Source organism: Polyangium sp. 15x6, from assembly GCF_029960785.1.
GTDB lineage: Bacteria > Myxococcota_A > Polyangia > Polyangiales > Polyangiaceae > Polyangium.
This window is the reverse complement of the sequence record NZ_JASBQE010000041.1, coordinates 1-57,671: the sequence shown is the minus strand read 5'-3', so window position 1 is coordinate 57,671 and position 57,671 is coordinate 1. Positions and strand designations below refer to the sequence as shown.

Sequence of the window (57,671 nt, the reverse complement as noted above, 5' to 3'; positions counted from 1 at the left end):
ACTTGGGGCCTGTGGGCCCTGTCTCCCAGATGCGCGTCTTCTCGGTGAGCCGCTCGATGTAGTCGATCTCTTCTTCGAGTCGCGCGAACGGACGCGCAAGGGATGCTCGTTGCTCCTTGTCGAGCGCGTCGCGGATCTCGCCGAGGTGCTGGCGCATCGCGCCCACCGGACGATTGAGCCGATGCGCGAACCCGAGCTGCGCGATGCGCTCGGCCTCTTCGCGGATCCGCTGCTCCATGCCGGTGACGGCGCTGTCCGTAAGACGTGCGGCGACGTCGGGGGCGATCACCGTCAGGAAGAAGAAGACCTCGCGCGGAAACTGGTAGCGAAGAAGCACGTCGTCGTGACCGGCGCGGATCTCGCGGATGATTTTTCGCGCGAGGAAGTAGTGCATGACGAGCTCGTTCGTGAACACGTCACCGTCGTCATCACTGTGCCACCACTCGTAGTCACTCCAGTCACTCAGGAAGGTGACCATCGAAGTCACTTTCCCGAGCGCAAACTGCTCCAGAGCGGCATCCTCCAGTGCCGAAATGTCCTTTGGTTGCGCTTGCATCGATCGCCGGAGGGTTGCCTCCACGTTCCTGCCATAAGCGCCCACGACAGCCGAGATCCACGCCTCCACGGGCTCGGTGTCTGTATAGGATGCTGACAACGAATCGATACCCTCGAGGATGGGCACAAGGTTGTCGAGGACGTTCGAGAGCGCTGCGAAATCCTTGTTCGCTTTTCGCGCCGCCATGAGGCGCTCAAAGGAGGGACGACGCTCGAGATGCCGCTCGAACCATCGCTCGATCTCGTCGATTTGGGGCGCGAGCAACTGCAAGGTGATGACGCTCGGCGCCGCAAGGAGGTTCGTGTTGCTCCCGAAGCTCCAGACCAGGAGCCTGCGCGTAAGAGGAGGTTGGTCGTAACGACCAGCATCGTCCACGACCACTGCGAAGTCGGTTCGGTGTTCCAGTCGGTTACCGGACGGCCGTAAGAGAGGCGTTGCCGAGTTAGGTTTCCCTGCAAAACGGCGAGCTGCCCGCCATACAGCATGGGAGGCCGTCGTCCACTTCCCGGGGCCCAAAAGCACGAGCGTGGGGCCGTTCGGATCGTCCGCCCAGCGTTCGATGAATGCGTCTGCGTCCACCTCTTCGCCGGATGCGAGTTGCGCTCTTCGGGGTAGATAAAGATCTGCCGCAGCGGGCTCGGTGTTACGGACAAGCTCTCGTGCCTTATCCGCGATACCCCAGACTTCCAGCGCCCAGTGTCGGAAGGTAAACAGGGCCGAGGAGCTTGCCGTGCCGAGATCCGGCTCGTAGCCCTCGGGCAGCTCACCCTCCATCACGATCCCGATTGCGCGGTCGGAGCCGGTGTTCTGGCAGATCGCCGAGAGCTCCGAAAGCTCGCGCGCGATATCCTCGGGTACCGTCGGCAAGACCCGAAAGCAGGTGCGCACGCGGGGAAACCCCGTGGACGCCACCGCGAACCACTCGACCGTGCCGGGCGCAGCTCCAACGCGGCGCTCGACCTCGAAGCCGGCGGCGCGGAAGATCTGCGCAACCTTCTCCTGCGGATCTCCTTCCGCGCTCAGCTCGTCTTCCGTCGGCCCCATGATGCCTTCTCACTTCCCAGCCCACACGTACCGAGGGCCCGCATCGTAGACAAGCTCCCCGCGGGAGATGCTCTCGACCTCGCTTGGTGAAGCAACACGAGCGAAGCCTCTGCCTGCCCGCGCCGCTCGATGTACCAACATGCCGCCGCGCCTCCCCCTCCCTCCTTCACTTCCCCCAGCCACGCCCCGAGCCCTCCCACCCCCGCCCCCTCGCTCCCCCCAGCAACACCTCGAACCTCCTCCCCCTCCCTCCGTCCCTCCAGCAACCTCCCAAGCACGCATCCACCCCTTGCGTTCGCCGCTGGCAGAACCGAAATGTCCAGCATCATGCCCGCCGACGTCGCCATCTACACGACCCCCTGGTGCCCCTACTGCCACCGCGCGAAAGCCTTGCTTTCCGGGAAGAAAATTCGCTTCGAAGAGATCGACGTCGACACGCGTCCCGACCTCCGCCGCTGGCTCTCGGAGGCCACGCGCCAGCGAACCGTGCCGCAGGTGTTCATCAACAACCGCCCCGTGGGCGGATTCACGGACATCGCGGCGCTCGAACAAAAGGGCGAGCTCGACGCGCTCCTCAGCGAGGCCCCCCCGCCCGACCTGCCGCCGCTGCCGCGTTGATCGACGATGGGGGCTCCGCTCGGACGAGCCGAGCTCTGCCCCCATGCCCCCGCGTCGTTTCGTCGAGATCGTGCACGCCCCGGGGGAGCGGTGATAAGCTCGGTCCGATCGGCCGAAGGTTTTCTCTCGTTCGCTCGTCCATGGGGGGACGAGGTCGACCCGGCCTCGATGATCCCGCATGCCCGTTGCCGACGCTCCGCTGCCCGACGCCCCGACGAGCGACGGCTCGCTCGTCGGCCGTGACGTGGGAAAATACAAGGTCTCCCGCCTCATCGCCCGGGGCGGCATGGGCGCGGTGTACGAGGCGCTGAACACGAGCATCGGCAAGCGCGTCGCGATGAAGTTCGTCGACCCCGAGCTCGCCCGGAACGAAGACGCCGTCGCGCGCTTCCAGCGCGAGGCCGCGGCCGCGAGCGCGGTCGAGAGCGCGCACATCGTCACGATCTTCGACTCGGGCGTCACCGACGACGGGCAGCCCTTCATCGTGATGGAGCTGCTCCGCGGCGAGGACCTCGGCCACCGGATCAAGCGCCTCGGCCGGCTCGACCTCGACGTCGCGCTCGACGTGGTCGCGCAGCTCCTCCGCGGCCTCTGCCGCGCCCACGAGGCCGGCATCGTTCATCGCGATCTCAAACCCGACAACGTCTTCCTCACCGAGCGCGACGACCGGACCGACTTCGTCAAGATCCTCGACTTCGGCATCTCCAAGGTGCGTCGCACCGGCGGCGTCCCCGAGAAGACGATCACGCGCCAAGGTACGGTGCTCGGCACGCCGTTCTACATGTCGCCCGAGCAATCGCAGGCGCTGCCCGACGTCGACGAGCGCACCGATCTCTGGTCGGTGGGCGCGATCCTCTACGAGTGCCTCACGGGCAGACCCCCGCACGAGGGACAGTCGTACGAGCAGGTCATCGTGAACATCTGCACGAAGGCCGTGCCCGACGTGCGCACGTGGAACCCCGAAGCACCCGAAGCCGTGGCGCGCTTCCTCGCGAAGGCGCTGAAGCGAAACCGGGACAAGCGTTTTCCGAATGCCCGCGAGATGCTCGACGCGCTCGGCGCAGCCTCGGGGGGCCTGCTCCCGGCACGCGCGCTCCGCGTCGGGGATACGGGCTCGCGTTCGTCGCCGGACATCGCGCGCAGTCGCACGCCGCGCGCGGCGCAGACGAACGAGGCCACGACGCGGCCCGCCGAGGAGGTCGGCACGGGTGGACCGTCACGCGTGGGCTGGTCGACGAACAGCGGCGCGGGCGGCGGCAAGGAGCGAGCACGCGCGCTCTGGCTCGGCCTGGGTGCGATCGCCGCTGCGCTGGTGATCGGCGCGGGCGTCCTCTACAGCCGCAGCACGAAGGCGCCCGCCGCGTCTGCGTCGCCCGTTCCGCCGACGAACCCAGCGAGCGAGGCGCGCGTCGAGCCGACGCCCGAGCCCGTGAAGACGAGCGAGACAACCCCCGCGGCAGCGCCCGCGCCGGAGGTGACCGAGACGAAGACGCCCGCGCCTGAGCCTTCCGAGGCGCCTCGAACGACGTCGACCTCGACGCGCAAGACCACGAAGACCGCGAACGCCAAGCCGGAGATCACGCCGCCGCAAACGAGCGCCAAGCCGACGGCGACGGCCAAAGTCCAGGGCGTCGCCCCGCAGCTCAAGCTGAAGGTGGAATGAGCTCGCTCCTCGGTCGATTCCGGCCCCGCGCGGCCCTCGCTCTCACGCTCGCGTTCGCCACGGTCGCGAACGGCGCGCTCGCGGCCGGCGATCCGAAGGCCGAGAGCGCGCCCCTTCCCGACTCGTACAAGCAGCACATGGCGAACGGCGTGAAGCTCTACGGCGACGGCAACTTCGCCGCCGCCATCGTGGAGTTCCAGGCCGCCTACGCCGAGCGCCCGCGCGCGAACCCCCTCGTCAACATCGCGCTCGCGCACAAGAGCCTCTTCCAGTACCCGCAGGCCATCGCCGCCCTCGAGCTCGCGCTCCGCAAGCACGCGGACACGATGGAGCCCGAGGACAAAACCGCCGCCGAGAGCGCGATCGCCGAGATGCGCGCGCTCATCGGATACGTGAAGGTCGAAGTCTCGCCCACGCACGCCGTGCTGCTCGTCGACGACGAGCCGCAGCCCCCCGGCACCGCGGACAAACCCCTGCCGCTCGGACCGGGCCGCCACCGCATCGGCGCGCGCGCCGAGGGCTACGAGGACGCCGAGGAGATCGTCACGGTCACGAGCAAGGATCAGGACAAGCTCGTCAAGCTCGCGCTCGTGCCGAACAAGGGCTGGGTCGTCGTGAAGACGGACGACCCCGAGATGGCCATCGCGATCGATCAAGTGCCGCTCGCGCTCGGCCAGTGGGCCGGGCTCGTCGAGCCGGGGACGCACCTCGTGCAGATGTACAAGCAAGGCGGCCCCGAGTACGCGTTCCAGGTGCTCGTCGTGGCGGGCAAAGCGCAGGAGGTTCGTCCCGACGTCGGCGGCGTGCCCATCGCGGTGCCGCGCTCGCTCCCGACCCCGCCGCCGCCTCCGCCCAAGATCGCGAAGCCGCCGGATCCGCCCCTCCGCGGCGCGTACGCGACCGCGACGGGCGGCGTCTTCCTGATGCTCGGCGAGGAGGGCGCAGGCGGAATGGTCGGCGCGCGGCTCGGCTACCGGATCTCGACGCCGATCGGGATCGAGTTCTTGTTCGACTACGCGAACAACCCCATCGCCACGAAGAGCGGCGACAGCACGGTCCGGCTGAGCTCTGCGCGGTTCGGCGGCGGCGTGCGGCTCATGAGCCCCGGCAGGAAGGCGCGGTTCGTCGCCACGATCGGCGGCGGCCTCGCGTACAACTGGCTCGGCAGCGGCGAGAGCCCCGGCGGCGTGGCCTTCATCAACCTCGACACGGGCGTCGAGCTCGACTGGAGCGGCGTCCTGGTCGGTCTCGCCGCGCAGCAGACGCTCCTGCTCGGCGGGACCGACACCGCCGACGTCGAGCTCGCCGACCCCCGGGTGACCCTGGGCCTCGGGGCGCGCGTTGGTCTCGGCGGCTGGTGACGATGTTCTCCCGGAGCGGTATCCTCCGCGTCCGCCTCGGGAGGGCCCATGTCGAAGGAACCCATCGAAAGCCTGCTGAAGGAGACGCGTCGGTTCGATCCGCCGGCCGAGTTCGCCGCGCGCGCGCGCATCGGCTCGCGTGAAGCCTACGACGCGCTCTACCGCGAGAGCCTCGACGATCCGGACACGTTCTGGCGTCGCGAGGTGAAGGACCTCGTGTTCCGCACGCCGTGGACGCAGACGGTCGAGTGGAACCTCCCGCACGCGAAGTGGTTCGAGGGCGCGACCCTCAACATCTCGGAGAGCTGCCTCGATCGGCACATGTCGACGCCGACGCGGAACAAGGCGGCGATCATCTGGGAAGGCGAGTACGGCGAGACGCGCACGCTGACGTACGCGCAGCTCTACCGCGAGACCGTGCTCTTCGCCGACGCGCTCGCGAAGCTCGGTGTGGAGAAGGGCGACCGCGTGGCGATCTACATGGGCATGGTGCCCGAGGTCGCGGTGGCGATGCTCGCGTGCGCGCGGCTCGGCGCGGTGCACACCGTGATCTTCGGCGGCTTCGCGGCGGACGCGATCCGCGACCGCGTGCACGACAGCCAGGCGAAGGTCGTCATCACGCAGGACGGCGGCTACCGGCGCGGCAACGTGCTCGAGTTGAAGTCGACCGTCGACAAGGCGCTCGCGCAGCCGCAGTCGGCGAGCGTGCAGAAGACCGTGGTCTTGCGCCACCTCGGCAGCGAGAAGTGTCCCGTGCAGATGACCGAGGGCCGCGACGTGTGGTGGCACGAGATCGTCGATCCGAACGGCCACGCGCGCCGCGAGGCCACGATCGTCGACGCCGAGCACCCGCTGTTCATCCTCTACACCTCGGGCTCCACGGGCAAACCCAAGGGCGTGCTGCACACGACCGCGGGCTACCTCGTCGGCGCGCACGTGACGACGAAGTACGTCTTCGACCTGCGGGACGACGACGTCTACTGGTGCACGGCCGACGTCGGTTGGGTGACCGGGCACAGCTACATCGTCTACGGCCCGCTCTCGAACGGCGCGACGTGCCTGCTCTACGAAGGCGCGCCGAACTTCCCCGACTGGGGCCGCTTCTGGCGCCTCATCGAGCGGCACGGCGTGACGATCCTCTACACCGCGCCGACCGCGATCCGCGCCTTCATGCGCCAGGGCGACGACTGGCCGAAGAAGAGCGATCTTTCGAGCCTGCGCCTGCTCGGCTCCGTCGGCGAGCCGATCAACCCCGAGGCGTGGATCTGGTACCACAAGAACATCGGCGGCGAGCGTTGCCCCATCGTCGACACGTGGTGGCAAACGGAGACGGGCTCGATCCTCATGACGACCTTGCCCGGCGCCGCGTCGGCGAAGCCCGGATCGACGGGCCTGCCGATGTTCGGCGTGGTGCCGGACGTGGTGAACAAGGACGGCACGAGCGTCGGGGCGAACGCGGGCGGCATGCTCGTCCTGCGGCGCCCGTGGCCCTCGATCCTGCGCACCGTGTGGGGCGACGACGAGCGCTTCCGCAAGCAGTACTTCAGCGATGTCGAGGGCTGCTACTTCACGGGCGACGGCGCGCGCCGCGACGAGGACGGCTACTACTGGGTCGTCGGCCGCATCGACGATGTCCTGAACGTCGCGGGTCATCGCATCGGCACCGCGGAGATCGAGAGCACGCTCGTCTCGCACCCGGCCGTGGCCGAGGCGGCCGCGGTCGGTCGGCCGGACGACCTCAAGGGCCAGGCGCTCGTGGTCTTCGTTTCGCTCCGCCCCGGGTTTTCAGCGAGCTCGGAGCTCGCGGCCAAGCTCGCGAACCACGTCGGCCAGGAGATCGGCAAGTTCGCCCGGCCCGATCAGGTCCGCTTTGCCGACGCGCTGCCGAAGACGAGGAGCGGCAAGATCATGCGGCGCCTCTTGAAGGACGTGGCCACGGGGCGCGAGACCACCGGCGACACCTCGACCCTCGAAGACCTCAGCGTGCTCGCCAAGCTCCGCACGAACGAGGAGTAAGACGCCCTCCCTCGAACTGCGTCGTTCGACGCTCGGGGCTCTCGCTCCGCGAGCGGAGCTACGCCCCGAACCCCTGCGGTTCTCTTTCCGATCCAGCGCGACCCGCGGTACCCTTTGGGGCATGCGGTCCGCGCTGACGCGTACGTTCTCCGCGATCACGGCTCTCGCCATGCTCGCCGCTGCGTGCCCGGCCCTCGCGCAGGGCAAAGGCGCCGGCAAGAAGCCGCCGGCCGAGCCCGCAGCGCCCGAGGATCCGAAGCTCGTCGAAGCGAAGAAGCACATGGAGGCGGGCGCGGCCTTCTACAACGATCCCTCCGGGCACAAGTGCGAGGAGGCGTATCGCGAGTTCAAGAAGGCCTACGAGCTCTCGGGCTCCATGAACGCGGTCAAGGGCATGGGCCTCTGCGCGATGGAGCTCGAGCGCGACGGCGAGGCGATCTCCCTGCTCGAAAAATTCCTCGAAGCGAAGGGCGATCAGCTCGACCCCGCGGACAAGCAGCAGATGGAGACGGACCTCAAGGCGCTCCGGTCCGTGGTCGCATGGGTGACGCTGAAGTCGGATCGTCCGGGCGTGACGATCACCGACGTGCGCACGCCGGCGCGCGGCTTTCCGATCACGAACCGCTACACGATCGGCCTCACGGGCACGCGCATCGGCATCCACCCCGGCTCGCACGAGTTCAAGGCGAGCGTCGACGGCGCGCCCGATCAGATCTGGAAGGTCGACATCCCGAACGGCGGCAAGTTCGAGCGCGAGTTCGAGTTCGACAAGGGCAAACCCGTGACGGCCGAGGGTTTTACCGAGAAGGACTTCCAGACCGGCCCCGGGGACAAACCCGCGGAAGGGCCCTCGCGCCCCGTGCCGATGACGGTGTTCATCGTGGGCGGCGCGGCGATCGCGGCGGGCGTCGCGGGCGCGGTGATCGGAGGCGTGCTCGCGACGGGCGCGAAGGCCGACTACGACGCGTCGAACGGGAAGGCGAACACCGCATCGGAGGTCGCGACCCTCGAGGACATGCGCTCGAAGGTCGTCACGCTGAACGCGGTCGCGGACGTGTGCTTCGGCCTGGCCGCGGCGGGCGCGGTGGCGGCGACGGTCCTCTTCGTCATGCGGCCCGAGAAGAAGCCGACCGAGCCGCCGAAGGAGTCGTTCGCCTTCGCTCCATGGGCCACACCGCAGGGCGGCGGCATGATGGCCGTCGGGACGTTCTAGTCCGAAGGGACGAGGCGCGCGTTTGGAGATCGAAGCCGGCACCCTCATCGCGAATCGCTACCGCGTGATCCGCCCGCTCGGGCGCGGCGGGATGGGCGAGGTGTTCGCCGCGGAGAACACGCGCACCGGGCGCCAGGTGGCGATCAAGGTGCTGCACGCCGACGCGAAGACGAAGCACTCGGCCGTCGAGCGCTTCCGGCGCGAGGCACGCGCGGCGGGCTCGATCAACAGCGACTACGTCACGCAGGTCCTCGACGTCGAGGAGGACGCGAACTTCGGGATCGTGCTCGTCTTCGAGCTGCTCGAAGGCGAGAGCCTCATCGATCGGCTGAAGCGCACGGGGCCGATCCACTTCGACGAGCTCTACTTCATCCTCGAGCAGGTCTGGATGGGCCTCGCGGACGCGCATCGCGTGAAGATCATCCACCGCGACCTCAAGCCCTCGAACATCTTCCTCGAACGCCGCCCGGATGGCTCCACGCGCGTAAAAATTCTCGACTTCGGCATCTCGAAGCTGCCGAAGGAGATGGAGGGCGAGACGCTCACCGAGATGGGCCAGAGCCTCGGGACGTTCTCGTTCATGCCGCCCGAGCAGATCGGCAAGGCGAAGATGGTCGACGAGCGCGCGGACATCTACGCGTGCACGACGATGATCTACCAGTCGCTCACGGGGCAGCTCCCCTACCTCGCAAAGAACGTGCTCGTGATGGTGGAGATGAAGGCGAAGGCGCCGCCGCGCAGGATCGGCGACGCGATGGATGGCCCCATCGATCCACGGCTCGAAGCGTTCGTCGCGCGAGGGCTCGCGCGTGATCCGGATCAGCGGTTCCAGACGGCGACGGAGGCGCTCGCCGCGTGGCGCGAGCTCTGCCCGCGCTCGTCGGGCGTGCCGTACGTGCAGCCGAACGCGCTCGCGACGGCGCACACGCAGCCCGCGCCGCAGACGGCCCTGTCGATGTCGCGCACGCCCTCGCACGCGCAGGCGCCCTCGAGCGGCGGTCCACGCGGGACGATGCCCTACGACAACGTGACGCGCCATGAGCCGCACGTCCGTCGCCCCGAGCCTCCACCGATCGAGGCGGAGAACACGACCGACGACGCGGCCGCGACGCTGGCGATGCCGATCGCGCGGCTCATGCCGAACCAGACCGGAGGGAGCCCGCAGTGGCCGCCGCTGCCGCAGCCGTCGGGATCGAGCGCGGCGCGGCCGAGCCCCTCGGGATATGGTTCGACCTCCAACAGTTACCCGGGCCTGTCGAGCTCGGGGACGTACGGCGCGGTGCAGCCGCCCGTGCCTGCGTCGCCGAGCGTGCCGCCGGGGTACGGCACGCCGATGCAGACGCCGATGCCGAACGCGGCGTACCCGGACGGCTCGCGGTCCTACGGGCAATCGTCGATGAACGTGCCGGCGCAGCAGGCCCCGTGGCAGCAGCAAACGGGCATGCAGCCCATCGCGACCGACTTCGCGCCGCAGCAAGCGCCGCGTCGCGTGTGGCCCTTCCTGCTCGGCGGCGTTCTGTTCGCGCTGATCGGCTTCGGCATCGTCGCGGCGATCATGCTCTCGACGGGCAAGTGATCGCCGCGCGCGTCGCGCGCACGAGACGTTTCACGCGCCGTGGATGCGGCGCGTGAAACGTAGGTCGGGTTCGCCTTGGATCAGAGCGTCCAGCGGACGAGGACGCACGTGACGTTGTCCGGTCCGCCGTTCTCGTTGGCGCGCTCGATGAGCTTCGCGGTCGCGGTCTTGATGTCGCCGTGGCGCGAGAGGATGTCGGCGATCTCGGGGTCGCTCACGGGGCCGGAGAGGCCGTCGGAGCAGAGCAAGTAGGTGTCGTTGACGGCGGGCACCTCGAAGCGCGTGTCGACCTTGACGGTCTCCTTCATCCCGAGCGCGCGCACGATGACGTTCTTGTGCGGGAAGTTCGCGATCTCCTCGGGCGTGAGGCGCTTCATCTTGATGTAGTCGTTGAGCAGCGAGTGGTCCTCGGTGAGGCACTCGAGCTTGCCGTCGCGATGCCGGTAGACGCGACTGTCACCGACGTGCGCGATGTACACGCCGTCGTTCGCCGTGAAGATGCCGACGAACGTCGTCCCCATGCCGCGCTTCTTCGACTCGCGCTGCGCGGTCTCGTAGATGCGCAGGTTCGCGAGCTTGATGCCCGTGATGAGACGGTTTTCCTCGTAGCCCTTCGTGCGGTCCATCTTGTAGGGCCACGTGCGCTCGGGATCCTCTTGCGTCTGCGCGAAGAATTCTTGCATCGCGTCGACGGCCATCTTCGAGGCGACCTCGCCCGATGCATGACCACCCATGCCGTCGGCCACGATGAAGAGGCCGTACTCCGCCATGATCGCGAAGTTGTCTTCGTTGTGATTACGCTTGCGGCCGACGTTCGTCTCGCCGGCAACCTCGATGCGGAGCTGTTGAGCCACGGTTCACCGAATGTGGGGGACGGAGCGGCTCGCCTTTTCTCGGTACCGATGGGTAGCCGAGAGCCGCGCTCGTCATGGTCGGGATCGTTCGGCGGGGTGTCAACGAGATCCCGCGAGCGGGTCGTCGCGAGTTCGTTTCCACGGGATCAGATGGGACCGATCTTACCTCCTGCGGTCGAGTGCGTCCGCTCTGGGACGGGCTTGCGTGGGGGGAGCCGCATCGCCGAGCGTCGGCAACTCGGCCGGATGCGCAGGCGGCGCCTTGGGTGCGGCGCGCGGATCGGGCGCCTGACGAAGCACGACCGTCACCTGACGATACTTGCCCTGGCCAAACACCGTGAGCGGCACCTTCTCGCCGACCGCGTGCGTCCGGATGACCTCCGCGAGCTGCTCGGGGCTCGTCACGGGCACGCCGTCGACGGCGACGATCATGTCGCTGACGGAAGCGTCGCCGCCCTTGAGCTTGGCCTCGGCCGCGGGGCTGTCCGGGTGGATGCTCTGCACACGGACGCCCTTGGCGAACATGCCGACCTCGGACGAACCCTGGATGCCGAGCCAAGCCGCAGGCGGGACCGCGGTCGGCGGGACCGTGCGCAGGAACGAGCGGATCGCGTTGATCGGGATGCCGAACGCGACGGGGGTGCAGGGGCGACCCTCGTTCGGGGAGCAGCCGCGGCCGAGGAGGGCGACGACGCGCCCGTCCTCGTCGATGATCGGCGCGCCAAGGTCGAGCGGCGAGATGCGCGAGCCGAGCTCGAAGGCGTTCGCGAGCGTGGCGTCGTCGGCGCCGAGGAGGTTTTTCCGGCCGCGGATCACCATCTGCGAGACCGAGGGTTTGCCCTTGGCGCCCATCGCGAAGCCGCGGATGGTCGCGTCGGTGCGGAGCGGGTCGCGCGTGGAAGCGACGAGCCCTTCGGTCCAGCGACCCGACTGCGGGACGAGGAGCGCGAGGTCCCAGGTGCGATCGTGGTGGCCGAGCTTGACGCGAACGACGGAGCCGTCGGCGAAGCGCGCTTCGAGGTCGTTGCCCGAGCCGAGCGGCGAGAGAGCCGCGAGGATGCGGCCATCGCCCGCGAGCGTGGCGCCGAGCGAGAGAGGCTGGCCGGCGCGCTCGATCGCGACGACACCGCGGAGCGCCTTCTCCTCGACGGAGGGTTCTTTCTTCGCGTTGGGATCGGCGGGCGCGTTGGGATCCGCGGCGGGCGCGGGCGGGATGGCGGCGGGCGGAGCGGCTTGCAGCGCGGGCAGTTGCGGCGGCGGCGCGATGCGGCGGGGCGGCGCGTTCGGCTGAGGCCGTGCGACCGGCGGGGCGGCGACGTCGACCGGCGCGACCGCGGGCGCCGGCTGGGCGAAGACCGCGGCGGGGGCCATGAGCGCGAGGACGGCGAGAGAGCTCGCGATCGACCAGCGTTGACGATTCTTCACGCCGGAGGTGTGACCGAACGCGGGGAACTTTTCGGGCGAGGCGGGGAAATTCGTCATGGGAGGCGCTCCTCGAAGCTCGTCGGCGAGATCGGCGCTCGCGCGATGATGTAGCGTGGACGGGGGCGCTGCAAAGGTCGCGCCGTGGGCGGCTGGGCCGCCGGCAGGGGCCGGCGATCTCGATCGATCCTACCACGGCGAGGGGCGGAGCGCCTCGGGTCCACGCGAGGCGTTGGACGGGGATTTGGGGGAATCGCTTCGGTCGCGGTCACAAAAGAGGAGCTCCGAGCAACATGGCAGGCGAAGAGGCAACCATGGCCCCGGGTCTGGCACGTGCAGAGATGAAGGAAGGCCGATCGCACGCCGAAGAGGCGAGCGACATCGAGGAGCTCCTCGCGGCGGGCAACCATCGCGAGGCGCTCGCGCGGTGCGCCCGGGTTTATGCAGCGCCGATCGGTCGGCTTTGCATGGCCTTCACGGGCTCGCAGGCGGACAGCGAGGAGCTCGTGCAAGAGACCTTGCTGGCCGCGTACGACGCGTTCCCGACGTACCGAGCGGAAGGAAGCGTGCGGGCGTTCCTGTTCGGGATCGCGCGTCGCATCTGCGGTCGGTTCTCCGAGACGCAGGCGCGGCAGAAGGCGCGGCTCCGGCTGGTGCACGACACGTCGTCGGGGCGGGCGGACGCGGGCGAGCTCGCGCTGGAGAAGGAGAGAGCGTCTCGCACGCGCGAGGCGCTCTCGAAGCTCAAGCCGAGCGAGCGGGAGGCCCTGGTGCTTCGGTACGACGCGGGGCTCAGCTTCCGAGAGGTGGCCCAGGCGTGCGGGATCGACGAGGCGGCGGCGCGGAAACGCGTGAGCCGCGCGCTCGGGAAGATGCGGGCGGAGATCGGCGAGGAGTGAAGCGATGAGCACGAGCGAGACGAACGTGGGTGGGCTCTGCCGCGAGGTCGAGGAGCGAATCGCCGAGGTGCTGGATGGTTCGGCGCCGAAGGAGCTCTTCGATCACATCGCCGACTGCGACGCGTGCCGGGATCTCAAGTACGACGCGGAGCGCGCGGCGGAGTTCGTGGGGCACGCGGGCGGAGACTTTCGCGCGGACGCGGGCTTCGCGGACAAGGTGCTCGCGCGGCTCGACGTGGAGAACCTGAAGCCGCCGGCCGGCGTGGCGCCGAAGAGCGTCGAGGCCGCGGTGTCGGCGCCGCGTACGGCGAAGAGCGTGGTCGCCGAGGATCGGGGCTCCGAGCCGAGGGCGACGGACATCGCGACGGCGAAGACCGAGATCGCGACCGAGCCGCCGCGGACGCGGACGAACACGTTGGTGTCCAAAGTTTCGGAGAATGGACTCGGTTCGACGCAGCCTTCGGAGGCGGTGAACGAGGAGGTCAAGGCGGCGCAGCCCGCGCAGGCGATCACCGAGCGTGAAGCGCCGCGCTCGCGCGAGCCCGAGGCGAAGAGCGGGACGACGGGAGCCGCGCGCACGGCGCCGCCGCGGACGACGAAGGGGAGCGAGGGGGGCAAGGTCGTCTCGCTCTTTCGCCGCCCGAAGTTCGTCGCGGGGCTTCTCGGCGCGATGGCCGCGGCGGCCGCCGTCGGGTTCTACCTGAAGGGCCCGAAGCAAGGGCCGGAGGAGCTGAGGTTCGAAGCTGCGTGGTCGGGGAAGATCGACTCGATTTCACGCGCGTCCGCCGACAAGGAAGGCGGGCTCGAAGCGTGTGATCCGAACGGCGCGTGCAAGCCGGTCAAGCCGGGATGGGCGTGGAAGAGCGACACGACGCTGCGCACGGACGCGCGCACGCGGGCGTACGTGTCGCTCGCGGATGGCTCGCAGCTCGCGATCGATCGAGGCTCGTCGATCTCGCTCGAGGGCGGCAAGGTGCGTCAGGCGAAGCTCGCCTTTGGGACGATCGTCGCGGACGTGGCGAGCCTGAAGCACGGGCCGTCGGCGAAGATCAGCGTCGATGACGGCGAGGTCGAGGTGGTCGGCACGAAGCTCGTCATGACGGCCAGCAAGGGCCGCGCGAGCGTCGAGGTGGCGCGGGGCGTGGTCCTCGTGCGTTCGGCGGCGTCGGGCAAGCCGGTCGCCGTGCGCGCAGGCGAGGAGGCGACGATCGAGAAGGGTCGTGAGCCGCTCGTGGCGAGCTCGTCGAGCGTCGCGGATTCGCTCGAATGGAGCGATCGATCGCCGGAGGAGCTCGACGCGCCGGTGCTGCGCGGGCTCGGGGAGCTCCGGGCGCGCAAGCCCGGACAAACCAAGGAGAAGGACCACGCGGTGCGGCTCGCGAAGCACTCGGTGAAGGTGCGCATCGTGGACGTCGTGGCGCGGACCGAGGTCGACGAGACGTTCACGAACGACACGGACGAGGAGCTCGAAGGCATCTTCCGGTTCCCGCTGCCACCAGGCGCGCAGATCGAAAAGCTCGCGCTGGAGGTGGACGGCAAGATGATGGAGGGCGCGTTCGTCGACCGCGACAAGGGCGCGGCGATCTGGCGCGGCGTCATCCAGAACGCGGCGCCGAAGACGCCGAAGCCGCGCGAGGAGATCATCTGGGTGCCGGGGCCATGGCGCGATCCGGCGCTGCTCGAGTGGCAGCGCGGCGGACGGTTCGAGCTCAAAATTTTTCCGATCCCGAAGCGCGGGTCGCGGCGCGTGGTGCTGACGTACACGCAGACCGTGGATCAGGCGGCGGGCGTCCGGCGCTTCACCTACCCGCTCGCGCACGATCCGAGCGGGACGACGAAGATCGACGCGTTCGACCTCGACCTGCAGGTGCTCGGTCACGACAAGGAGTTCGGCGTGCAGACGCGCGGCTACGAGCTCTCGCCCTCGGGCGGCGACGCGTCGGCCGAGCGGCGCACGATGAACGCGACGGGGTTCGTTCCGGCCGGTGATCTGACGGTCGAGTACGCGCTCCCGGATCGAGATCGCGAGGCGACCGCGTGGGCCTACCGCATGGAGCCGACGAGCGCGCCGCTGCCGGAGGAGCCGAAGGACGGGCCGGCCGCGACGAAGGCGAAGACGACAGAGGAGAAGGACGCGGCCGCGGCGGCGCGGGCCATCGCGTTCGATGCGTCGCCGTACGTGGCGATCGCGCTCCGGCCGAAGCTGCCGCGATGGCAGGAGGCGAAGGAGCGCGTACACGCGATCGTCGTGGACACGAGTCGGTCGATGGTGGGCGAGCGTTTCGCGCGCGCGACGCGGCTCGCCTCGACGATCGTGCGCGAGATGGATCGGCGCGACTCGTTCGTGCTGCTCGCATGCGACACGGTGTGCCGGCCGATGACGCAGGACGGCCGCAGCGGTTTGCCCACGCCGAGCGCGCCGGGCGCAGCGGCCGCGGGCGAGGTGGAGCGTTTCCTCGGGAGCGTCGAGCCGGACGGCGGCAGCGACATGGCCGCGGCCGTGAGCGCGGCGCGGAGCGCGGCAGGCTCGCTCGGCGGCAAGGAGATGCGCATCCTCTACCTCGGCGACGGCACGCCGACCGTGGGCCCGACGCGGCCGTCGCACATCGAGGCGGCGGTGCGCAGCTCGCTGCCGGGCAGCGATGGATCGGTCGTGGCGGTGGCGATGGGCGCCGACGCGGATCTGACCTCGCTCGCGGCGCTCGCGCGCGGCGGCGGCGGCGTGGTGGTGCCGTACGTGCCTGGGCAAAAGGTCTCGTCCGCGGCGCTCGACGTGCTCTCCGCGGCGTACGGCGTGACGCTGCGGGATCCGGAGATCGAGCTGCCTTCGGGGCTCACGCAGGTCACGCCCGGGCGGCTCGATCCGATCCGCGCCGGCGGCGAGACGTTCGTCGTGGCGCGCATGTCGAGCGGCGACGCGATCGAAGGGGCGATCCGGCTGCGCGGCCGCGTCGCGAGCGAGCGCTTCGAGCAGACGTACCCGATCAAGATCCTCGCGACGTCGAGCGCGGGCAACGCGTTCGTGCCGCGGCTCTACGCCGCCGCGAAGATCGCGGAGCTCGAGAACACGGGCGGCGCGGCGAGCAAGCTCGCGGCGATCGAGCTGTCGAAGCGCTTCGCGGTGGCGAGCCGCTTCACCTCGCTGCTCGTGCTGGAGAGCGAGGCGATGATGAACGCGTTCGGCCTCGAACGAACGCGCGTCGCGCCGACGTTCACGGGCGAGGAGCTCGCGCAGAGCTCGAACGCGGACGCCGAAGGCGAGGAGAAGGCCGCCGACCCGGCGAAGGAAGAGGCCGAGGCCAGCGGGGAGCTCGACACGCGGGGCCCTGAGAAGTCGAAGAAGGGCGGGGCGAGCGCACCTGCTGCCGAGGCCCCGTTCGATGCGTTCAACGACGACACCGCAGCGGCGCCTCCGCCGCCTGCCGCGCCCGCAGCGACCGCGACGGCGGCACCGGTGACGGCAGCGCCGGCGCCGAAGCCCGCGTCGAGGGCCACCAGCGGCGAAGGCTGGGGCGGGGGCGGCCGGGGAGACAGCGGCATCGGCAGGCCCGGCGGCTGGCGAGAGCGGCGCCCGCCGCAACGGCTGGTCCCGATGCGTCGAATCTTTGAGCGCAAAGGATCGTTCGAGGCGCTGAACACGCTCGCCTCGCAGAACGCCTCGAAGCTCCTCGCCGCCGAGAGCGCGCTCGCGAGCACGCCCGACAGCCGCGACAAGACCGTGGATCTCTTCGCGCTCTACGCGACGGCCGGGCGCCTCGGCGAGGCGCAGGAGCTCACGGCGAAGTGGAGCGGGCGCGACGCGCTCGATCCGGACGCGCTGACGGCGCGCGCGGATCTCGCGGCGCGGCAGGGCGATCGAGAGCGCGCGATCCGGATCCTCGGCGGCCTCGCGGACGTTCGTCCGGGCGATCGCGCCACGCAGACGCGGCTCGCGAAGATGCACGAGGCCTCGGGCAACCACGCCCTCGCCTGCGAGCACCGCATCGCGCTCGCGGACATGGCGCCCGGCGAGGCGAAGCTCGTCGCGGACGCGGTGCGCTGCGCGAACACGCTCGGCATGACGGAGCTCGCGAGCCTGCTCAAGCTCGACGCGAGCGAGACGGTGCGCGCCTCGATCGACAAGCTCCTCGCGCTGCCCGGAACCCCGCCCTCGTCCTTGCTCACCGGCGACATCCAGGTCTCGGCCGAGTGGACGGGCGGCGTGGACCTCGACATCGGGCTCATCGACGCGCAGGGCCGCCGCACCTCGTGGCTCGGCTCGCCTGGCAAGGCGCTCCTCAGCGCGCGGGACGTGACGAGCACGCGGACCGAGGCGCTCGGGCTCGTGAACACGCCTTCGGGCAGCTACGTGGTCGAGATCGCCCGCGCGTCGGGCGCGGACCAGAACATCCCGGTGCGCGGCGAGCTGACCCTCAAGCTCGCGGGCGAGACGCGGAAGGTGCCGTTCGTGCTCACGGGTCCGCGCGCGGAGGTCGGGACGATGCGGGTGTTCTTCACCTCTCGCCTGGTCCCGGTCACGGACGCGCCGTTCAATCCCTGGGGTCCGTGAAAGGGCCGGCCCCCCGGAGCGCGCATCGGCCGGGGGGCTTCCCATGGACTTCGGGCCGGAAGTGGGGCATTCCCTCCCCACCATGAGCGCAGCGCACGACGCCCACGGAGATCACGCCGCGGGCCACCACGCCTCCCACGATCACGACCACTTCGACAACGATCCGGTGCAGGAGCTGCCGGCCGACGAGCCGCGCACGCCCACGTGGATCCCGATCGTGGGGCTCTTGCTCTTCTTCTTCGCGGGCACCGCGTGGCTGCTCTCCGGCAGCGGCGACGAGGCCCAGCCGAAGACCGACAGCGCGCCCGCACAGGTCGCGCCGCAAGCCGCGCCGCAGCCCCAGGCGCAGCAGCCGCAAGCGCTTCCCGCGCGCGCGCTGCCTGCGGCGCCGCAGGCGCGTCCGACCCCGGCGCCGGTCGGCTCGGGTGGCCTGCGTCAGCTCACGCCGGAGCAGGCGAAGCAGATCCAGCAGCAGATCGAGGCGCTCCGCGCGCGGCAGCAGCAGGGTGGCGCGCCGCAGCCGCAGCCCGCGCCGCCGGTGCCGCGATGAGCGAGGTGATCCAGGCTGCGGACGTGCGTCGCGTCGTGGTCCTCGGCGCGGGCACGATGGGCCAGGGCATCGCGCAGGTGACGGCGCAGGCCGGGTACGTGACGCACCTCTACGACGTGGATGCGGCGCGGATCGGGCGCGCGATCGAGTCGATCAAGCAGGCGACGGATCGGCTCGTGCAGAAGGGCAAGATGCTGAACGAGGCGCGCAGCGAGCTCATCGGCGCGCTCGTGCCCACGCCGGATCTCGCGCAGGCCTGCAAGGACGTGGACCTCGTGATCGAGTCCGCGCCCGAGCAGATGGACCTCAAGGTCGGGCTCCTCCGCGAGGTGAAGGCGCTCGCGCCGGAGCGCGCGATCCTCGGGACGAACACGTCGAGCCTGTCGATCACGGAGATCGGCACGCGCACCGCGGCGGCGGCGCGCACGATCGGCCTGCACTTCTTCAACCCGCCGCCCGTGATGGAGCTGCTCGAGGTGGTGCGGGGGCTCGGCACGGACGAGGGCGTCGTCGCGACGTGCCTCGCGATCGCCAAGCGCATCGGCAAGACGCCGATCGTCGTGAACGACATGCCCGGGTTCGCGACGAGCCGGCTCGGCGTGGTGATCGGCGCGGAGGCGATGCGCATGCTGGAGAGCGGCGTGGCCTCGGCGGAGGACATCGATCGGGCGATGGAGCTCGGCTACCGGCACCCGATGGGCCCGCTCAAGCTGACGGACCTCGTCGGCCTCGACGTGCGGCTCCTGATCCTCGAGCACCTGCACCGCGAGATCGGCGAGCAGTTCCGGCCGCCCGCGATCCTGCGGCAGATGGTGCGCGCAGGCAGGCTCGGCAAGAAGAGCGGCGAAGGGTTTTACCGCTGGACCGAGTCGGGCCCGGTGGCGATCGCGCACAAGCGCTGACCCGACGCGGACAAAACACGAAGGCCCGCTGGCTCTCACGCCGGCGGGCCTTTCGTTTTGGGCTCAAACGGATCGTTACTTGTTGAGCTTGTCCTTCTTGGCGTTCTCTTCCGCCTCTTTTTCACGCTCGGCCTGGCGCTTCTGGATGCGCTCCTTCACGGCGGCGTAGTCCTTCTCGTCCTTCACGCGGCGGTCGATGACCTTCTGCCGCTCCTCGGGCGTGCCCGCGTATCCCTTCGCGTCGGCCTGGTCCTTGAGGAACTGGGCGTACTTCGCCCACGCCTCCTTGCCCACGTCGAGCTTGCGTTGACGCTCGCGAAGGTCGGCCAGGACGAAGAGCACCTTGGACTTGAGATCCGCGGGGCCGTCCTTGTTCAGCGCGGCGCTCCACACGGCCTCGGCCTCCTCGGGTTTGCCCGAGGCGAGCTGCGCCTCGCCGAGCCGGTAGAAGGCGAGCATCTTCGTCGAGTCGACCTTGATCGCGTCCTGGAACGCCGTCACCGCGCTCGGGAAATCACGCGCGACGAACGCATCCTCGCCCTTCTTGATCGCCTCCATGTAGGGGCTGATCCCCATCTTGTTCGCGGGATCCTTGAGCGGGCCCGCGGGCGCCGTCGGGGCCGTCGGAGCCGCCGCGCCCGCAGCAGGCTTGGCCGGGGCAGGCTTGGCCGCGTCGGGCTTGGCCGCGTCGGGCTTCGCAGGCGCCGCGCCCTGGCCGAGCGCCGTTCCGGCGAGCGCGAGCGAAGAGATCACGAGGGAGGCAACGAGCAGACGGCTTGCCATGGCTCGAGCAGCCTACCTCAGCCCCGGACGGCATGGAACTTCTGCCGAAAAGAAACCCTACCGGCCGTCCACCAACGCGTCGCTCGGCCCCGCATCCCCAAGACCCCCGGAATCCACCGGCGGTCCCGCGTCCGACGCCGTCGCCTTGGCCTGCGCGGGCGCCGCCGACGCGCCGAGCGGGGCGAGCCGACCCTCGGCGTCGGGCGGCCAGGCGAAGCGCTGCACGTCGCCCGTCGCGCGGTCGACGAGCGCGACGAACGCAGCGCGCGGGCTGTCGGCCATGCGCACCTTGAGGCGCGTCGAGACGTTCGTGAAGTCCGGTCCGCGCAAGGGGCCGCGACGCCGATCCTTCGGGTCGCGATCGAGCATCGGCACGTCGAAGCGGATCCGATCGAGCAGCTCCTTGCCGACCCAGAACTCGACCGCGAACCGGCCCATCATGCGCACCGTGGGCGCCGGCGTGTTCACGAGGACCGAGGAAACACGCGGGAGCGAGGCCCTGCCGCCCTGGACCTGGATGTCGAAGACCCACTGCTTCTTCGACGCGTTGCCCGGCGGGTCCGGGGGAAAACCGCCCCGGGGAGGCTCGGGCGCGGCGGGCGCCTTCGCGCGGGAGGGCTCGGCGAGCGAGAGCGCAGCGGCAGCGCCGAGGGCAGCGCCGAGGCCGAGCGCGAGGAAGAGGCGACGGTTCTTCACGTGTCCTTGGACCTGACATCGTCGCCGAAGATTTCAATCGTCCCGCGGTCGCCGTCGACGCGGACACGATCACCGGTGCGGATCGCGACGGTGGCGCCCGGGACGTTGACGACGGCCGGGACGCCGTACTCGCGCGCGACGATCGCCGCATGCGAGAGCGGGCCGCCGAGCTCGGTGACGACCGCAGCGGCGACGAGGAAGAGCGGCGAGAGGCCGACGTCCGTCGTGCGCGTGATGAGGATTTCGCCGACGCTGACGGCGTCGAGGCCGCTCGTGCCGGGCGCGAGGACACGGGCGCGGCCCTCGACGACGCCGCTCGACGCCGGCAGGCCGACGAGGCGGCGGCCAAACGCGGGCGGGAGCTGGACGGGCGGCGGGCGACCGATGAACGTGGGCGGAGGATCGGGGCGCTGGGCGTCGCGCAGGTGCTCGGCGCGGCGGAGGCGCGCGACGTGGCCGATCTCGGCGCGGCCACTGCGGAGCGCGAGGATGAGCTCGTCGTAGGTGCAGAAAAAGACGGCGCCCGTGGGGAGGGTGGGATCGATGCGGCGGAGGCGTCGATCGACGTCGAGCGCGATGGTGCGGAGCATGCCGAGGACACGCGTGACCCACATGCGCATGCGCTCGCGGAGGCGGGTGAAGCGCTGCGTGCGGGTGACGAGGGCGCGGACGGCGTAGAGCACCGCCGGGCCGATGCGCGTTTCGAGCTGGGCCATCTCGCGATCGGCGAGGGCGCGGGCACGAGCGAGAGCGCGATCGGGGTCGCTGTCGGGCGCGCGGAGGGCGGCGACGAGCATGGCGAGGACCGCGGAGGGATCTTCACGCCAGCGCGGCGTTTCGAGCTCGGCCTCGCGGACGGCGCGATCGCCGAAGGTGTCGAGGAACGACTCGAGCTCGCGGCGCGTGGGGCCGTCGGGAAGATCGTTCAGGGTGCGAACCTTTCCGGCGAGGAGGCGTTCGCGGGCCTCGGGTTCTTCGCGCGCGCGCACGGCGATGCGGGCGAGGGCAACGCCGGGGCCCGCGCTTTCGAGCTCGCGAACGCCGCCGACGAGGGCATGCGCGAGGGACGCGCCGCTCGAGAGGGGCCGAGGCATGAGCGGGTCCATGGCGAGCGCGTCGTCATCGTCGTCGCGCGCGGAGGAGCGACGCGCGGCGACACGATCGAGCAGGCGCGCGAGCGCGAGGTGGCTCGCGAGCGAGGCCGAGGCGCACGAGAGCATCAACGTGCCCGTGCGATCGAGCAGCGCGCTCGCCGTGCGCAGCGTGGTGGCGAGCGCGTCGTCGGGCAGGAGGCCGAGGTCCATCTCGGCGAGAGAGCGGCGCGCGCGTTCGGCTTCGATCTCGTAACTCGCGACGTCACGTTCGAGCCGCGCCTGGCTCGCGAGCACGCGCGGGGCCACGAGCGGCAGGCGCGCGAGGAAGCCGCGCTTCGAGACGTCCTCGGTTTGTCGTTCGAGGAGCGCGATCGCAGCCTCGCCCGCGCCGCCGGACGCTTGCAGGAGCGCGCGCGGCGAGAGCAGCGGGACCTGCGCGGCGATCTGCATGAACGCGGTGAGGTTCAAGTAGAAGCGTCCGTGCACGTTGGTGACGAGGTGCGCGCCGCGTGGAATACGACAACCGAGCGCGGCGAACGCTTCACGGAAACCCTTCTCGCTGAAGCTCCGCGCGATCGACCACGTGAGCGGCGTCGCCGCGCCGGGCAAGGCCTCGCCGACGTTCGCGCGCGACCAGACCGTCTGCGCATCGCCGCCCTCGGGAAAACCTCCGCCGCCGATCGGACGCACCTGCAGGAGGAGCACCTGATCCTTGCCCTCGGGTGTCCGCTCGACGGCGAACTCGACGTCGAAGGGCCCGGTGCCGCCTTGTTCGAGGCGGCTCGCGAGCTCGCCGAGCTGCCCGGTCGCCTCGGGCGAGAGCGCGGGCATCCTCGTGCGATCCTCGGGGATCGCGACCTCCTCGATGCCACGCGGGCCGACGACGAGCGCGCGCCGCTTCTCGGCGACGATCGTCGCGACCACGCCGCCCGCCTTCGCGAAGCGCACCGAGTCCGTCGGCATCGCGCCCTCCACGACGGGCGCGCCGAGCCCGAACGTGACGTTGACGAGCCGCTCGTCCTCGCCCCAGTGCTCGCCCGCGAGCCCCGGCGGCGGCGCGGTGAACAGGACGCCCGCGGCCTCGGCGCGCGCCATCACCTGCACGAGCACGGCCATGGCCACGTCACGCACGCCGTGGTGCGCGAGGTAGTCGATCGCGCGCGGCAAGAACGCGCTCGCCCACACCTGCTTGATCGCCGCGGCGAGCCCCTCGGGCCCACGCACGCCGAGCACCGTGGTCGCGAGCCCGGCAAAACTCGTCTCCTCGCCGTCCTCGCACGTCGCGCTCGATCGCACGGCGAGGCCCCACGGCGCGCTTTCGCCGACGTCCGCCCAGAGCGCCTCGAGCGCGGCCGAGAGCGGCGTGGCGAGCGGCGCCTGCTGGATGCGATCGCGAGCGCGCGCGGCACGATCGATCCCCGTGCGGCTACCGGCGAGCTTGATCAGCGTGGGCAGGTCGTGGCCGCGCGGGAGCGTGGTCTCGGCGAGCGCGTCGAAGTGATCGGCCGGAAGGACCCAGCCGCGCGGGACGGGCAGGCCTTCACGTACGAGGCGCCCGAGGCTCGTGGCCTTGCCGCCGAAGCGCCGGGCGTCGCCGCGCCTGCGGCCAAAGGCGAGCGCGAGCGGACGGAGGGTGTTCTCGTAGCTGCTCGGCGTGTCCGTGCCGCCGGGCGTTCTCGCTGCTCGCGCCGAAGGGTCGACCACGCCGACGCCTTACCATGCTTTGTGCGCGGCGGCGCTCAAGGGGCGGACAAGCCGCGCAGGACACGCTCGTGCCAGAGGAGCATCTCGGCCCCGCCGGGCCCTCGGTTCCAGGCGTAATCGTGCGGCCCCGGTGTCACGACGAGCTGGTGCGGGACCTTCACCTCCGCGAGCGCCGCGGAGAGCGCCCGCACGGCTGGCAGGAACGGATCGTCGTCGCTCGACACGAGCCTCAGCGCGAACGGCTGCCGGTCCCAGGCCGCACGAGCGAGCTTGGCGAAGACCGGGGCCTCCTCGGGCTTCAACGCCGGCTGGAGCGCGCCGACCGCGCCGAAGATCTCCGGATGCGCGAACCCGACGAAGAGCGCGAGCCGTCCGCCCATGCTGACGCCGTCGATGCCCGTCGCCGCGCGATCCGAGGACGCCTTCGCTTCGGCGCGCACGCGCGGCAGGAGCACGTCGGTCACGAACCGGCCGAAGGGCACGGCGCCTTTCTCGGATCGATCCGCGACGACGGGCGTGTACGGGCACGCGACGACGAGGCCCTCGTACGGGTGTTTCGCGAGCGAGTCGTTCATCTGCGCGAGCCGCTCGGGCCGGACGAACCCTTCGAGGTCGACATCCGTCAGCGGCGGCGCGTGAAGTCTTCGATCGGTCCGATCGAGGCCATAATCATCCCGCCACGCAAACGCGCCGACCTCGAGCCCGCGCCCCGATTCCCCACGACCATGCAGCGCGACGAGCACGGGCAGAGGTCGCGTGGAGGGCGCGGCGAGCACGAGAGCGCGTTGCTCTTCCGACGGGAAAGGGAGGTCTTTCCAGCGAAGTCCGTCCACCGGCGACGGCGGCGTCTGCTTGCTGCGACAGGCGCCGAGCGAGAACGCGGCGAGGCCGAGGAGGGCGCGGCGGCGGGTGAAGGCAGGTTGATGGTCGGGCATGACGGGTACGTCAGCGCGCCAATCGAGCGAGGCGCTTGCGAAGGAAGAACAAGACGGCTTCGCAGTACGGGGCGTAGCGCCCCTGCGTGTCGCGCGCCTCGAAGCGCTTGATGCCCTTACGAACCACGGCCTCGGTCCAGGCTCCCGGGCTCTCGCGAGCCATCTGCTCCACGACGCTCTGCACGGCTGCCTTGCGCGCTTCCAACAGGGAATCGACGTTGAGATTCAGGACGGCCTTGTTCAGGTCCTCGTCGAAGTCCTTCCTCGTGGAGACAATACTGCCGTTTGCGCCGTAGTAGATCGTCCGCTCCCACCCGCTGCGCGTGTCCGTTGGGTCGATCCGCAGGGCGCGATTACCCTTGTACGTGTCGCAGTGCTGCTGGTCGCGAGGGAGACCTTCGCCTCCTTTGCACACGCCGAGCATGTTCCGATAGTCGAGCGCCGTGGTTGCGCCTTCACCGACGTTCGGGTTTTGCGCGGTGCGGTGATCGATCTTCATGTGCGCCTCATCGGCCTTCATACGGCCCATGCAGTAGGCGCAGAGGTAACCTTGCTCCTTGGCAAGCGCGTCCCTCACCTCTTGTTTCGGAAGGTTTTCGTAGCTGGCACCCACCGGCTCGGCGCGATGCTTCGTGAGAGTGGTGGGCGGTTTCCCCTTGTGGATGACCCGCATGTCTCATCCCTCGAGGAAGTGCGTGAGCGTGCGAAGCCGGACGATCTCCGGATCCTCTTCTCCGAGCCACGAAGACAGCTCGTCGAGGGCTTTCCTCGCCTCTGCGAAGTTCTCTGCATCAATGAGACGTGCAACTGCGTCGAGCTTCTCCGCGGCCTGCTGTGGACGTGGGGACGTGCCCATCGCGTCACGCAGGATGGCGTTCGTATCTCGCCCGTAGATTGGCGGCGTCACCTCGACACGTCGGAAGCTCTCCAGGATGACGACGGACTCTGGCTTGAGCGTGCTCAACACCTGCGGCGAGTGCGTGGTCGCGATGAACTGACAGCCTGGGAAGACCTCGCCGAGGCTGGGCAAGAGCCTGCGTTGCCATGCCGGATGCAGGTGCAGTTCCAGCTCGTCGATGAGGACGACGCCCTCACCATGAAGCGGCTCTGCTGCGCCTGGATTGGCCACCACGAAACGCATCGCAAGATCGGCGACGAGGAGCAGCACGGCTCGTTCCCCGTCCGAGAGGTGATCCAGCGGCAGACTCGAATCGTCCTTGCCGATGACGATCTGAGCGGCGCGCTCGTCGCCCGTGTTTAGGTCGACCCGTCGGACGACCCGCAGGTCGTGGAAGTCGCTGGGGCCGAGCGCGGAGAGGAACCGCTCGATCGCCGAGCGCACTGCCGACAAACGCGGGTTCCGGAACCTGGGGTCCGAGCGCAAGCGCTCCTCGTTCTCCTGGTCCTCCATCACGCGGAACCAGCGGACGAACTCCTGGAACGGGCCGACCTGCACGTCGAAAGCGCGTCTGTAAGCCGCGAGCTGCGGATACAGAGGCGCCTTCGCTTGCTTGCCGAGTTCGAGGCCGACGCCGCGATTGGGGCGGTAGTAGGCGAGGACCGGGACAGGGGCGTTTCGATCGTCGAGAAGAGGCGACAGCAGGCCCTCGTAAACGAGCTCATCGAGAGGCGTGTTCGCAAGCAGCGGATCCAGGTCCTGTCGTGGGTTTCCGAAAACCGCACGAGCGACGTACCGCTCATCGCCGCTCTGAAAGAGCGCGAGAACGCGCGCCGCAGTGTCCCGGCTGTGCACCTCGTTGTCGTTCACCTCTTCGAGGGCGATCGGCAGGTCGAGGCTCATGCCACGCTTGTGCCGCTTCGGCGGGCTCGTCGCGAGCGCGGCGAAGTGCGCGAGGAACATCGCGATCGCGTCGAGCACCGTCGACTTGCCCGCCCCGTTCTTGCCGATGAGCACCGTCGGTCCGTGTTCTGGGAAGGGCAGTTCGAGCTCGCGAAAGCCGTAGTAGCCACGGAGGGACAGGTGCGTAATTCGCATGATCGGCGGAGCTCGCTGCCAGAGGACAAGCAAGATCACCTCCGCGCGTCAAGCTTGCGGCGCCCTTGTCCCCGTCGCGCGCCGTCCTCATCCGCCCTGCCCTCCCCCCCGAATCATCCCCCTGACGACCTCCTCGACCCTGCTCGAACACCCACCCCGAGCCTCTCCCCCGCTTCCTCGTCCTTCTCCCACGGCCGCCCCGCACCACCTCCGAGCTCCTCGACCCTGCTCGTCGTGCCTCGCCCTCGCCCTTCCGAGCTGCTCCGACCTGCTCGTACCACCCACCCCTTCCCCCTTCCGAACTGCTCCAACCTCCTCGAACACCCACCCCTCACCCCTTCCGAGCAGGTCCGACAAGCTCGCATCTGCCCACGACAGGCATGAGCGTGCAGGGCGGACCATCCACGCCCCACCACCACGCGCCCCGCGCATCAGAGCCGCAATCCGACAGGCTCCGCCGTGCTGCGCGGTAGCGTTTGGCGCTCGTCACGCTATGGATCCAAAGTAGTACGGCGCCGAAACACCAGCGACGGCCGGGCTGGAGATCCTGCGGTATTCGCCCGTTTAGGATGTGCCCTGGTCGAGCCCGACGGCCTTCTGTTCATGGTGGGGAGACCAGGAACCGTGCAACTCGTGCATCCGAGCGCGAAGGGCAGCGCATTGCCCGAAGACGAGGCGAGGACGGCCACGCAGGAGGGCTTTCGCGAGCTCCTCGAGGCCGCGCCCGACGCCATGGTGATCGTCGATGCCGCAGGCTCGATCATGCTCGTCAACGCCCAGCTCGTACGCATGTTCGGCTACGAGCGCGACGAGCTCGTCGGACAGCCGATCGACATCCTCGTGCCCGAGCGCCTGCGGACCGAGCACGTCCAGCACCGCACGCTGTACGCCGAAGAGCCGCGTCCGCGGCCGATGGGCGCGGGCCTCGAGCTGCACGGCCGCCGCAAGGATGGCACCGAGTTCCCCGTCGAGATCAGCCTCTCGCCGATCCGCACGCGCGACCAGATACTCGTCACCGCGGCGATCCGCGACGTCACCGAACGCAACCGCGTGCAGGCGAAGTTCCGGAGCTTCCTCGAAGCCGCGCCCGACGCGATCGTCATCGTCAACGCTGCGGGCAAGATCCTCCTTTGCAACTCGCAGACCGAACGCGTCTTCGGCTTCCCGCGCGCCGAGCTCCTCGGCAAGCCCATCGAGGTCCTCGTCCCCGAGCGCTTCCACGAACGGCACGTCCAGCACCGCGCGAGCTTCTTCTCCGATCCGCGCGTGCGTCCGATGGGCTCCGGCCTCGAGCTCTACGGCTGTCGCAAGCACGGCAGCGAGTTCCCCGTCGAGATCAGCTTGAGCCCCATCGAAACGGAGGAGGGCCTGCTCGTCGCGGCCGCGATCCGCGACATCACCGAGCGCAAGCTGGTCGAGAAGAAGCTCCGCGCCTCGCTCCAGGAGAAGGAGGTCTTGCTCAAGGAGATCCACCATCGGGTCAAGAACAACCTCCAGATCGTCTCCAGCATGCTCAACCTGCAGATGGGGCAGATCACGGACCCGCATGCGCTCCAGCTCTTTCAGGAGAGCCAGACGCGCGTCCGATCGATCGCGCTCTTTCACGAGAAGCTCTACCAGTCGAAGGACCTCGCGCGCGTCGAGATCGCCGAGTACCTGCGGAGCCTCGCGACGGCCTTGCTCTACACGTACGGCGTACGCCCCGATCACGTCGCGCTCGCCCTCGACGCCGAGGGCGTGCCGCTCGGCGTCGACGCGGCGATCACGTGCGGGCTCGTGGTGAACGAGCTCGTGTCGAACGCGGTCAAGCACGCGTTCCCGGACGGCCGGAATGGAACGGTGCGGGTTGGGCTGAAGCGACGCGGCGACGAGGTGATCCTCGAGGTCGAGGACGATGGGATCGGCTTTCCGCCCGACGTCGACTTCCGCGACGCGGGCACGCTGGGCCTCAAGCTCGTGAGCATCCTGGCCGAGCAGATCCACGGGACGATCGAGCTCCAGCGAGGCGCCGGCACGAAGTTCGTGGTGCGTTTCCCCCTGACCCCGACGCAAGCATGAGCGACGCGAAGCGAACGATCTTCATCGTCGAGGACCAGCGGATCGTGGCCGCGGACCTCGAAAACACGCTGCGATCCCTGGGATACGCGGTCTCGGGCACGGCTGCGTCCGGTGAGCAGGCGATCGAAAAAGTGCTCGCGCGGAGACCCGATCTCGTCCTGATGGACATCCGCCTCGAAGGGCCGATGGACGGGATCCAGGCCGCCGAGCGAATCCGCGCGGAGCTCGACATCCCGATCGTCTACCTCACGGCCTACGCCGACGAGGAGACGATCGTCCGCGCGAAGACGACGAGCCCCTTCGGGTACCTGGTCAAACCCTTCAACGAGCGCGAGCTGCGCGGCGCGATCGAGATCGCGCTCTACAAGCACGAGACCGATCGGCTTCTCCACGCGCGGCTGGTGATGCTGGCCGAGGAGGAAGCGCGGCGGCGCGCCTCCGAGGAGGCCGAGAAGCGCTTCCGGCTGCTCGTCGAGTCCGTGAAGGACTACGCGATCTTCATGCTCGACCCCGACGGGCGCGTCGCGAGCTGGAACGCCGGCGCGACGCGGATCATGGGCTACGAGCCGAGCACGATCCTCGGCACGCACGTGTCGGCGTTCTACACGAAGGGCGACGTCGAGCAGGGCGCGCCGGCGGAGGCGCTCGCCGCGTCCAAGCGCGACGGTCACTTCCTCGGCGAAGGCTTTCTCGTGCGCAAGGACGGCTCCGAGCTCCGCGCAGAGCTAAGGCTCTCGGCCGTGCACGACGAGCACGGCGAGCTGCGGGGCTTCGCCACCGTGATGCGAGACCTCACCGAGCAGAAGCGCGCCGAGGAGATCCAGGCGTTCCTCGACGAGACCACGCTCCTGCTCACGAGCTCGCTCGAGACCGAAGGCACGCTGCAGAAGGCGGCGGAGCGCGCGATCCCGCTGCTCGGCGATCTCTGCTTGGTGGACCTCGCGAACGAGCAGGGGTCCCTCGTCGTCTGCGCTGCCGCGAACGGGACCGGGCACGAAGAGCTCACGAAGGAGCTCGCGCGGGCGATCGGGCGCCGCGAGGGGGCCGACTACACGTTCCGCTGCGGCGGCAAGGTCCTCCACGAGGAGATCGAGAGCCTCCCTTGCATGGCGCGCGTGCTCGGGGCGAGCCCCGAGCTTTTGCGCTCGCTCGGGCCGATCTCGTACATCTGCGTCCCGATCGAGCTACGCGGGCGCAGGCTCGGCGTGGTCGAGCTCGTGCGTCGCGCGCCGCGAGGTCGGTATACGCCGGCGGACCTCGCCGTGGCCCAGGAGCTCGGGCGCAGGTTCGGCATCGCGCTCGACAACGCCCGCCTCTACCGCGAGGCGCAGGAGGCGATCCGCGCGCGCGACGAGTTCTTCATGATCGCCTCGCACGAGCTTCGGACCCCGCTCACGCCGCTGCAGCTCCAGCTCGAAGCGCTCGAACGAACGTTGAAGCGCGCCGGGCTCCTGAACGAGCAACTCACGGGGCGCGTCGAGCGCTGCTCGCGGCAGATCTTCCGGCTCACGCGGCTCGTGGAGAGCCTGCTCGACGTCACACGCATCACGGCTGGTCAGCTCGCGATCGAGCCTGAAACCGTGGACCTCTGCGCGCTCGCCCGCGACGTGACCGAGCGCTTCGCCGCGGAGGCGAGCGAAACGGGCACCAAGATCGAGCTGCGTTCGTGTACGTCGCTCGTCGGCCGCTGGGATCCGTCGCGCCTCGATCAGGTCCTCTCGAATCTGCTCGAGAACGCGGTGAAGTACGGGAGCGGCCGGCCCATCGAGATCACGATCGCGGACGACGGCGACGCGGCGCGGATCTCCGTCACGGATCACGGGATGGGGATCGCGCCCGAGGCGTGCGCGCGGATCTTCGAGCGGTTCGAGCGCGCCGTCTCGCTCAAGCACTACGGAGGGCTCGGGCTCGGCCTCTTCATCGCGCGGCAGATCGTGGAGGCGCACGGCGGGAGGATCGAGGCGAAGAGCCAGCCCGGCGAGGGCTCGACGTTCACCGTGACGCTGCCGCGCTGGGGCGTCGCGCTCGCGTCCGAGGTTGCCTGATCCGCTAGAGCCCGAGCCAGGGGCCGGGATCGAGCGGCGTCGCGCCGTGGCGGATCTCGAAGTACACGGTGTCGCCCTGCCCTGCGGTCGGCGCCGTGCCCACGCGCGCGCCCGCGGCCACGGGATCACCCGCGCGGAGCTCCGTGCCGCCGAGGCTCGCGTACACGCTGTAGTAACGATCGCCGTGATCGACGATCACCGTGAGCGCGTAGCCGTCGTACCGATCCGCGAACACCACGCGACCCGCGGCGACGCTGCGAACGGCCGCGCCGGGCTGCGTGAAGAGCTCGACGCCGCTCACGCCGTGCTTCGACGAGCGCCGCACCTCGGCGCGCCCCGCGACCGGGAAGAGCAGGCGTCCCTTCTGCGCCTCGAACCCGATGCGCCCGTCCGCGTCCCGCGGCCCGCTGTCGGCGCCGTAGATCGCCACGTAATCCGGGCGTGACGACGACTCGAAGGCGCGCGCGAACGCCGCCCTGCGCTCGTCCTCGGCTTCGAGCGCGCGCTTGGCCCGCATCATGGCCTCGCGCTGCAGTTCGAGCGGCGCGCGCTCGGCGCGGAGCCGCAACACGCGGCCTTCGAGCTCGGTGCGACGCTCGAGCAGCGCCTTCTCGTCAGCGATGTCGCGCTCGAGCGCGCGACGAACCCGCTCGACCCGCGCCGCGTGATCGACGAGCGCGTCGAAGCCCTCGCCCACGGGCAAGAGGCCCGCGTGCACGTGGCGATAGTAGGCTCGGCCGCGCGCCAGCATGCGCTTGCGCAGGGTCTCGATGCGCGGATCGACACCAGCGAGCTCGGCCTCGACGGCGCGTTGCTCGTCGTCGATCCGCTTGAGCAGCCGCTCGAAATCCGCGACGGACGAGAGCGCGCTCGGCGCCTGGGCGGGCAGCGACTCCACGGGCGTACCGCCTCGCGCCGCGCCCGAGACGAGCGCGAGGAGCAGGACCGGCAGGAGCGACGTCCGGCGCCTCATGTCAGATCGCAGCCATCCGGCGCAGGCTCACGAGCGCCGTCGTCGCGCCGAGCGCGCCGCCGAGGAGCACGAGCCCGAGCGAGACGGTCCAGGGCAAGAACGAGGGCGAGAGCCCGAGCAGGTTCGCGAGCTCGTGATCGAAGCGCCCGCGCACCAGGAAAAACAGCCCGCCGAGCAGCGCGATCGCCGCCGCCGCGCCCGCCGCGCCTTGCATCGCGCCCTCGATCACGAAGGGACGCCGCACGAACTCGTTCGTCGCGCCCACGAGCTTCAAGACCTCGACCTCGATGCGCCTTCGGCTCAGCAAGAGGCGCATGGTCGAGCTGATCACGCTGAAGACCGCGCACATCACGACCACCGCGAGCGCCGCGCTCGCCGACACGCCGCCGCCGAGCAGCGACGAGAGGCGCTCGGTCCAGCGCTGGTAGGTCTCGACCGTCTCCACCGCCGGCAGCGCGCGCAGCTTGAGCGCGATCGACTGCAGATCGCTCTCGCCGATGTCGTCCGTGAAGCCGAGCTCGAGCGAGGCCGGAAACGCCGCCGGCGGCAGCGAGGCGAGCGCCGCGTCGGACTCGTCGACCACGATCTCGCGCCGCGCCTCCACGCTCGTCACGTGCCGCACGCGCTTGACGCCGGGCGTACGTTCGAGCGCACGGACGAGCTCGTTCACCTCGGGATCGGCCACGCCGTCGCGCAGATACACCGTTGCGCGCCCGGCCCGCGACCAGCGATCACGCACCGCCGAGAGGTTCGTCACCACGAGCAGCGACGCCGCCAGGCACACGAACGCGACGGCGAGGGAGAAGATCGACTGCACGTGCACGCGCATGTCCCCTCGCCCGGGTCTCCAGGCCTTCATGGGCACTCGCACGCCGTACCGTTCGCTCGCCATCCGAAACTCCTCCCCCTACGCCACGAGGTTCATCGGGGCTTCCGCAGAGGCCCCGTCGAGCCCGTTCGGCGCGTCCGTCGCCTTGCCGGCGTCGAGCACCACCACGCGCCGCGGACGCACGTCGAGCAGCGTCCGATCGTGCGTCGCGAAGAGCACCGTGGCCCCGGTCTCGTGGATGTCCTCGAACAGGCCGAGGATGTCGATCGCGAGCTGCGGATCGAGGTTGCCCGTCGGCTCGTCCGCGAGGATGAGCGCCGGCTCGCCCACGATCGCCCGCGCGATCGCGACCCTCTGCTGCTCGCCGCCCGAGAGCCGCTTGGCCTCCTCGTCGCCGCGCCCCGCGAGCCCCACGCGCTCGAGCGCCTCGCCCACGCGGCTGCGCACGAGCCGCGGCGGCAGGCCCACCACTTCGAGCGCCACGGCGACGTTGTCGAACACAGTCCAGCTCGGCACGAGCTTGAAGTCCTGGAACACGTACCCGATGTTCCGGCGCAAGGCCGGGATCGACTCCTCGCGCAGGCGCCCCACGTCGCGGCCGAGGAAGAGGATCCGCCCCTCGTCGACGCGCTCGGTGCGATGCACGAGGCGCAGGAGCGTGCTCTTGCCCGCGCCCGAGGGCCCCGTGATGAACACGAACTCTCCCCGCTCGATCGCGAGCGACATCCCCCGCAGGACGGGCTGGTCGGCCCGGTAGGCCTTGTGCACGTCCTCGAACACCAGGATCGGTCGCCGCGCTGTAGCCGGGTCGAACCGATGCCCGGGCCGGAGGGCCGGGTGAAACGAAGGGCGCGGGGAAGACGCCATGGCCGCGATTGCTACCAGGGCCCTACGGAGCGGGAAAATTTTTGGGGTAAGGGAGAGAGGCCATGCCGCTCCGCATCGCCTTTTTCGGCCTGCCGCTCGCCGCGCTCCTGCTCGCGAAGGACGGGCACTCGATCGAGCTCTGCGCCGTCTGTCGCAAGGACGCGCTCGGCGTACGTCGCGCGCGGCGCGTCTTCGGCGAGCGTGTCCTCGTCCGGCCCAAGGTGACCGATCCCGCGCTCGTCGATCGGGTGAGGCGCCTCGCGCCCGATCTCGTCGTGAGCTGGTTCTGGACGACGCGCCTGCCCGTGCGCCTCGTCGAGGCCGCGCGACTCGGCGGCATCGGCGTGCACCCCTCGCTCCTGCCTCGCCATCGCGGCCCGGATCCGACGACGTGGGCGATCCTGAGCGGCGACGCGGTGACCGGCGTGTCCGTGCATCGCATCGCCGAGGAGTACGACACGGGCGCGATCCTCGAACAGGAAGAGCTCGCGATCGATCCGCGCTGGACCGGCTGGGACCTCGCGCGCGCCCTCGATCGTCCCTCGCTCCGCGCCCTGCGCCGCACCTGCATGCGCTTCTCCCGCGGCGAGACGATCGCCGAGATCCCGCAGGACGAAGACCTCGTCACCCACGCGCCGGCCCTCGGCGAGGACGAGCATGCGATCCGCTGGTCCTGGCCCACCGATCGCGTCCTTCGGCACATCCGCGCCCTCGCGCCTACGCCCGGGGCCTTCACCGAGATCGCGGGCACGCTCGTCACCGTGCTCGAGGCCCGCAAAGCGCCGCGTTTTCCTGAAGCGCTGGAGCCTGGAGAGGGGTACGCGGAGGGGGGCTTCGCCGTGATTCGCACGGGGGACGGCGCGGTGATCCTGGTCCGCGGTGAGATCGACGGCGCGCCTGCCCCGGCAGAAGCCCTCGCCCGCCTCTTTCTTGCGCCGGAGCCTTTGCTAGGCTGACGCCGCGCTCCGCGACAGGCGCGCCTTTCTTGGAGGAGGACCGTGGAACCCGCTCAGCTCGCAAAGACCGCGCGCGCATCTCTCGCCGAGGCGCTCGGTGCCCTGCAGAGTGCCGACGACGCGCCGGACGAGCTCCTCGAAGCCGCCGAGCCCATCGCGAAGACGATGGGCATCCTGCACAAGATCGAGCGCAGCAACGGCGCCGTGCTCGACGGCCGCGACGTCGCCCTCAAGAACGTGCGCAAGGTCCTCGCGGACGTGCAGGCGCTCGACGTGGATCACCCCGCGGTCGACACGGTGCTCGAAGCCGTCGCCGCGTCGCTCGCCAAGGTGAACGCGCTCGCGAAGTACAAGGGCACGGGTGGGCCCGCGCCTCAACCCGTCGCGGAACCGAAGCCTGCGCCCGTTCCCGCACCCCAACCGGTGGCGGAACCGAAGCCTGCACCCGTTGCCGCGCCCCAAACTTTCGCAGAACCGAAGGCTGAACCGGTTCCCGCGCCCGAACCGTTGGCGCAAGCGAAGCCTGCAACCCTTCCCGCGCCTCAAACTTTCGCAGAACCGAAGGCTGCACCGGTTCCCGCGCCCGAACCTTTGGCGCAAGCGAAGCCTGCACCCCTTCCCGCGCCTCAACCGGTTGTGTCGGAGGCGAGACTTGCACCCATTCCCGCGCCCGAACCGTTGGCGCAAGCGAAGCCTGCACCCGCTCCCGAGCCCGTCGAGATCATCAAACCCGCGCCGGTCCTCCAGATCGCCCCCGAGCCTGCGCCCGCGCCCATCGCGGAGATCAAGCCCGCGCCGATCCTCGCGCCGCAGCCCGTCGTCGAGGTCAAGGCCACGCCCGCGCCGCAACCCGTCGCGCCCGCGCCCACGCCGGCCCCCGCGCCCGCGAAGGCCAAGGAGCCCGCGCCCACGCCCGCGCCCGCGAAGGCCGAGCCGCGCAGGGATCCGCAGCCCACGCCCGCGCCCGCCAAGGCCACGCCTGCGCCCGCGCCTACGCGGTCCAAGGAGCACGCGCCGCCGCCCGGCACGCGCGCCGTCGACGTCGAGCTCGGCACGCACAGCTCCTCGAACTTCTACAAGGGCCTCTCCGGCAACGACGTTGTCGAGCACGGCGGCATCTTCGTCTCGACCTACCGCATCCCGAAGCTCGGCGCCGAGGTGCAGCTCCGCGTCCTTCTCCCCGGCGACTACGAGTTCTACGCGAGGGGCGTCGTGCAATGGACGCGCGAAGCGAGCGGCTCCTCCGAGCCCGGCTTCGGCGCGCGATTCACCCAGATCGGCAACGAGGGCAGGCAGCTCGTCTACCGCTACGCGCGGAACCGCGAGCCGATGTTCTACGACGACCTGTGAAGCCTTCTCCGAAACGCCGCGCGGCCCTCGTAGGCGCCGCGCTCTCCCTGGCCCTCGCCGTGCCCCGCACCGCCGAGGCCGTCGGAGATCCGGATCTCGATTGGCAAACGATCGAGACGACGCACTTCCGCGTCCACTACCCGACCACGCTCACGCCGCTCGCCGAACGCGTGGCGCGCGTCTCGGAGCTCATCCACGCCCGGCTCACGGTCGCGCTCGACAACCGCCCGCGCGGCCGCACCGAGATCGTGATCACCGACGACGTCGACTCGGCGAACGGCTCGGCCACGGCGCTGCCCTTCAACACGGTCCGCCTCTACGCGACCGCGCCCGAGGACCTCTCGCCGCTCGGCGACTACGACGACTGGTTCTTCGACCTCATCACGCACGAGCACACGCACATCCTGCACCTCGACAACATCTCGGGGCTGCCCGCGATCGCCAACGCGATCCTCGGCAAGTCGTACGCGCCGAACCAGGTGCAGCCGCGATGGATCATCGAGGGCCTCGCGACGGTGTACGAGTCGCACCAGTCGAGCGCGGGCCGCCTGCGCTCCGCGCTCTTCGACATGTTCCTGCGGGCCGATGTGCTCGACGACAACATCGCGCGGCTCGATCAGATGTCGTCGACCTCGATGCGCTGGCCGCAGGGGAACATCTGGTACCTCTACGGCTCGCGTTTCCTCGGCTGGATCACCGACGTCTACGGCGGCCACACGATGACGGCCGTCGCCGCGGACTACGGCCAGAACCTCATCCCCTGGGGCATCAACCGCTCGATCCGACGCGCCACCGGCCGCACGTACGAAGAGCTCTACGACGGCTTCAAGGATCACCTGCGCCTCAAGTACGCCGCGCAGGTGCGCGCCGTCGAAGCGCGGGGCCTGCGCGAAGGCGTGCGCCTCACCCGCCACGGCCGGAACGTCCTCTACCCGAGGTTCGTCCCACGAAACGCACGCTCGACCGACGCCGACGAGCTCGTCTACTACCGCGACGACTACAACGTCCGCGAGGGCATCTACCGCGCGCGGTTCAACGCCCGCCACGACGCGTTCGAGGACGACGCGAAGCTCGTCGCCCGCACCCGCGGCGCCTCGGCCTCGTCGTTCTCGCCGGCCGGTGATCACTTCCATCAGAGCAACGGCCCCTTCAAGCTCGTCTACCGCCGCGACGACCTCTACCGCGTCGAGAACGGCAAGATGTCGCCGCGCGGCGACGAAGCCGCGCGCCATCGCCTCACCGTGGGCCTACGCGCCGGCGCGCCCGACGTGAGCCCCGACGGCCGTCGCATCACGTTCACCGTCAACACGAAGGGCACGACCTTCCTCGAGATCGCCGACCTCGACCCCGAGGGCCACATCCAGAACCGGCGCGACCTCGTCCCGAGCGCGCGCTTCGAGCAGGCCTACACGCCGCGCTTCTCGCCCGACGGTCGCTCCATCGCCTACAGCGCGTGGACCACGGGTGGCTACCGCGACATCCGCATCGTCGACGCCGCCACCGGCTCCTTCCAGAACATCACGCACGACCGCGCCCTCGACGCGAACCCCACCTGGTCGAGCGACGGCAAGACGCTCTACTTCTCCTCGGATCGCAGCGGCATCCCGAACATCTACGCCTACGACGTCGCGAGCCGCGCGCTCAAGCAAGTCACGAACGTGCGCATCGGCGCGCTCCAGCCCGCGATAAGCCCCGACGACAAGACCCTCGTCTACGTCGGCTACACCTCGAAGGGCTACGACCTCTACGCGATGCCGCTCGATCCGGCGCGCTTCCTCGACGCGCCGCCGGCGCCCACCGATCGCCCCGATCCGCCGACCGAGCCCGAGCGCGTGCGCATGCAGAAGACCCCGTACCAGGCGCTCTCCACGCTCGCGCCGCGCAACTACGGCGTCTCCTTCGGCCCGGGCAACTACAGCCAGAACGCGCTCACGCTCACCACGTTCGGCGCCGACGTCGCGGGCTTTCACGAGTTCCAGGCGGAGCTCATCGCCGACTTCGCCGCGCCCGCGCCGCGCTTGAACCTCGACTACGCCTACCGCCGTCTCCCCGTCGATCTCAATCTCCGCTTCTTCTACGCCGTCTCCCCGCGCTACCAGGGCTACCGCATCAACGGCCGCGACGTCCCCTACGACGAACGCGGCATCGGCCTCTCGTCGAGCATGGTCTACCGCATGCCCGGCGAGTTCACCGATCAGAGCGTGAGCCTCTCCTACTCGTTCACCGGCTTCCGCGGCGAGCTCCCCGGACAAACGCAGCCCGATCCGTACGCCACGCGCACGCGCCTGCCCATCAGCGGCACGATCGGCACCGTCCGCGCGGCCTACACCTTCTCCAACGTCGAAGGCTCGCTCGACGCGGCCGGCGCGATCCGCGGCTACTTGATGCGCTTCGCCGTCGAATACGCGGGTCCGCCGACCGGCAGCAACTTCACCCTCCAGACGGCCGAGACGTCCGTGATCGGCTACGTCCCCATGCCCTGGCGCGGCTTGCACACGCTCGCCTTGCGCGTCGCGGGCGGCATCGCCGCGGGCACCTACCCGCGCGACGGCTTCTTCTTCGTCGGCGGCTACGACCTCGACAACGTCAGCATCGTCGACTCGGTCACGACGGGCATCTACGACGGCTCCTTCGTCTTGCGCGGTTACGCGCCCGGCAGCGCGGCCGGCCGCGCGTACCTGCTCACGAACGCCGAGTACCGCTTCCCGATCATCAAGCCCGACTGGGGTTTGTCCACGCTCCCCTTCTTCGTACGCCGCCTCGACGGCAACGTCTTCGTCGACTACGGCGGCGCGTTCGACAAGCTCACGCGGGACGACGTCTCGTTCCTCTCGAACGGCGCGCTCATCGACGCGCCCAAGCTCCACACCTCGATCGGCGCCGAGCTCTGGCTCGGCCTCTCGCTCGGCTACTACCTCAACACGCAGCTTCGCGTCGGGTACGCCTACGGCTTCAGCGGGAAGGCGATCCCCGGCGGCCAGGCGTACTTCCTCGCCTCGAGCGCGTTCTGACGAGAAAGGCCAAGAACTTGCCCCGATCCTCGTGCAAGGCGTCTCTTCGGCACGTGCGCCGATCCCTCGCCCTCCTCCTCGCGCTCGCTTTTGCGGGCTGCGTCATGCCGCAGTCGCCGACGGACAAGCTCATGGACGCGGCGTACGACCACAACACGGCGCTGCGCTTCGGCCGCATGGACATCGCGCGCGAGCACGTCGCGCTCTCGGCGCGTGACGCGTGGGCGAAGCGTCACGCCTCCTGGGGCGACCGTGTGCGCGTCGTCGACCTCGAGCTCTCGGACGTGCGCATGAAGAACCGCGACGAAGCCGAGGTGCGCGTGCGTGTCGAGTGGCAACGCGTCGACGAGGCCGAGCTCCGCACGACCGAGCTCGTGCAGCGATGGCGCAACGCGAGCGGCTGGCACGTCGACACGGAGGAGTGCGCCGCGGGCGACACGGCGCTCCTCGATCGTCCCGCGGACACGGCCACGCCCAAGGGCAAAACCGGCAGCGCAAAGGACGAAAAAAGCAGCTTCTAGAGCTGCTTTTCTTTCCAGACCTCTCACGTCCCCTCTCCCGTGAGGGAGAGGGGATGGGGTGAGGGAGTCTCTCAGCTCGCCGCAGCGGGCGCCGCAGCCGCGGACTTCTTCGACTTCTTCGGCGCTGCGGTCTCCTGCGTGGTCTGCTCGACCTTCGGTGCCTTGGCGCGCGCCTTCTTCTTCGCTTGTGCCTTGCGGCGCCTCATCTTGATCGAGTTGCGGCGATCACGGTAACCCATCGCGTGTGACTCCTCGGGGGATGCTTCGTCGGGCCCTCTCGCAGCGTGTGCTGCGTGAGCCTCGTCGTTCGGTTCGAAAAACGGGCGGCAAATCTGCCCAAGACTGGGCCCGCCCGCAAGGATTTGGGGAAGGGATCGAGGTGGGCTCGTCAGCTCCCGCCGACCGCTCCGTCGAGGGCGACCTCACGGCCGCGGACCTCGAGGCGATACCGGGAGTTCACGGTCTCGATGTAAAACACTTCCCGCCCCGCGAGCCGCAGGACCCGCTTGACCGGCGTCGTCACGTATTCGTGCATCCCGTCGGAAAACTCGATCACGACGACGGAGCCTTTCCGCGGAGCACGTACCAGTCGACCGACGACGGCGCGGGAGCCACGGCCGAGCTTGCGGAGCACAACTTGCACAGCAGTCATCCTAGCATGCACTCGCGAGACGGGCACAAGCTGCACAAGAGCGACGCCTGATTTCCACGCGTCCGTCCAGCGCGCGCGGCGAAAGCTCCGGAAACGACGCGACGCATGCTCCTCGTTCGGAGGGTTTTCATCGAGCGACCGAGCTCCCACAAACCTCCGAAATTCCCCGAGATCCGAGCCATTCCGGACCACGCCGCGCGCCGGGCCGGGGTCGGCGCGACGTGATGCCTGCCGTTTCCCCTTGCCTCTTTCCGCCGTCCGGGGTCTGTCTCCGCCCGTGCGCGGGGTACCTGCTCGTCCGACAGGGTCCGTCGAGGTCATCACGGGCTCGATGTTCAGTGGAAAAACCGAGGAGCTCATCCGGCGCATCAAGCGCGCGATCCTCGCTCGCCAGCGCGTCCAGGCGTTCAAGCCGCGCATCGACGATCGATACGACGCACATCGCATCGTCAGCCATGAGGCCGTGAGCGTCGAGGCCGTGGCCGTCGGCACGAGCACGAGTATCGAGGAGCGCGTGCTCGACGAGACCGACGTCGTCGCCATCGACGAGGCGCAGTTCTTCGATCGAGGCATCGTCGAGGTCTGCGACAAACTCGCCAATCGAGGCCTGCGCGTCATCGCGGCCGGCCTCGACCAGGACTACCTCGGCCGCCCCTTCCCGCCGATGCCCGAGCTCATGGCCATCGCGGAGGAGGTCACGAAGGTGCACGCCGTCTGCGCCGTCTGCGGCGGCCCTGCGAGCCGCTCGCAGCGGCTCATCCCCAAGGCCACCACGGTGCTCGTCGGCGGCGCCGAGAGCTACGAGGCGCGCTGCCGCGGCTGCTTCGAGCCCCGCGACGTGCCCCGCACCGAGTTTTAGTCCCGCCGCGCCACGGACCCCGAATCGAACGGGCTCCGCACGCCCGGCGCGTCCTTGTCCGCGAAGTACACGCGCAGCATGTCGGAGGCCACGTGCGTCGCCTTCACGCGCCACTTCGCGCCGTTCGCCACGAGCACCGACAGCGCGACCTCGGGTTTGTCGCTGGGCGCGAAGCCGACCCACCACGTGTAGAACGGGCCCTCGGGCGTCGGCTTCGTCAGCGTGCCCGTCTTGCCCGCGATGCGAATGTCCGGCAGGTAGGACCGGCCCGCGCGATCGTGGAACGACTTGTAGCTCGTCCCCGAATCCACGGTCTCTTCCATCATCGACGTGATCGCTCGGGCCGTCTGCTCGCTCATCACGCGCTTGATCGGCATGCGGGCGGTCGGACCCTTGTAGATCTCGCCGTCCTCGTCCTTCACGCTCGACACGATCGACAGGCGCACCATTTCGCCGCCGTTCGCGATCGTCGTCGCCAGGTTCACGCCCTGGAACGGCGAGAGCGTCGTGTTCCAGAAGCCCGCGGCCGTGCGGGCGAAGCCGAGCTCGTCCTCGGGCAGCGAAATCGTGCTCTGCGCGAGCTTCACGTCGAACGGGATGTCCTGCCCCCAGCCGAGCTTCTGCGCCGTCCCTTCGAGCTCGCCGCGATCGAGGTGCTTGGCCGCGAGCCGCGCGAACACGGTGTTCAAGCTGCGGCCCATGGCCTGCGCGAGCGTGGCGCACCACTTGTCGCGCTTCTTGTTGTCGATCATGTCCTTCGCGGTGATCGCGTGCTCGCCGCCCGAGTAACACTGCTTCGTGTTGGGCCCGAGCCCGGCGTGCTCCACGAGCGCCGTCGCCGTCACGATCTTGAACACGCTCGCCGAAGGCGCTGTCGCCTCCGCCGCGACGTCGTGCATCGCGCCCTGATCCACGTAGCTCGCCCACGCGAGCACCCGACCCGTCTTGATGTCGGTCATCACGACGGCGCCCTCGGGCACGTGCCCGCCGCGGAGCAACGCCACCGCCGCGCGCTGGTACTTCGGCACCACCGAAAGCTCGGCCTTGCGATTGCCGTGGGCCGGCGCGATCGCGACATTTCCGCGATCGTCGATCCGGGTCAGGTCGATGTCGGTCAGGGGGGGTGGCGTCACCTCCCGCGTGACGACGGGCCCTCCGTTCGTTTCGATTTTGCTTTTCGCGAGGAGGCCGGCGAGCTCCACGTCGTGCTTGCGCAACATGGGGAGCGTGACGGCCACGAGCCCCACGGCGGCACCGATGGCGATCCACTGACGCATTGGCTCCTCGGGCCTTAACGCGGGGCGTGGGGCTGGGCCAAAAATGTTGTGCGACGACGACGACTCAGAAGTTCACGGCCGCGCGCGCGCCGATCTCGTGCATCCACGTGGCGCTTTTCGCGGGATTCTCCGTGTCCCCGAGCAAATTTCCCGGCACGAGCGCGAGGTTCTCCCCCGCCCCGCTCCCCGGCGTGTGGTAGGCGAGCCAGTTCACCGTCACCCGGACGAACCGCGTGTGCCAGTAGGTCGCGCCGAGCCCGACCTGGAAGACCGAGATCTTCGACGTCCGGCCCGGCGCGCCCGGCGTCGCCGTATCGTAGTCGCCTCCACGCGCGGCGCCGTCGTATCGCGCTTGCACGCCCGCCGCGATCGCCATCACCTCGAGCCCGCGCCGATCGTCGCTCCGCTTTTGGGCCGCCGGATCCGATAGATCGAGCCTGGGTGGCCGGGAAAAACCCGGCTCGCCGTTCACGAACGCATCCCCGACGGGCCACGCCGAGGCGTGCACGTACCAGCCCACGCCCTCGACATTCCCGATCCGCTCGGTGTGCTCGAACGCGAGTCCATCGATCGCCTCGCGTGTCCCGTTGTCGACCCAGTACGCCTCGGCGCGCAGCTCGTACCGATCGATCGGCACGCGCAGCTCGCCGCCGATGCGGTTTTGCGCGCCCGATGGCAAGACGCGCACGAGCCTGCCGCGTGTGTCGCGGTACCGCGGATCCCACAATGCAAACCCCTGCGCCGTGGTGATCGCGGGATAGTCGTACGCGACGAACGCCGGATCACGCGCGCCGCGCTGCATGCTCACGCCGATGTGCGCCCGGGGCATGATGCTCGACAACCCCGAAGGCGGGGCCTTCGTCGTCGGCGTGCCCCGCGAGAACGGGCGCACCACGAAGCGGCCGATGAAATCGGGGTAACCGTCGACCTGCGGTCGATTCGGTCCGTCGCCGACGAAGACGCCGAGCTCGTAGCTCAGGGTTTGCGCTTCGTTGAGGTCGCCCCAGATCGTCATGCCGATTTCCTTGCCGTTCGGCTGGACGAACGCTCGAATCGGCAGAACGCGCTCCATCCACGGGTGCTGATCGTTGCCCGTGCGGTTCTCCAGGGAAAACGGCGCCTGGTGTTGCCCGAGCATCACGTGAAACTGACGCAGGAGCGTGTAGTCGATGTACACGTTCGCGAGCTGCGCCGTCGCCCCCACGGACTGGGGCGGCGCGAAGCGCGTCCACGCCTGCAAGGGCGCTTGCCCGGGCGGCTGCGTCGGCGGCTGCGCCTCGCCCATCGGGTTCGTTATGGGCTGCCCGCCGAAATCCACGCCGACCAGGGCAAACCATCGGCGGAAGAGATCGGCCGCGAGCTCGATACGCGCCCGGCGAGCAAAAAAACGGGGCGCGAGCAGCGCGCCGCCATCCTCGGCCGGAAGCGCGCTCGCGCCGCCGCCGAGGAAGGAATGGAAATCGAGGTGCAGACGGCCCCGGACATACATGCGTATGTCGTCCGAGGGATCACGTAGAAAAATTCCCCCTTGAAAACCGGCCAGAGCCATCCGCGGCTCCGTGCGCGAAGGCACGTCGACCTCGATCGGAAACGGCTGCACGGGCGCGGGCGGCGGCGTGACTGCGGGCGGCGTTTTGCCGGCGGGCGGCGGCGGCGGCGGGCCGGCAGGCGTGGGCGGCGGAATCACCACCTTCCGCAGCTCGAAGGGCTGCGGCACGGTCCCCATGGCCTTCGGCGCAGGCGGTTTCGCCTGGGTTTTTCCTTCCCCTGTGGCCGCAGGTTTGGGACCAGGCGGCGCCGGCCTTACTTGCGCGAGCGCGGCCGGGACAGAAAAAACACACGCGAGCGCGCCGGAGAGCACCGCCTTGGCTATGCTCCCGCGGAGGCCTCCTTCGAGGCGCTTCGTGTTCCCGCTTTTCGTATGCAGCATTCGCGAATGTTTCCGGCTTCGCGCCCGACGGGCGGGCACGACGCTCGCATGCGACGCGCGGAGGGTCAAGCCACGCGCGGCCGGGGCAACACGAGCAAGCGACAGAACGAACCATGACCAGCAGCACGCCCATTCGGATCACGGCAGACGTCGAGGTGCTCGACAACGCGACGCTCGTCTCGCTCGCCGGTCCGGCGAGTGAACACCTGAAGTCCGTGGCGAGGACGCTCGGCATCGACGCGAGCCTGCGGGGCAACATCATTCGCCTCGCCGGCGACGCCGACGCGGTCGCGCTCGCCGAGCGATTCCTCGCCGAGGCGGCCCAGCTCCTGCGCAGCGGCGCCGTGCTCGACGCGCAGGATTACGTGCGCGCCGTCCAGGCCCTCCGCGAAGACCCCGCGCTCACGCTGCGCGAGCTCTTCGAAGACGTCGTGCTCGTGACCGCGCGGCGCAGGCCCGTCACCGCCAAGACGATCGCGCAAAAGCGATACATCCAGGCGATCCGCACGCACGACATGACGTTCGGCATCGGGCCGGCGGGCACGGGCAAGACCTACCTCGCCATGGCCATGGCCGTGCACGCGCTGCTCGAGCGGCGCGTGAAACGCATCATCCTCACGCGCCCGGCGGTCGAAGCGGGCGAGCGGCTCGGCTTTCTGCCGGGCGACCTCGCCGAGAAAGTGAATCCGTACCTCCGTCCGCTCTATGATGCTTTGCACGACATGATGGATGCCGACAAAGCCTCGGGCCTGGTCTCGCGCGGACAGATCGAGGTCGCGCCGCTCGCGTTCATGCGTGGCCGCACGCTGAACGATTCCTTCGTCATCCTCGACGAAGCGCAGAACGCGACGAGTGATCAGATGCGCATGTTCCTGACACGCCTCGGCTACTCGTCGCGCGCGGTCGTCACGGGCGACGTGACGCAGGTCGATCTGCCGCACGGCGCGCGAAGCGGCCTCGCAGAAGCGCGCGAGTTGCTCACGGGGATCGAGGGCATCGCGATTTGTCACTTCACCGAGGTCGATGTCGTCCGCCATCCGCTCGTGCAACGCATCATCGTCGCGTACGAGAAGCGTGATCAGGAAGTCGCGGCGAGGCGCGCGGAAAAAGAGCGGGACCGGGATCGAGATCGCCGCGACGGCCCCGCCGCGGCGCAATCGACCCCGACGAACCTCGACCCCGCGAACGAACCGCGCGAAAAAGGGACCGCCTCGTGAGCCTTTTCATCGACGGGGCGAGTGACGCCGCCCGAAGCTCGGCGCGATACGGCAGGGACGCCCTCACCACGATGAACATCATCGAGGCGCGCCTCACGTCGGACGCGCGTCTGTCCGATCGCACCGTCGTCCGGCCGCACCCTTTGCTCGTCACGGTGCGGAGTGACCGGCTCTTCGCGGTGCTCGCGCCGGGCTCGCTCTGGGACCGCGGCCGCGAAGTGCTGCGCCCCTTCGCGCACAAGCTCGCTTCGGGTGAGGCCATGCTCGTCCTCGTCGGTAGCCCCGCCATCGGCGATGTCGCGGGAGCCTTGAACCGCGGCCTCGGCGCGCTCGTGAGCCCCGATCCGAGCGCCGACGAGCTCTACGTCGCGATCCACAACGTTTGCGAGCTTCTCGAGTCGAAGGCCCGCGCCGAGGCGCGCGGCAAATGGCTGAACCGCTATCGTTACGAGCTCGGCGAGCTCATCGAGATTGCCAAGGCCATCACCACCGAGCGCGAGCTCGACAAGCTGCTCTCGCTCATCCTGGAGAAGAGCCGCTTCATCACGGGCGCGGATGCCGGCAGCATCTACGTCGTCGAAGGCGACGATCCCGATCCGCTCCGCCGCACCCTGCGCTTCAAGCTCTCGCAAAACGACTCGGTGCCCTTCGACGCGCGCGAGTTCACCCTGCCCGTGAGCCCCCGATCGATGTCGGGCTACGTCGCTCTCCACAAGCGGCCGCTCAACATCGCCGACGTCTACGACCTGCCCGCGGTATCGCCGTACGGCTTCGATCGATCGTTCGACGCGAAGATCGGCTATCGCACGAAGTCGATGCTGTGCATGCCGCTGCTCTCGCGCAAAGGCGAGGTCATCGGCGTCATCCAGCTGCTCAACAAGAAACGCGCGGGCGATCGGAAACTCCTCTCGGACGAGGACGTCGACGACCAGGTCGTCCCCTTCGACGCGCGCAGCGAAGAGCTCGTCGGCACGCTCGGATCGCAGGCCGGCATCGCGCTGGAGAACGCGGTTCTTTATACCGAGATCCACCACATGCTCGAAGGCTTCGTGCGCGCCAGCGTCGAGGCCATCGAGCAGCGCGATCCCACGACGAGTGGTCACTCGCGCCGGGTCGCGCTGCTGACGGTGGGCCTCGCGCGCGCGCTCGAGCGCGACAAGGCCGGGCCGTATCGCGGCGTCACGTGGACGAAGGACGATCTGCGCGAGCTCGAGTACGCGTCGCTGCTCCACGATTTCGGCAAGATCGGCGTACGCGAGCAGGTCCTCGTGAAGGCGAAGAAGCTCTATCCGCACGAGCTCGCGATCATCCGTCATCGTATCGAGATCGCGTCGCGCTCGTACGAGGTGGAGATCCTCGAACGCAAGCTTCGGCTCGTGCAACGAGGCGCGCGCGCCGACGAGCTCGCCGCGCTCGATCAGGAATTATCGGCGCGCAAGGCCGAGCTCGAAGCCGCGTATGCCGCCATCGTCGCGGCGAACGAGCCCTCGGTCCTCAAAGGCGGCGATTTCGCGCGCATCGAGGCCATCGCGCGCGAGACGTTCACCGACTTCTCGGGTGACGTCGTGCCGCTCCTCCGCTCCGAGGAGGTCGCGTGTTTGTCGGTGGCGCGTGGATCGCTCACGCCCGCGGAGATCGAAGAAATCCGCAACCACGTGGTCCACACCTACCAGTTCCTTTCACAGATCCCCTGGGGCAAACAGTTCCGCCGCGTCGCCGTCATCGCGGGCTCGCATCACGAACGCTTGAACGGCACGGGGTATCCGCATCGCCTGCGCGCCGAGGAAATCCCGCTGCAATCCAAGATGATGAGCGTCAGCGACATCTTCGACGCGCTCACCGCGAGCGACAGGCCCTACAAGAAGGCCGTACCCGTCGACCGCGCGCTCGACATCCTCGGCCTCGAAGTCAAAGACCAGCACGTCGACGCCGACCTCGTGCGCGTCTTCATCGAAGCGAAGGTGTGGACCGTGCTCGAACAGCCCGGCGCGCCGCACTCGGCCCTCGCGGCGTCTTCGCGATGAAATCGCGCCGCTAGTCCTTCTTCTTCAGCTCGATTTCGGCCTCGCGCACGACCGACGCGTCCCCGCTCGCCACGCGGATGCGTCCGACGATCTTGTCGTCTTTGCGCTTGCCCTGGACGATGCCGAACATCGCATCTTTGGAAACCGCGTCTTCCGGGAAGAACGTGGCGCGCACCTCGTCCCCCTCGACTTTGCCGCTGAGCGCCGCGGCGCCGAGCGCGCCCGAGGTTTTTCCTTTCAGCTCGCCGTCCGGGCCGATGGTGAGCGTGAGCGTCCCCGGGCCCACCGCCACCTTGCCGTCGTCCTTCGTGCGGACTTTGTCCTTCACTTTGGGCGGCATCTCGACCTCGCCCTTCTTTGCGTCGTAGCGGCCTTCCCACGTCCCCACGAGCCCCGGCGGCTCGGCGGGCAGAGCCGCGGAAGCGCTCGGGCTCGGCGCCGCGGCGCTCGGCGCGACCTCGGCGGTTTTTCCGGACGGAACGGTTGTCGCGGGGGCGACGGAGGGAGCGGGCGGCGCGCCTCCCTCGCTGCCGCTCTTTTCACAAGCGACGAGGGAAAGGATGGCGATCAGGGAGAGGGCCTTGGAAACGCGGTGTCGCATCGGGGATTCGGCGCCCGCACAGGGGCGCGGGCGTCGAGGTGCTTCGCGCGTCTCCTGCCGCGCGTCAATCTTCGCGGCGCGACGAGAGGATGCGCAAGAGCGCGAGGGAGATGTTCCGAAGGACCCTTCGAAGCGAAACGAGTCATCCACCGCGACGTCGCAATGTTTCGCCCCGATGGTTGCTCCGCGAGGCCGAGCGCGCGACCGTCCGGCCATTTCCAGCGAGGGGATCGACGTCGCGGGTCGATCCGCGTACGTTGCGGACATGGATTTCTTGAAGTCGAACGGGACCAGGTTGGCATTTCTCTTCTTCGTCGGCGCGGCCACAAGCGCGCTGTCGGTCGTCGGCTGCGGCGACGATGGAAAGGGCGGCAGCGGCGGCACCGGCGGCACCGGCGGTGACGGGGGCGTGGGCGGGACTGGCGGAATGGGCGGCGCAGGCGGCGCAGGCGGCGCGGGCGGCGCCGGTGGCGCGGGCGGCAGTGGCGGCGGCATGCAGGTATGCGCGCCCGGCACGTCCGAAGCCTTGCCCAAGCTCGCGCTCACCGAGCTCGTGACGGGCCTCGACCGCCCCACCTTCGTGACGGGCGCGCCGGGCGATACGAACCGCCTCTTCTTGCTGGAGAAGCCGGGCCGCATCCGCATCGTGAACGGCGGCAATCTCGTGCAGGAGCCCTTCCTCGACATCAGCGCGATCGTCGAGGCGGCGGCCAATGAGCGCGGCTTGCTCGGCCTCGCGTTCCACCCGAACTACGCCGAGAATGGCCGATTCTTCGTCTACTACACGCAGAAGCCGAACCCGAACGGCGCGATCGCCATCGCCGAGTACGCTCGCGGCGCCTCGCCCGACACGGCGGTCCAGGGTTCGGGCAAGGTGATTCTCACCATCCCGCATCCGGGCCACACCAACCACAACGGCGGCATGCTCGCGTTCGGGCCCGATGGTTACCTCTACGTGGGCACGGGCGACGGCGGCGGCGGCGGCGATCCGGATCAGAACGGGCAGGACATCAACGCCAAGCTCGGCAAGATTCTCCGCATCGACGTCGATAAGTACCCGACGCCTCCGCCGGGAAACCTCCAGAACGGCGACAAGGACATCTGGGACTGGGGCCTGCGCAACCCCTGGCGCTTCAGCTTCGATCGATGCAACGGCGATCTCTACATCGCCGACGTCGGCCAGAACGTGGTCGAAGAAATCAACGTCGAGCCGGCCGGGGAAGGCAACAAGAACTATGGCTGGAACACCATGGAAGGAACGCTCTGCTTCCAGCCGGCAAACGGCTGCGACACGGCGGGCCTCACCTTGCCGGTCACGGAGTACGAGCATGCAAGCGGCTTGAACGACTGCTCGGTGACGGGCGGATACGTCTACCGCGGGTCGAAGATCCCGGGGCTCGTCGGGACGTACCTCTACGCCGACTATTGCTCGAAGCGCTTCTACACGCTCGCGTGGTCGAAGGGCAACATCATCAAGGAGGGAGAGATCACGGCCGATCTCGAAAGCACGTCGCTGAGCGCGGGCATCACTTCGTTCGGCGAGGACACCGCGGGCGAGCTCTACGTGATCGTGGACAACAGCCAGGGCGGGACACCCGGCAAGCTGTACCGCATCGACCCGGAGTGACATCGACGCGCCCTCCCTCGGGGGGCGCTCCGGCGTCGAAACGCACGCCTCTTCATCTCTCTACATCTCGTCTTCAACTCCTCTTCATCTCGATCGACGCACCATCGTGACTTCGGCGGAGCCGGGCTCCTCGAAAAGACGACAACGCGCGCCCGCGCGCCAGGCTTGCTTCGTGAGGGCCGTCGCTGCACGGCCGGAAGGCTGCCGCGGCGCGCCTCCTCTCCTTATATTATACGAGCGCGACAACGCGCAGCGCCGGAGGGCCGAAGTCCCGGGCGCCTGCTCCTCGTCGGTTTCGTGGCGCATCCTCCCCGAGGCTTTGCAACGTACCTCGCGGGTCATGGGGTCCTCCGGCGCCGCTATCGCCGCGCGGGCCTCGGCGGGCGCGCGCGAGCCGGACACAAATCGTCGCGGACGCGTCGCGCGGCATGCCTCGTCGAACTGGCAAGCGGCTCGAGCTCGCCCCAGTGGCTATCCCGGTGTCACCGCCGGGCGTGGCCTGCGCAGAGAAGGAGCAGCAATGAAGCGACGTCGGGCCGGTCTTTAGGGAGAGACCCTCCCCCCAATCCGGGAGGACATGGCTGCGTGCACGGCAAAGCCCGGGTCGCAAAGCCTGGATCGACTGGCCGACCGCGCGCGCGCCAAACGAGAGCGCCTGACTGGACAATGCAAGCATCGCGCGACCTCGCGAGGGATTTCGAGCGGTCGGTCGGTCCGGTAAACGTCCGGCGCTACCGGGCGGCGGAGGCAAAACCTGGGAGGCGCGCGCGAGCCGAACCAAAAAATGAACGAAAAGACCGTCCTGCCACTTTATTCGCTTGACCCGCCCGCCTCCAAAGGCATAGTCGTAACCATCCGCCGAGCGGGATTCGGCGAGGGAGAAGACATGGCAACCGACGCTTTCGAGCAGCAGATTGTGGACATGGTGCGGAAGATGCCCGACTCGGCGATTCTCGCACTGGTGAAGGATAAACTCGGCCAGACCGTCACCGCCGCTCCGGCGGCGGCTCCGCTCGTGGCTGCGGCTGCGACCCGGGGTCGCGGTCGTCCGGCCCGCGTGCCGCAGGCGCTCGTGGCTGCGCCGGAAGCCCCGGCTCCCGCAAAGCGTGGTCGCGCGGCGGCGCCTGCTGCACCTGCGAAGCGCAAGCCCGGCCGTCCGAAGAAGACGGCGGCCCTCTCCGCGGAGCGGCAAGAGGTCCTCAATTCGGTGGAGCGCATCGTGAAGGCGTCGAACGGCGTGAGCGCGAGCGACGTGGCCCGTCAGGCCGGCATTCCGCAGACGCGCGCGGCGGCTGCGCTCAAGGAGCTGAAGCTCGCGAAGCGCATCTTCCAGGGTGGTGACCGTCGTTTCGCCCGCTATGCGGCCGACCTCAAGACGGCGGAGCAGGCGAGCCTGAACGCGCGCAAGACGGCGAGCGGCCCCTCGACGGCCGGCGCCCCCGCGAAGAAGGCGGCCCCCGCGGCGAAGGTCACGCGCAAGCGCGCGGCGGCCCCCGCGGCGCAGCCTGCGGCGAAGTGAGTTGCGGGCTGTTGGGGAACGGAGCGCGCGCTCGACGTAGACCATAGGTCCAGGGCGCGTAGCCGTTTATCAACAGCCTGCCAGCGAGTTACGACTCGCAAACCTGGCGGCCCGACGCGGAGGCGGTGGAGATGACTCCCCGCCCTCGATTCGGGCCGCGCGGTCGTTTCGAAGGACGATCGATCGTCCGGACGAAGTCAAAACGACGTCGCCGACATGACGCGTCCTCCAGCTCTGCTCGACCGGAGCGGCTGCCCACGATCGATCGTTATGGCCCGACCCGCAGCCGCGCCCGAATGACGCGTGAGCGTCCCGGGTCGTCGCGACGTCCAAAACGTTTTTCGCGCTGGATCGCGCCGCCGGTTCGATTGGTCGTCGGCGGCCAAACCCAGCGGGGCGGGCAAGCGTGTGTCGCGGCGAAACGCGCGCACGGTATGTCCGGGCGGACCGAGCATCCTTCCACCGCCGCTCGCTCGGACGAACCCAGCCGGCAAGGCCGTGGGATGCGCTCTCACGCCACGCTGCGCAAACACGCGCTCGTCGTTATGCGCGTCGCCAAAACGGCGCAGGCGTCACGCTTTCGACGCCTTTTTGCAGTCCTATAACGGTCTTACCTTTCAATTTTGAACGATGTGCCCCTGCGCGCGTTTCATCTTCTCACGCTCGCCCAAGGAGGGCGCGGGCATGGAGGCGAGGCAATCGTTTTACGGCGGGTTCCAGGTGGCGCCGTCGTCGTCGGATACGAGCACGTAGAAGCCGCGCCTCGAAGTACCCGTGACATCGGCGGACACGATGAGCAGCGTGCGCTTGCCAAACGAAACGAGCGCACCGAAGTCGACACGCCCGCGCGCGCCGGTCCCTTCGCCGATGATGCGCGCGCGCTCGTAAAACTTCCCGCCGTCCGTCGACTGCGCGTAGTAGAGCCCCCAGCGCTCACCGGCCTGCGCGCTCATCACGGCGGCCGCGCCCGTGGACGTCGGCACCGCGACGATCTCGCGCTCGTGTTTCTCGATCCAGGGCTTGAATACGGGGCGCGACGGCGTCGTGCACTTGCCTTCCAGATCACACAGCAAGAGCGTTATGCTCTGCTTGTCGGCATCCGGCGCCTCGACGACGAACTTCGTGTCGTTGCAGCCGATAGCCGCGCCGGAAAGCGCCTCGGCCGGACGCGGGACCAGCGTGAGCTTGTCGGGCGTCACCACGAGGTAGAAGTTCTTGTTCGGATTCTGCTTCGTCGGCGGTTGCGTGATCGCCTGGTACGAGATCGAACCGACGTCACACGCCGAGGGCGCAGATAGCTCGGCGACGAGCGTGGGCGTCGGCTTCAGGAGCTTCAAGTCGATGTACTCGGACTCCGCAGGCGCCGCGACGGTCTGCCCGGGCGCGGGCCACTTGCGCGACACGACCTCGCGCCCCTTCACCGAAAAGAGCCGCGGCGGCCGGCCGACGGGCCCCGTGGCGAACGTCTCGAGCTTCGGCAACGCGACCTCGGCCGGCGCATCGGTCCCGGGCGGCGTCACATACCGCGCGACATACTTTTTCGGTGTGGGCTCGACGACGAGCGACGCCGTCTCCTTGTCGAGCAGCGCGAGGCGCGGCTTCGGGATCGGCAGCTTCGGGTCGGGCTTTCGGGCGAGCGGCGGCTGATCGACCATCGTCGCCGTGCCGAACGAGGGCGCGTCGAGGCCCGCGAAGAAGAACTGGAACGGCGGCGGCGGGGGCGCCTTCTTCCCGACCGCCGGGGGCGCCTCCGCGGTCGTCTCTTTCGGGCCGAGGGCGAGCGCGAACATGCCCTCAGCGCCGAACGTGTAGCTCGACCAGGTATCGCGGTCGGTGCGGAAGGCCTTCCACGTCTTGCCCGCGTCCACGGTCATGAGCGCGATCGCCACGCTGCCGGGGACGCCGCCGGCCAGGATGGCCCGCTTGTCGTCGAGCACGTAGACGTGATCGAACTTCATCGATGGCGGCGCGAGGCTCGCGTCGAGGCCCTTGGCGGTGCCGAGGCCGGTGGAGAGCTGATCGAGCGAGGCGGCCCCGCGCGGAGGCGGGGGCGGCGCGATCGGGGCGTCTTCCTTTTTCTTCGAGCAGCTCGGAAGGAGAGACAGCGCGAGCGTGAGCGCGTAGGCCGTCGGGGACCAGGGGCCCATCGTCGTTCGGAACATCTCACTCGACTCGATCGGGATCCATGCAGCAGCGGAAGCCCGTGGAGTAATCGTGGTAGCGGAAGTCGTGCGCGGTGGTCTGGTAGGAGCAGCCCTCGCCGTTCAACGACGTGTCCATGTAGAAGCCGCCGCGGAACGTGCCGTCGCGATCCTCGATCCACTCGTGCAGGTTGCCGACCATGTCGAAGACGCCGTACTCGTTCGTACACTCGGCGCGCATGCCGGTCTCGAAGAGCGAGTCCGGGAGCTGGTTGATGAGCGGCTGATTCATGCCGTCCGTCCAGCGGCGCTCCTCGGGGATGCCGAGGCGCAAGGCGACCTCGACGACGGGGTGCGCGCTGCGGATGTCGTCGTTGCAGACGCGGCGCTTTCGCTCGTCGCCGTAGGGGAAGCGGGTGCGCTTCGGGCCGCGGCAAGCGCGCTCCCACTCGTCGGCGGCGCAGAGGCGCTTTCCCGAGGCCTGGCAGGCGCGCTGCGCTTGCTCCCCGCTGATGTAGCCCTGCGGGATCACGCCGGGCCGCGAGACGGCGCGCACGGAGGCTTCGTGTCCGTCGACGGGGTAGAACGGCGAAAAGCCGCGCACCTCACCGCTCGTGAGACGCTCGACGAGCGAGGCCTCCCAGCGATCGACGCAGACGCGGTTGTCGACGAGCGCCATCTCCGCCGGGCAACGCGAGGTGTTCGCGAGGATCTCGCTGTCCACGTCCTCGGACATGGAGCGCCACGCAGCCGCGGCGAGGCGCGTCTCGACCGTGACGACGCGCGCCTCGGTGGCCCGCACCGCGATGGGCCGCTCCGCAGGCGCGATCGGCTCTTGCCGAAGGGCCGACGCGACGCGGGTGTTCGCGCTCGCCTCCTTCACGGCGTGGAGCTGCGAGAGGCTGCCCGGGGCAGCACAGCCGACGGCCCCCGATGCCAGGACGGTGGCCACGGCGAGGCTGGAAACGTGCCGTGCAACACGACGCGTGTGGAGGCTGGATCGCAGGGGTTGCCCAGGAGGGCTGGGCGCTCGCCAGTCTGCGTCGTCCGCCTTCGTCGCCACGAGCGTCGAAGATGCCTGCGGACGCGCCGAGACGCAATGGAGAAAATCCGAACGCCCGCCGGCGGGGTCGTCTTCCCACGCTTTCAAAGCTTGACAGCGGGATGGAAGCTTTTCGGAAAGTCTATGCTTGGAGGTCCAACCTTTGGACCACGGACGGGTTTGTCCGCGAGGGGGCGCTCCCGGAGGAGGCGCCCTCGCGGCCCGGGATCAGCGGATCACTCGTGGATGCCGGTGCCGAGATCGGCCGCGTTCCACCGGAAGTTGTCGAGCAGGACGAGCGAGTCGAGGATGGTGTCGGTCACGTCGAAGATCATGAGCTCGAGCGTGATCTTCTCGCCGGGGACGACGGAGGCGGTGTTGAAGAGCCAGTCCGTGCCGCCACCGACGTTGTCGAGCTGCATGCCCGTTCCCGCGAGCTCACCCGCACCCGAGGGGCACGTGTTGCAGCCCTTGGCGACGCAGACCTGGAACAAGCCGTTGTTGACGCTGACGGGATTACCCCCTCCGTCCTTCGCGATGTTCTTGTCGGTCGGCAGGCCCATGGCGCCCGACTGGAGCAACGCGAGGAAGAAGTCGTTGTACGACGAGCACTGCCAGCTCTTGTACTCCGAGGAGAAGAACCGGAACTGGTACTCGAACGACTTCGCGTTCGTGGGCACGCGGATGTCGAGCCGCACGTTGATCGAGTCGTTCGCGCCCGTGCCCGAGTTGCAACTGCCGCTGCAGCCCTGCGACGAAGGCAGCTTGCCGCCGTTCGCGAGCAGGTACGTGGCAGGCGGGTTGCCGTTGATGCTGTGGCTCGTGCTCGTGCCGGTGTACCCGACGTCGTCCTGGTCACGCATGACACCACTGGAGATGCCGGCCATCGTGAGGCCCTTCTGCGGCTTCACGACCGAGCCGTACCCCGTCATGATCGCGGTCGACTTGTCCTGCAGGACCGTCAACTGGGCCGCGGTCGGCGTCGAGCCGTCGGCGAGGACGAGCTTGGCGCCGAGCACGCCCCACTTCTTGAACTCCCCCGCCGGCGGGTTCTCCGGCACGAACTGGCAGAGCTCCATGGCCTTCGCCACGTCCTCGGCCGTGACCGCGGCGAACTTCGCCGACGAGCTGCAGGGCGGCGCCTCGACGTTGTCGGGCGTCGCCGCGTCGCAGTCGTTGTCCACGCCGTCGTTGGGGAACTCGAAGGCGCCCGGGTTGACGGCCTTCGGGTTCGGGCAGCCGGGGCTCAGGAAGTCGCAGCAGTCGCCGCCGCCGCACGAGCTGTAGCCGTCGCCGTCGTAGTCACCGGAGGAGTCGTCCGCCGCGCCGTTGCAGTCGTCGTCGATGGCGTTCGCGCAGATCTCGTACTTCGGGAGGACCTGGCCGAGGCAATCACCCCAGCCCGAGCCGTCTTCCTTGCACGTCTGCGTGCCGGACTTGCACGGCCCGACGCCGAGCGTGCCCGGCAAGCCCTGGTAGCAAGACTGCGTCTGGCCCGGCACGCAGGTGCACGGGCCGTCCTGCAGCGTGTTCCACTCGCAGCCGTCCGACGGGTCCTTGTTGCAGTCGGAGAAGCCGGCCTTGCAAGCGCCGAGCGAGCAGAGGCCGTTGTCGCAGACCGCCGTGCCGTTCGGCGGGCCGCCCATGAGCGGCGGGGTCTGCGTGTTGTCGATGACCCACGCATGCGAGCAGGAGTTGTTGCAGAAGCCGCAGTTGTTCTCGTCGTTCGAGAAGTCGTAGCAGCTCGAGGCGCAGCAGCTGAAGCCGGCCTGGCAAGGCTGGGTCGCCGAGCAGCCGGGGATGCAGGTCTTCGAGATGCAGATCGAGCCCGGGAAGCAGTCGGTGTCGACGATGCAACCTTCGCTGCACGCGTTCTTCATGGTGTCGCAGACCTGCGCGCCCATGCAGTCGGCCTTGTGCGTGCACCCGACCTTGCACTTGCCCTCGTCCTTGTTGCAGTACTGCCCGAGGCCGCAGTCATCGACGAGCGGATCGCCGCTCGGGATGCACTCGACGCACTTGCCCGTGTCGGCGTTGCAGATCGTACCGCCGGGATCGTTCGCGCAATCGCCGTCGGACACGCAGCTCGTGGGCCCGGCGCCCGCGCCGCCCTCGCCGGCCGTGCCGCCGGTGCCGCCCGCGCCGGCCATGCCCCCGGCTCCGGGTGCACCGCCCGTGCCGCCGCTCCCGCCGTCGCTCACGTTCGACGTGCCAGCCGAACCGCCCGCTCCGCCGCCGACATCGGCGGCGCAGCCGGCCGCAGCCGCGTATGCGACGAGCGCCGGGACGAGCAGGGTCGAAAGCGAAAAGCGCATGTCGTTCCGCCTCGTACGCTTCATCATTTCGAAATACCTCTTCGTAAAATCGCGAGCGGGCCGAGCCCGCACCATCCGAAGCCCGAGGCCGCGCGCCGCGCTCCCGAAGACCGCGGCGCGCAGCGGATCACTTGTGGACGCCGGCCGCCGCCGCCTTGATGTCCCACCGGAAGTAGTCGAGCAGCACCGTCGAATCGACGTTCGAGTCGCCCGCATCGGCGATGATGAACTCGATCTCCATGGTCTCGCCGGGCACGACGGGCGCATCGTTCACGAGCCACACCGTGCCGCCGCCGTCCTTGTAGTCGCCGCTCCAGCCGCCCATGCCCGTGCCCAAGAGCTCGAGCACGCCGGCCGGGCAGGCGCCCGGCGGCGCGATCGGCGAGGGGAAGCAGACCTCGTAGAACGCGTTGTTGACCGTGATCGTCTTGCCGGTCGAGTCCTTGGCGATGTTGCGATCCGCGGGGAGCGGAGCCTGCGGCGGGTTCGCCAACGGATCGGGCGTCCAGTTGCTCTTCAGGAGCGCGAGGAAGAAGTCGTTGAACTGGCCGCAGCTGTACTCGGGGTACTCCGAGGTGTAGCTCTTCAGCCGGTACGAGAACGACCGCGCGTTCGTCGGCACGCGGATGCGCATCTTGAAGTTGACCGAGTCGAACGCCTTCGTGCAGTTCTCGCCGACGCACGCCGGGCACTCCGGGGGCGAGGGGAGCTTGCCGCCGTTCGCCGCGAGGTAGGGGCCCGGGATCGGGCAAACCGTGTTCGCCTTGTAGTTGCCCTTCTGGATGTCGGGATCGGGCCCGTTTTGCGGGTGGATGAAGCCGAGGTCGCCCTCGTCGCGCGCCGTGCCCGTCGAGAGCGCGGCCATCGTCGCGCCCTTCTTCGGCGTGACGTTCGGGCCGTAGTTCGCGAGCACGCCGACCTGCACGTCCTTCGGCACGACCGCGTTCGTCCCGTCGGCGAGCTGGAGGTAGCTCGCGATCACGCCCCACTTCTTCTGCGGGAGCGGCGGGTTCTCCGTCGTGAACTGGCAGAGGTCCATCGCCTTCACGAGCTCGAGCGTGCTCGTCGGCGTGGCGAGCGGCGGATCGGTGCAATCGGCCGCGGGGACGTCGTCCTTCGTCGAGGGATCGCAGTCGTCGTCGATGCCGTTGCCGAGGTACTCGAACGCGCCGGGGTTCACGCTGCCCGGGATGTCGCACTTGACGTCGTTGTCGCAGCAGTCGCCGTCGCCAACGGTCCAGCCATCCTTGTCCTTGTCGACGGCCAGCGGATCGCCGCCCTCACCGCCGCCGCCGCCCGCGCCGCCCGTGCCGCCCGTGCCGCCGATGCCCCCGGCTCCACCCGCGCCGCCGGCCCCGCCTTCGCCGCCGATACCGCCGGCGCCGCCGACTCCACCCGTGCCGCCCGTGCCGCCCGTGCCGCCGAC

42 protein-coding genes (1 of these 42 running past the window's edge) are annotated in these 57,671 nt (G+C 69.4%); 21 read left to right on the top strand and 21 right to left on the bottom strand.

The window, feature by feature from the left end; all coding sequences use genetic code 11:
- Window positions 1-1,330, bottom strand: partial view of a HAMP domain-containing sensor histidine kinase gene (locus QHF83_RS27520; RefSeq protein WP_282420962.1) — the 5' portion only. Its footprint begins 470 nt before the window's first position; only the first 1,330 of its 1,800 coding nucleotides appear in the window; it begins with the start codon at window positions 1,328-1,330; its stop codon lies off the left edge, out of view.
- A gap of 585 nt (window positions 1,331-1,915) precedes the next feature.
- On the opposite strand from QHF83_RS27520, the gene grxC reads away from it, so the two are divergent.
- From grxC to QHF83_RS27490, 6 genes are all read left to right on the top strand, one after another.
- On the top strand, window positions 1,916-2,218 hold the full coding sequence (grxC, locus tag QHF83_RS27515; protein ID WP_282420927.1) for a glutaredoxin 3: 303 nt from the start codon (window positions 1,916-1,918) through the stop codon (window positions 2,216-2,218).
- 178 nt (window positions 2,219-2,396) lie between these two features.
- On the top strand, window positions 2,397-3,881 hold the full coding sequence (locus QHF83_RS27510) for a serine/threonine protein kinase (protein ID WP_282420926.1): 1,485 nt from the start codon (window positions 2,397-2,399) through the stop codon (window positions 3,879-3,881).
- A complete protein-coding gene (locus tag QHF83_RS27505) occupies window positions 3,878-5,242 on the top strand; it encodes a hypothetical protein (RefSeq protein WP_282420925.1) in 1,365 nt (454 codons plus the stop codon). Before QHF83_RS27510 ends, QHF83_RS27505 begins: the two co-directional genes overlap by 4 nt.
- A 48-nt stretch (window positions 5,243-5,290) precedes the next feature.
- Window positions 5,291-7,258 carry an acetate--CoA ligase gene (gene acs / locus QHF83_RS27500; RefSeq protein ID WP_282420924.1) on the top strand — a complete coding sequence of 656 codons (1,968 nt, stop codon included), beginning with the start codon at window positions 5,291-5,293 and terminating at the stop codon, window positions 7,256-7,258.
- Between the two features lie 121 nt (window positions 7,259-7,379).
- Window positions 7,380-8,471: a hypothetical protein gene (locus tag QHF83_RS27495; RefSeq protein WP_282420923.1), complete on the top strand. Its 1,092-nt coding sequence runs from the start codon at window positions 7,380-7,382 to the stop codon at window positions 8,469-8,471.
- A gap of 22 nt (window positions 8,472-8,493) precedes the next feature.
- Window positions 8,494-10,047: a serine/threonine protein kinase gene (locus tag QHF83_RS27490; protein ID WP_282420922.1), complete on the top strand. Its 1,554-nt coding sequence runs from the start codon at window positions 8,494-8,496 to the stop codon at window positions 10,045-10,047.
- Between the two features lie 80 nt (window positions 10,048-10,127).
- Here the strand turns inward: QHF83_RS27490 and QHF83_RS27485 are convergent, their stop codons facing one another.
- Window positions 10,128-10,901, bottom strand: a complete 774-nt coding sequence (locus tag QHF83_RS27485) for a Stp1/IreP family PP2C-type Ser/Thr phosphatase (RefSeq protein WP_136933489.1) — start codon at window positions 10,899-10,901, stop codon at window positions 10,128-10,130.
- A gap of 162 nt (window positions 10,902-11,063) precedes the next feature.
- Complete coding sequence (locus QHF83_RS27480) at window positions 11,064-12,383, bottom strand: S1C family serine protease (RefSeq protein WP_282420921.1); 1,320 nt, start codon at window positions 12,381-12,383, stop codon at window positions 11,064-11,066.
- A 254-nt stretch (window positions 12,384-12,637) separates the two neighbouring features.
- Here QHF83_RS27480 and QHF83_RS27475 point away from each other — a divergent pair, with 254 nt between their 5' ends.
- From QHF83_RS27475 to QHF83_RS27460, 4 genes are all read left to right on the top strand, one after another.
- Entirely contained in the window at window positions 12,638-13,222 is a 585-nt protein-coding gene (locus QHF83_RS27475) for a sigma-70 family RNA polymerase sigma factor (protein WP_282420920.1), read from the top strand.
- A gap of 4 nt (window positions 13,223-13,226) precedes the next feature.
- Complete coding sequence (locus tag QHF83_RS27470; RefSeq protein ID WP_282420919.1) at window positions 13,227-17,771, top strand: VIT domain-containing protein; 4,545 nt, start codon at window positions 13,227-13,229, stop codon at window positions 17,769-17,771.
- Window positions 17,772-17,853: 82 nt separating this feature from the next.
- Window positions 17,854-18,321: a hypothetical protein gene (locus QHF83_RS27465; protein WP_282420918.1), complete on the top strand. Its 468-nt coding sequence runs from the start codon at window positions 17,854-17,856 to the stop codon at window positions 18,319-18,321.
- The gene (locus QHF83_RS27460) at window positions 18,318-19,223 is read left to right on the top strand and encodes a 3-hydroxyacyl-CoA dehydrogenase family protein (protein ID WP_282420917.1); all 906 of its coding nucleotides are present in this window, start codon (window positions 18,318-18,320) and stop codon (window positions 19,221-19,223) included. The genes QHF83_RS27465 and QHF83_RS27460 overlap by 4 nt, the downstream gene beginning before the upstream one ends.
- 75 nt (window positions 19,224-19,298) lie before the next feature.
- On the opposite strand, the gene QHF83_RS27455 is transcribed toward QHF83_RS27460, so the two are convergent.
- Genes QHF83_RS27455 through QHF83_RS27430 form a run of 6 tightly spaced genes read right to left on the bottom strand, consistent with a single transcriptional unit; the run spans window position 19,299 to window position 26,431 of the window.
- Entirely contained in the window at window positions 19,299-20,006 is a 708-nt protein-coding gene (locus QHF83_RS27455) for a tetratricopeptide repeat protein (RefSeq protein ID WP_282420916.1), read from the bottom strand.
- Between the two features lie 57 nt (window positions 20,007-20,063).
- Window positions 20,064-20,702, bottom strand: a complete 639-nt coding sequence (locus QHF83_RS27450) for a hypothetical protein (protein WP_282420915.1) — start codon at window positions 20,700-20,702, stop codon at window positions 20,064-20,066.
- The gene (locus tag QHF83_RS27445) at window positions 20,699-23,500 is read right to left on the bottom strand and encodes a PEP/pyruvate-binding domain-containing protein (protein WP_282420914.1); all 2,802 of its coding nucleotides are present in this window, start codon (window positions 23,498-23,500) and stop codon (window positions 20,699-20,701) included. The genes QHF83_RS27450 and QHF83_RS27445 overlap by 4 nt, the downstream gene beginning before the upstream one ends.
- Before the next feature lie 35 nt (window positions 23,501-23,535).
- Entirely contained in the window at window positions 23,536-24,435 is a 900-nt protein-coding gene (locus QHF83_RS27440; protein WP_282420913.1) for an alpha/beta hydrolase-fold protein, read from the bottom strand.
- A gap of 10 nt (window positions 24,436-24,445) precedes the next feature.
- Window positions 24,446-25,108, bottom strand: coding sequence for a hypothetical protein (locus QHF83_RS27435; RefSeq protein ID WP_282420912.1), 663 nt, complete (start codon window positions 25,106-25,108; stop codon window positions 24,446-24,448).
- Between the two features lie 3 nt (window positions 25,109-25,111).
- Complete coding sequence (locus QHF83_RS27430; RefSeq protein ID WP_282420911.1) at window positions 25,112-26,431, bottom strand: AAA family ATPase; 1,320 nt, start codon at window positions 26,429-26,431, stop codon at window positions 25,112-25,114.
- A gap of 624 nt (window positions 26,432-27,055) precedes the next feature.
- On the opposite strand from QHF83_RS27430, the gene QHF83_RS27425 reads away from it, so the two are divergent.
- Window positions 27,056-28,489 (top strand): PAS domain S-box protein, encoded by a 1,434-nt coding sequence (locus QHF83_RS27425; RefSeq protein ID WP_282420910.1) that lies wholly within the window; start codon window positions 27,056-27,058, stop codon window positions 28,487-28,489.
- Complete coding sequence (locus QHF83_RS27420; protein WP_282420909.1) at window positions 28,486-30,534, top strand: ATP-binding protein; 2,049 nt, start codon at window positions 28,486-28,488, stop codon at window positions 30,532-30,534. The genes QHF83_RS27425 and QHF83_RS27420 overlap by 4 nt, the downstream gene beginning before the upstream one ends.
- Window positions 30,535-30,538: 4 nt before the next feature.
- Here the strand turns inward: QHF83_RS27420 and QHF83_RS27415 are convergent, their stop codons facing one another.
- Genes QHF83_RS27415 through ftsE form a run of 3 tightly spaced genes read right to left on the bottom strand, consistent with a single transcriptional unit; the run spans window position 30,539 to window position 33,203 of the window.
- Window positions 30,539-31,507 (bottom strand): peptidoglycan DD-metalloendopeptidase family protein, encoded by a 969-nt coding sequence (locus QHF83_RS27415; protein ID WP_282420908.1) that lies wholly within the window; start codon window positions 31,505-31,507, stop codon window positions 30,539-30,541.
- 1 nt (window position 31,508) lies between these two features.
- Window positions 31,509-32,399: a permease-like cell division protein FtsX gene (locus QHF83_RS27410; protein ID WP_282420907.1), complete on the bottom strand. Its 891-nt coding sequence runs from the start codon at window positions 32,397-32,399 to the stop codon at window positions 31,509-31,511.
- 15 nt (window positions 32,400-32,414) lie between these two features.
- Window positions 32,415-33,203 (bottom strand): cell division ATP-binding protein FtsE, encoded by a 789-nt coding sequence (gene ftsE / locus QHF83_RS27405; protein ID WP_282420906.1) that lies wholly within the window; start codon window positions 33,201-33,203, stop codon window positions 32,415-32,417.
- A gap of 62 nt (window positions 33,204-33,265) precedes the next feature.
- Between ftsE and QHF83_RS27400 the strand changes: the two genes are divergently transcribed.
- From QHF83_RS27400 to QHF83_RS27385, 4 genes are read left to right on the top strand one after another with little or no spacing between them, the layout of a single operon-like run.
- A complete protein-coding gene (locus tag QHF83_RS27400; RefSeq protein ID WP_282420905.1) occupies window positions 33,266-34,159 on the top strand; it encodes a formyltransferase family protein in 894 nt (297 codons plus the stop codon).
- Window positions 34,160-34,201: 42 nt separating this feature from the next.
- Window positions 34,202-35,509 (top strand): hypothetical protein, encoded by a 1,308-nt coding sequence (locus QHF83_RS27395; protein ID WP_282420904.1) that lies wholly within the window; start codon window positions 34,202-34,204, stop codon window positions 35,507-35,509.
- Window positions 35,506-38,520: a BamA/TamA family outer membrane protein gene (locus tag QHF83_RS27390; protein ID WP_282420903.1), complete on the top strand. Its 3,015-nt coding sequence runs from the start codon at window positions 35,506-35,508 to the stop codon at window positions 38,518-38,520. Before QHF83_RS27395 ends, QHF83_RS27390 begins: the two co-directional genes overlap by 4 nt.
- 53 nt (window positions 38,521-38,573) lie before the next feature.
- On the top strand, window positions 38,574-39,041 hold the full coding sequence (locus QHF83_RS27385; RefSeq protein ID WP_282420902.1) for a hypothetical protein: 468 nt from the start codon (window positions 38,574-38,576) through the stop codon (window positions 39,039-39,041).
- 71 nt (window positions 39,042-39,112) lie between these two features.
- Here QHF83_RS27385 and QHF83_RS27380 read toward each other — a convergent pair whose 3' ends face one another.
- A complete protein-coding gene (locus QHF83_RS27380) occupies window positions 39,113-39,280 on the bottom strand; it encodes a hypothetical protein (protein ID WP_281318547.1) in 168 nt (55 codons plus the stop codon).
- A gap of 149 nt (window positions 39,281-39,429) precedes the next feature.
- On the bottom strand, window positions 39,430-39,684 hold the full coding sequence (locus tag QHF83_RS27375; protein ID WP_136933470.1) for a hypothetical protein: 255 nt from the start codon (window positions 39,682-39,684) through the stop codon (window positions 39,430-39,432).
- A 286-nt stretch (window positions 39,685-39,970) separates the two neighbouring features.
- On the opposite strand from QHF83_RS27375, the gene QHF83_RS27370 reads away from it, so the two are divergent.
- The gene (locus tag QHF83_RS27370) at window positions 39,971-40,552 is read left to right on the top strand and encodes a thymidine kinase (RefSeq protein ID WP_282420901.1); all 582 of its coding nucleotides are present in this window, start codon (window positions 39,971-39,973) and stop codon (window positions 40,550-40,552) included.
- Here the strand turns inward: QHF83_RS27370 and QHF83_RS27365 are convergent.
- Both QHF83_RS27365 and QHF83_RS27360 read right to left on the bottom strand, forming a co-directional pair.
- Complete coding sequence (locus QHF83_RS27365; RefSeq protein ID WP_282420900.1) at window positions 40,549-41,829, bottom strand: penicillin-binding transpeptidase domain-containing protein; 1,281 nt, start codon at window positions 41,827-41,829, stop codon at window positions 40,549-40,551. The genes QHF83_RS27370 and QHF83_RS27365 overlap by 4 nt on opposite strands.
- A gap of 64 nt (window positions 41,830-41,893) precedes the next feature.
- Entirely contained in the window at window positions 41,894-43,759 is a 1,866-nt protein-coding gene (locus tag QHF83_RS27360; protein WP_282420899.1) for a porin, read from the bottom strand.
- 113 nt (window positions 43,760-43,872) lie between these two features.
- Between QHF83_RS27360 and QHF83_RS27355 the strand changes: the two genes are divergently transcribed.
- Complete coding sequence (locus QHF83_RS27355) at window positions 43,873-44,976, top strand: PhoH family protein (RefSeq protein WP_282420898.1); 1,104 nt, start codon at window positions 43,873-43,875, stop codon at window positions 44,974-44,976.
- Window positions 44,973-47,000: an HD family phosphohydrolase gene (locus QHF83_RS27350; protein ID WP_282420897.1), complete on the top strand. Its 2,028-nt coding sequence runs from the start codon at window positions 44,973-44,975 to the stop codon at window positions 46,998-47,000. Before QHF83_RS27355 ends, QHF83_RS27350 begins: the two co-directional genes overlap by 4 nt.
- 10 nt (window positions 47,001-47,010) lie before the next feature.
- Here QHF83_RS27350 and QHF83_RS27345 read toward each other — a convergent pair whose 3' ends face one another.
- Window positions 47,011-47,601, bottom strand: a complete 591-nt coding sequence (locus QHF83_RS27345; protein WP_282420896.1) for a hypothetical protein — start codon at window positions 47,599-47,601, stop codon at window positions 47,011-47,013.
- A gap of 265 nt (window positions 47,602-47,866) precedes the next feature.
- Between QHF83_RS27345 and QHF83_RS27340 the strand changes: the two genes are divergently transcribed.
- On the top strand, window positions 47,867-49,228 hold the full coding sequence (locus tag QHF83_RS27340; RefSeq protein WP_282420895.1) for a PQQ-dependent sugar dehydrogenase: 1,362 nt from the start codon (window positions 47,867-47,869) through the stop codon (window positions 49,226-49,228).
- Between the two features lie 886 nt (window positions 49,229-50,114).
- Window positions 50,115-50,747 (top strand): hypothetical protein, encoded by a 633-nt coding sequence (locus QHF83_RS27335; RefSeq protein ID WP_282420894.1) that lies wholly within the window; start codon window positions 50,115-50,117, stop codon window positions 50,745-50,747.
- Window positions 50,748-51,451: 704 nt separating this feature from the next.
- On the opposite strand, the gene QHF83_RS27330 is transcribed toward QHF83_RS27335, so the two are convergent.
- The 4 genes from QHF83_RS27330 to QHF83_RS27315 all read right to left on the bottom strand — a co-directional run.
- Window positions 51,452-52,909, bottom strand: coding sequence for a sialidase family protein (locus QHF83_RS27330; protein WP_282420893.1), 1,458 nt, complete (start codon window positions 52,907-52,909; stop codon window positions 51,452-51,454).
- Between the two features lies 1 nt (window position 52,910).
- Window positions 52,911-53,840 carry an SUMF1/EgtB/PvdO family nonheme iron enzyme gene (locus tag QHF83_RS27325; protein WP_282420892.1) on the bottom strand — a complete coding sequence of 310 codons (930 nt, stop codon included), beginning with the start codon at window positions 53,838-53,840 and terminating at the stop codon, window positions 52,911-52,913.
- 326 nt (window positions 53,841-54,166) lie between these two features.
- Window positions 54,167-56,245, bottom strand: coding sequence for a choice-of-anchor L domain-containing protein (locus QHF83_RS27320; RefSeq protein ID WP_282420891.1), 2,079 nt, complete (start codon window positions 56,243-56,245; stop codon window positions 54,167-54,169).
- Window positions 56,246-56,372: 127 nt separating this feature from the next.
- Window positions 56,373-57,671: choice-of-anchor L domain-containing protein (locus tag QHF83_RS27315; protein ID WP_282420890.1), on the bottom strand; the 1,299-nt coding region annotated here is incomplete at its 5' end.

Coding starts and splice junctions, on each gene's coding strand:
- grxC (WP_282420927.1), top strand. CDS start 1,916: ATGTCCAGCATCATGCCCGCCGACGTCGCCATCTACACGACCCCCTGG.
- QHF83_RS27510 (WP_282420926.1), top strand. CDS start 2,397: ATGCCCGTTGCCGACGCTCCGCTGCCCGACGCCCCGACGAGCGACGGC.
- QHF83_RS27505 (WP_282420925.1), top strand. CDS start 3,878: ATGAGCTCGCTCCTCGGTCGATTCCGGCCCCGCGCGGCCCTCGCTCTC.
- acs (WP_282420924.1), top strand. CDS start 5,291: ATGTCGAAGGAACCCATCGAAAGCCTGCTGAAGGAGACGCGTCGGTTC.
- QHF83_RS27495 (WP_282420923.1), top strand. CDS start 7,380: ATGCGGTCCGCGCTGACGCGTACGTTCTCCGCGATCACGGCTCTCGCC.
- QHF83_RS27480 (WP_282420921.1), bottom strand. CDS start 12,383: ATGACGAATTTCCCCGCCTCGCCCGAAAAGTTCCCCGCGTTCGGTCAC.
- QHF83_RS27475 (WP_282420920.1), top strand. CDS start 12,638: ATGGCCCCGGGTCTGGCACGTGCAGAGATGAAGGAAGGCCGATCGCAC.
- QHF83_RS27470 (WP_282420919.1), top strand. CDS start 13,227: ATGAGCACGAGCGAGACGAACGTGGGTGGGCTCTGCCGCGAGGTCGAG.
- QHF83_RS27465 (WP_282420918.1), top strand. CDS start 17,854: ATGAGCGCAGCGCACGACGCCCACGGAGATCACGCCGCGGGCCACCAC.
- QHF83_RS27460 (WP_282420917.1), top strand. CDS start 18,318: ATGAGCGAGGTGATCCAGGCTGCGGACGTGCGTCGCGTCGTGGTCCTC.
- QHF83_RS27455 (WP_282420916.1), bottom strand. CDS start 20,006: ATGGCAAGCCGTCTGCTCGTTGCCTCCCTCGTGATCTCTTCGCTCGCG.
- QHF83_RS27440 (WP_282420913.1), bottom strand. CDS start 24,435: ATGCCCGACCATCAACCTGCCTTCACCCGCCGCCGCGCCCTCCTCGGC.
- QHF83_RS27435 (WP_282420912.1), bottom strand. CDS start 25,108: ATGCGGGTCATCCACAAGGGGAAACCGCCCACCACTCTCACGAAGCAT.
- QHF83_RS27430 (WP_282420911.1), bottom strand. CDS start 26,431: ATGCGAATTACGCACCTGTCCCTCCGTGGCTACTACGGCTTTCGCGAG.
- QHF83_RS27420 (WP_282420909.1), top strand. CDS start 28,486: ATGAGCGACGCGAAGCGAACGATCTTCATCGTCGAGGACCAGCGGATC.
- QHF83_RS27415 (WP_282420908.1), bottom strand. CDS start 31,507: ATGAGGCGCCGGACGTCGCTCCTGCCGGTCCTGCTCCTCGCGCTCGTC.
- QHF83_RS27410 (WP_282420907.1), bottom strand. CDS start 32,399: ATGGCGAGCGAACGGTACGGCGTGCGAGTGCCCATGAAGGCCTGGAGA.
- ftsE (WP_282420906.1), bottom strand. CDS start 33,203: ATGGCGTCTTCCCCGCGCCCTTCGTTTCACCCGGCCCTCCGGCCCGGG.
- QHF83_RS27400 (WP_282420905.1), top strand. CDS start 33,266: ATGCCGCTCCGCATCGCCTTTTTCGGCCTGCCGCTCGCCGCGCTCCTG.
- QHF83_RS27380 (WP_281318547.1), bottom strand. CDS start 39,280: ATGGGTTACCGTGATCGCCGCAACTCGATCAAGATGAGGCGCCGCAAG.
- QHF83_RS27365 (WP_282420900.1), bottom strand. CDS start 41,829: ATGCGTCAGTGGATCGCCATCGGTGCCGCCGTGGGGCTCGTGGCCGTC.
- QHF83_RS27360 (WP_282420899.1), bottom strand. CDS start 43,759: ATGCTGCATACGAAAAGCGGGAACACGAAGCGCCTCGAAGGAGGCCTC.
- QHF83_RS27355 (WP_282420898.1), top strand. CDS start 43,873: ATGACCAGCAGCACGCCCATTCGGATCACGGCAGACGTCGAGGTGCTC.
- QHF83_RS27345 (WP_282420896.1), bottom strand. CDS start 47,601: ATGCGACACCGCGTTTCCAAGGCCCTCTCCCTGATCGCCATCCTTTCC.
- QHF83_RS27340 (WP_282420895.1), top strand. CDS start 47,867: ATGGATTTCTTGAAGTCGAACGGGACCAGGTTGGCATTTCTCTTCTTC.
- QHF83_RS27335 (WP_282420894.1), top strand. CDS start 50,115: ATGGCAACCGACGCTTTCGAGCAGCAGATTGTGGACATGGTGCGGAAG.
- QHF83_RS27330 (WP_282420893.1), bottom strand. CDS start 52,909: ATGTTCCGAACGACGATGGGCCCCTGGTCCCCGACGGCCTACGCGCTC.
- QHF83_RS27320 (WP_282420891.1), bottom strand. CDS start 56,245: ATGCGCTTTTCGCTTTCGACCCTGCTCGTCCCGGCGCTCGTCGCATAC.